The organism is Chryseobacterium sp. PMSZPI, from assembly GCF_002835665.1.
In the GTDB taxonomy this organism is placed as follows: Bacteria; Bacteroidota; Bacteroidia; order Flavobacteriales; family Weeksellaceae; genus Chryseobacterium.
This window is the reverse complement of record NZ_PIZV01000025.1, coordinates 1-57,671: the sequence shown is the minus strand read 5'-3', so window position 1 is coordinate 57,671 and position 57,671 is coordinate 1. Positions and strand designations below refer to the sequence as shown.

At 36.1% G+C, this 57,671-nt stretch carries 52 protein-coding genes; 31 read left to right on the top strand and 21 right to left on the bottom strand.

What is annotated here, in order from left to right:
- Positions 1 to 65: 65 nt before the first annotated feature.
- The 5 genes from CW752_RS05400 to CW752_RS05380 all read right to left on the bottom strand — a co-directional run bounded on the left by CW752_RS05400 (position 66) and on the right by CW752_RS05380 (position 4,760).
- Positions 66 to 932: an NAD kinase gene (locus CW752_RS05400; RefSeq protein ID WP_101238738.1), complete on the bottom strand. Its 867-nt coding sequence runs from the start codon at positions 930 to 932 to the stop codon at positions 66 to 68.
- 1 nt (position 933) lies between these two features.
- A complete protein-coding gene (locus tag CW752_RS05395; RefSeq protein WP_101238737.1) occupies positions 934 to 1,587 on the bottom strand; it encodes a CBS domain-containing protein in 654 nt (217 codons plus the stop codon).
- Between the two features lie 187 nt (positions 1,588 to 1,774).
- On the bottom strand, positions 1,775 to 2,305 hold the full coding sequence (locus CW752_RS05390) for an RNA methyltransferase (RefSeq protein WP_101238736.1): 531 nt from the start codon (positions 2,303 to 2,305) through the stop codon (positions 1,775 to 1,777).
- A 509-nt stretch (positions 2,306 to 2,814) separates the two neighbouring features.
- The gene (locus CW752_RS05385) at positions 2,815 to 3,693 is read right to left on the bottom strand and encodes a bestrophin family protein (protein ID WP_101238735.1); all 879 of its coding nucleotides are present in this window, start codon (positions 3,691 to 3,693) and stop codon (positions 2,815 to 2,817) included.
- A 44-nt stretch (positions 3,694 to 3,737) separates the two neighbouring features.
- Entirely contained in the window at positions 3,738 to 4,760 is a 1,023-nt protein-coding gene (locus CW752_RS05380) for a virulence RhuM family protein (RefSeq protein ID WP_101238734.1), read from the bottom strand.
- 189 nt (positions 4,761 to 4,949) lie between these two features.
- Between CW752_RS05380 and CW752_RS05375 the strand changes: the two genes are divergently transcribed.
- Complete coding sequence (locus CW752_RS05375) at positions 4,950 to 5,828, top strand: cupin-like domain-containing protein (RefSeq protein WP_101238733.1); 879 nt, start codon at positions 4,950 to 4,952, stop codon at positions 5,826 to 5,828.
- 211 nt (positions 5,829 to 6,039) lie between these two features.
- Here CW752_RS05375 and CW752_RS05370 read toward each other — a convergent pair whose 3' ends face one another.
- Positions 6,040 to 6,570 carry a GNAT family N-acetyltransferase gene (locus tag CW752_RS05370; RefSeq protein WP_101238732.1) on the bottom strand — a complete coding sequence of 177 codons (531 nt, stop codon included), beginning with the start codon at positions 6,568 to 6,570 and terminating at the stop codon, positions 6,040 to 6,042.
- Positions 6,571 to 6,701: 131 nt separating this feature from the next.
- On the opposite strand from CW752_RS05370, the gene mutS reads away from it, so the two are divergent.
- Positions 6,702 to 9,290 carry a DNA mismatch repair protein MutS gene (mutS, locus tag CW752_RS05365; RefSeq protein ID WP_101238731.1) on the top strand — a complete coding sequence of 863 codons (2,589 nt, stop codon included), beginning with the start codon at positions 6,702 to 6,704 and terminating at the stop codon, positions 9,288 to 9,290.
- A gap of 27 nt (positions 9,291 to 9,317) precedes the next feature.
- On the opposite strand, the gene CW752_RS16845 is transcribed toward mutS, so the two are convergent.
- Positions 9,318 to 9,479 (bottom strand): hypothetical protein, encoded by a 162-nt coding sequence (locus CW752_RS16845; protein ID WP_185117577.1) that lies wholly within the window; start codon positions 9,477 to 9,479, stop codon positions 9,318 to 9,320.
- A gap of 326 nt (positions 9,480 to 9,805) precedes the next feature.
- On the bottom strand, positions 9,806 to 10,633 hold the full coding sequence (locus CW752_RS05360) for a hypothetical protein (protein ID WP_101238730.1): 828 nt from the start codon (positions 10,631 to 10,633) through the stop codon (positions 9,806 to 9,808).
- 189 nt (positions 10,634 to 10,822) lie between these two features.
- Here CW752_RS05360 and CW752_RS05355 point away from each other — a divergent pair, with 189 nt between their 5' ends.
- Entirely contained in the window at positions 10,823 to 11,221 is a 399-nt protein-coding gene (locus CW752_RS05355; RefSeq protein ID WP_101238729.1) for a DUF2809 domain-containing protein, read from the top strand.
- A gap of 38 nt (positions 11,222 to 11,259) precedes the next feature.
- On the opposite strand, the gene CW752_RS05350 is transcribed toward CW752_RS05355, so the two are convergent.
- Positions 11,260 to 11,667 carry an energy transducer TonB gene (locus CW752_RS05350; protein WP_101238728.1) on the bottom strand — a complete coding sequence of 136 codons (408 nt, stop codon included), beginning with the start codon at positions 11,665 to 11,667 and terminating at the stop codon, positions 11,260 to 11,262.
- Between the two features lie 28 nt (positions 11,668 to 11,695).
- Entirely contained in the window at positions 11,696 to 12,898 is a 1,203-nt protein-coding gene (locus CW752_RS05345; protein ID WP_101238727.1) for an NAD(P)/FAD-dependent oxidoreductase, read from the bottom strand.
- Between the two features lie 114 nt (positions 12,899 to 13,012).
- Between CW752_RS05345 and CW752_RS05340 the strand changes: the two genes are divergently transcribed.
- The 5 genes from CW752_RS05340 to CW752_RS05320 all read left to right on the top strand — a co-directional run bounded on the left by CW752_RS05340 (position 13,013) and on the right by CW752_RS05320 (position 17,963).
- The gene (locus CW752_RS05340; protein ID WP_101238741.1) at positions 13,013 to 13,507 is read left to right on the top strand and encodes an acyl-CoA thioesterase; all 495 of its coding nucleotides are present in this window, start codon (positions 13,013 to 13,015) and stop codon (positions 13,505 to 13,507) included.
- Between the two features lie 89 nt (positions 13,508 to 13,596).
- Positions 13,597 to 14,661 carry a thiamine-phosphate kinase gene (gene thiL, locus CW752_RS05335; RefSeq protein ID WP_101238726.1) on the top strand — a complete coding sequence of 355 codons (1,065 nt, stop codon included), beginning with the start codon at positions 13,597 to 13,599 and terminating at the stop codon, positions 14,659 to 14,661.
- Positions 14,662 to 14,751: 90 nt separating this feature from the next.
- A complete protein-coding gene (locus tag CW752_RS05330; protein ID WP_101238725.1) occupies positions 14,752 to 15,573 on the top strand; it encodes a helix-turn-helix domain-containing protein in 822 nt (273 codons plus the stop codon).
- A 167-nt stretch (positions 15,574 to 15,740) separates the two neighbouring features.
- Complete coding sequence (locus CW752_RS05325; protein ID WP_101238724.1) at positions 15,741 to 16,958, top strand: multidrug effflux MFS transporter; 1,218 nt, start codon at positions 15,741 to 15,743, stop codon at positions 16,956 to 16,958.
- Between the two features lie 99 nt (positions 16,959 to 17,057).
- A complete protein-coding gene (locus CW752_RS05320) occupies positions 17,058 to 17,963 on the top strand; it encodes a DUF6268 family outer membrane beta-barrel protein (RefSeq protein ID WP_101238723.1) in 906 nt (301 codons plus the stop codon).
- Between the two features lie 137 nt (positions 17,964 to 18,100).
- Here the strand turns inward: CW752_RS05320 and CW752_RS05315 are convergent, their stop codons facing one another.
- From CW752_RS05315 to pepT, 5 genes are all read right to left on the bottom strand, one after another.
- Positions 18,101 to 18,838: a LytR/AlgR family response regulator transcription factor gene (locus CW752_RS05315; protein WP_101238722.1), complete on the bottom strand. Its 738-nt coding sequence runs from the start codon at positions 18,836 to 18,838 to the stop codon at positions 18,101 to 18,103.
- A gap of 1 nt (position 18,839) precedes the next feature.
- A complete protein-coding gene (locus CW752_RS05310; protein WP_101238721.1) occupies positions 18,840 to 19,889 on the bottom strand; it encodes a sensor histidine kinase in 1,050 nt (349 codons plus the stop codon).
- 79 nt (positions 19,890 to 19,968) lie between these two features.
- Positions 19,969 to 20,565: a porin family protein gene (locus tag CW752_RS05305; RefSeq protein WP_101238720.1), complete on the bottom strand. Its 597-nt coding sequence runs from the start codon at positions 20,563 to 20,565 to the stop codon at positions 19,969 to 19,971.
- A 532-nt stretch (positions 20,566 to 21,097) separates the two neighbouring features.
- Positions 21,098 to 21,667 (bottom strand): energy transducer TonB, encoded by a 570-nt coding sequence (locus tag CW752_RS05300; protein WP_101238719.1) that lies wholly within the window; start codon positions 21,665 to 21,667, stop codon positions 21,098 to 21,100.
- 4 nt (positions 21,668 to 21,671) lie between these two features.
- Positions 21,672 to 22,919 (bottom strand): peptidase T, encoded by a 1,248-nt coding sequence (pepT, locus tag CW752_RS05295; RefSeq protein ID WP_101238718.1) that lies wholly within the window; start codon positions 22,917 to 22,919, stop codon positions 21,672 to 21,674.
- A 238-nt stretch (positions 22,920 to 23,157) separates the two neighbouring features.
- On the opposite strand from pepT, the gene CW752_RS05290 reads away from it, so the two are divergent.
- The 13 genes from CW752_RS05290 to CW752_RS05230 all read left to right on the top strand — a co-directional run bounded on the left by CW752_RS05290 (position 23,158) and on the right by CW752_RS05230 (position 39,729).
- Entirely contained in the window at positions 23,158 to 23,568 is a 411-nt protein-coding gene (locus CW752_RS05290; protein ID WP_101238717.1) for an RrF2 family transcriptional regulator, read from the top strand.
- Positions 23,569 to 23,657: 89 nt separating this feature from the next.
- Positions 23,658 to 24,371, top strand: coding sequence for a phosphoadenylyl-sulfate reductase (locus tag CW752_RS05285; RefSeq protein ID WP_101238716.1), 714 nt, complete (start codon positions 23,658 to 23,660; stop codon positions 24,369 to 24,371).
- A 9-nt stretch (positions 24,372 to 24,380) separates the two neighbouring features.
- Positions 24,381 to 25,289, top strand: coding sequence for a sulfate adenylyltransferase subunit CysD (gene cysD, locus CW752_RS05280; protein WP_101238715.1), 909 nt, complete (start codon positions 24,381 to 24,383; stop codon positions 25,287 to 25,289).
- A gap of 86 nt (positions 25,290 to 25,375) precedes the next feature.
- Positions 25,376 to 26,614 carry a sulfate adenylyltransferase subunit 1 gene (locus tag CW752_RS05275; RefSeq protein ID WP_101238714.1) on the top strand — a complete coding sequence of 413 codons (1,239 nt, stop codon included), beginning with the start codon at positions 25,376 to 25,378 and terminating at the stop codon, positions 26,612 to 26,614.
- A gap of 2 nt (positions 26,615 to 26,616) precedes the next feature.
- Positions 26,617 to 27,450 (top strand): serine O-acetyltransferase EpsC, encoded by an 834-nt coding sequence (epsC, locus tag CW752_RS05270; RefSeq protein ID WP_101238713.1) that lies wholly within the window; start codon positions 26,617 to 26,619, stop codon positions 27,448 to 27,450.
- 24 nt (positions 27,451 to 27,474) lie between these two features.
- Positions 27,475 to 28,386: a cysteine synthase A gene (cysK, locus tag CW752_RS05265; protein WP_101238712.1), complete on the top strand. Its 912-nt coding sequence runs from the start codon at positions 27,475 to 27,477 to the stop codon at positions 28,384 to 28,386.
- 105 nt (positions 28,387 to 28,491) lie between these two features.
- On the top strand, positions 28,492 to 29,337 hold the full coding sequence (gene cobA, locus CW752_RS05260) for a uroporphyrinogen-III C-methyltransferase (RefSeq protein ID WP_101238711.1): 846 nt from the start codon (positions 28,492 to 28,494) through the stop codon (positions 29,335 to 29,337).
- A complete protein-coding gene (locus CW752_RS05255; RefSeq protein ID WP_101238710.1) occupies positions 29,327 to 31,039 on the top strand; it encodes a sulfite reductase flavoprotein subunit alpha in 1,713 nt (570 codons plus the stop codon). Before cobA ends, CW752_RS05255 begins: the two co-directional genes overlap by 11 nt.
- Before the next feature lie 209 nt (positions 31,040 to 31,248).
- On the top strand, positions 31,249 to 32,934 hold the full coding sequence (locus CW752_RS05250) for an NADPH-dependent assimilatory sulfite reductase hemoprotein subunit (RefSeq protein ID WP_101238709.1): 1,686 nt from the start codon (positions 31,249 to 31,251) through the stop codon (positions 32,932 to 32,934).
- 371 nt (positions 32,935 to 33,305) lie between these two features.
- Positions 33,306 to 36,188 (top strand): TonB-dependent receptor, encoded by a 2,883-nt coding sequence (locus CW752_RS05245; RefSeq protein ID WP_101238708.1) that lies wholly within the window; start codon positions 33,306 to 33,308, stop codon positions 36,186 to 36,188.
- On the top strand, positions 36,185 to 37,711 hold the full coding sequence (locus CW752_RS05240; protein ID WP_101238707.1) for a TSUP family transporter: 1,527 nt from the start codon (positions 36,185 to 36,187) through the stop codon (positions 37,709 to 37,711). Before CW752_RS05245 ends, CW752_RS05240 begins: the two co-directional genes overlap by 4 nt.
- A 192-nt stretch (positions 37,712 to 37,903) precedes the next feature.
- The gene (locus CW752_RS05235; RefSeq protein WP_101238706.1) at positions 37,904 to 38,752 is read left to right on the top strand and encodes a hydroxymethylglutaryl-CoA lyase; all 849 of its coding nucleotides are present in this window, start codon (positions 37,904 to 37,906) and stop codon (positions 38,750 to 38,752) included.
- 137 nt (positions 38,753 to 38,889) lie between these two features.
- A complete protein-coding gene (locus CW752_RS05230) occupies positions 38,890 to 39,729 on the top strand; it encodes a sulfurtransferase (protein WP_101238705.1) in 840 nt (279 codons plus the stop codon).
- Between the two features lie 147 nt (positions 39,730 to 39,876).
- Here the strand turns inward: CW752_RS05230 and CW752_RS05225 are convergent, their stop codons facing one another.
- The 6 genes from CW752_RS05225 to CW752_RS05200 form a co-directional block, all read right to left on the bottom strand.
- On the bottom strand, positions 39,877 to 40,203 hold the full coding sequence (locus CW752_RS05225; RefSeq protein WP_050021700.1) for an SUF system Fe-S cluster assembly protein: 327 nt from the start codon (positions 40,201 to 40,203) through the stop codon (positions 39,877 to 39,879).
- A 3-nt stretch (positions 40,204 to 40,206) separates the two neighbouring features.
- A complete protein-coding gene (locus CW752_RS05220) occupies positions 40,207 to 40,908 on the bottom strand; it encodes a 3'-5' exonuclease (protein ID WP_101238704.1) in 702 nt (233 codons plus the stop codon).
- 17 nt (positions 40,909 to 40,925) lie between these two features.
- A complete protein-coding gene (locus CW752_RS05215; RefSeq protein ID WP_101238703.1) occupies positions 40,926 to 41,273 on the bottom strand; it encodes a tRNA-binding protein in 348 nt (115 codons plus the stop codon).
- Entirely contained in the window at positions 41,270 to 41,779 is a 510-nt protein-coding gene (locus CW752_RS05210; protein ID WP_101238702.1) for a hypothetical protein, read from the bottom strand. Before CW752_RS05210 ends, CW752_RS05215 begins: the two co-directional genes overlap by 4 nt.
- Before the next feature lie 196 nt (positions 41,780 to 41,975).
- Positions 41,976 to 43,286: a glycoside hydrolase gene (locus CW752_RS05205; RefSeq protein ID WP_101238701.1), complete on the bottom strand. Its 1,311-nt coding sequence runs from the start codon at positions 43,284 to 43,286 to the stop codon at positions 41,976 to 41,978.
- 216 nt (positions 43,287 to 43,502) lie between these two features.
- Complete coding sequence (locus CW752_RS05200) at positions 43,503 to 44,327, bottom strand: universal stress protein (RefSeq protein ID WP_101238700.1); 825 nt, start codon at positions 44,325 to 44,327, stop codon at positions 43,503 to 43,505.
- A gap of 290 nt (positions 44,328 to 44,617) precedes the next feature.
- Here CW752_RS05200 and CW752_RS05195 point away from each other — a divergent pair, with 290 nt between their 5' ends.
- The 10 genes from CW752_RS05195 (at position 44,618) to CW752_RS16840 (ending at position 57,450) form a co-directional block, all read left to right on the top strand.
- On the top strand, positions 44,618 to 45,676 hold the full coding sequence (locus tag CW752_RS05195) for a sensor histidine kinase (RefSeq protein ID WP_228401632.1): 1,059 nt from the start codon (positions 44,618 to 44,620) through the stop codon (positions 45,674 to 45,676).
- Positions 45,673 to 46,437: a LytR/AlgR family response regulator transcription factor gene (locus CW752_RS05190; protein WP_101238698.1), complete on the top strand. Its 765-nt coding sequence runs from the start codon at positions 45,673 to 45,675 to the stop codon at positions 46,435 to 46,437. Before CW752_RS05195 ends, CW752_RS05190 begins: the two co-directional genes overlap by 4 nt.
- A 277-nt stretch (positions 46,438 to 46,714) precedes the next feature.
- Positions 46,715 to 47,833 (top strand): efflux RND transporter periplasmic adaptor subunit, encoded by a 1,119-nt coding sequence (locus tag CW752_RS05185; protein WP_101238697.1) that lies wholly within the window; start codon positions 46,715 to 46,717, stop codon positions 47,831 to 47,833.
- 29 nt (positions 47,834 to 47,862) lie between these two features.
- Entirely contained in the window at positions 47,863 to 51,021 is a 3,159-nt protein-coding gene (locus CW752_RS05180) for an efflux RND transporter permease subunit (protein WP_101238696.1), read from the top strand.
- Complete coding sequence (locus tag CW752_RS05175) at positions 51,008 to 52,423, top strand: efflux transporter outer membrane subunit (RefSeq protein WP_101238695.1); 1,416 nt, start codon at positions 51,008 to 51,010, stop codon at positions 52,421 to 52,423. The genes CW752_RS05180 and CW752_RS05175 overlap by 14 nt, the downstream gene beginning before the upstream one ends.
- A gap of 185 nt (positions 52,424 to 52,608) precedes the next feature.
- The gene (locus CW752_RS05170; RefSeq protein WP_101238740.1) at positions 52,609 to 53,190 is read left to right on the top strand and encodes a DUF4840 domain-containing protein; all 582 of its coding nucleotides are present in this window, start codon (positions 52,609 to 52,611) and stop codon (positions 53,188 to 53,190) included.
- A 96-nt stretch (positions 53,191 to 53,286) separates the two neighbouring features.
- Positions 53,287 to 53,853, top strand: coding sequence for an RNA polymerase sigma factor (locus CW752_RS05165; RefSeq protein WP_101238694.1), 567 nt, complete (start codon positions 53,287 to 53,289; stop codon positions 53,851 to 53,853).
- On the top strand, positions 53,846 to 55,216 hold the full coding sequence (locus CW752_RS05160) for a porin family protein (RefSeq protein WP_185117576.1): 1,371 nt from the start codon (positions 53,846 to 53,848) through the stop codon (positions 55,214 to 55,216). Before CW752_RS05165 ends, CW752_RS05160 begins: the two co-directional genes overlap by 8 nt.
- A 43-nt stretch (positions 55,217 to 55,259) precedes the next feature.
- Entirely contained in the window at positions 55,260 to 56,225 is a 966-nt protein-coding gene (locus CW752_RS05155; RefSeq protein WP_101238692.1) for a T9SS type A sorting domain-containing protein, read from the top strand.
- A gap of 661 nt (positions 56,226 to 56,886) precedes the next feature.
- Entirely contained in the window at positions 56,887 to 57,450 is a 564-nt protein-coding gene (locus tag CW752_RS16840) for a hypothetical protein (protein ID WP_185117575.1), read from the top strand.
- The last annotated feature ends 221 nt before the right edge of the window (positions 57,451 to 57,671 follow it).

Genomic DNA, 57,671 nt, shown 5'->3' with positions numbered 1-57,671 from the left:
TACTTTTTATTATAAATTTATTAGGTGTTTAATTTCCTGTAAAGGTAATCATTTTTAAGAAATTGCTAATTTCTTTTGTCTCTTCCCCAAAGTAGCTTCTGGCGGATTGTTTCGTAGAAACTCAAATTATTGGGTTGTACCAAAAGAAGCTGAAATGCTGCCTTTCTGATGATGATTTCCTTATCTGTCTCAATATGTATTAATCTCGAGTCTAAAGAAAGTGAGTACTGAGGAACTCTGCTTTCCACTCGGAATTTGATTTCGACTTTATCATTTACTACTAAAGGCCTTACATTCAGATTGTGAGGAGCAATAGGAGTGATGACAAAATTTTCGTTATTCGGAGAAATGATTGGTCCGCCACAACTTAAAGAGTATGCTGTAGATCCTGTCGGGGTTGAAATGATAACACCATCGCCCCAAAATACATTCAAAAATTCATTGTTGATATAAGAGTCAACAGTAATCATGGATGTTGTTTCTTTTCTGGAAACGGTAACATCGTTTAATGCATAAGGAAAAACTCCTTCCAATTTTGGAGATACAACTTCTATTACGGAACGGCGACTGGTTTTTACATCTCCTTTTAAAATAGAATCCAATTCCTTGAAGGCTTCTTCCTTAGTAAAAAAAGCCAGGAATCCCAGTCTTCCTGTATTCACTCCTACAACGGGAATTTCAAGATCTTCGATAAAGGTTAATGAGTTCACAATCGTACCATCTCCACCGAATGTGAAGAAAAGATCAACTTCTTTATCTAAAAGATCCTGTTTGCTATTGAAGGTTTCGAAAATTTTTGAAAACTGAAGCGCTTCTGCCATTTCATCATACAGAACAGATTTTACCCCTCTGCTTTCAAGTTCAGAGATAAACTTGCTTAAATATAAAAAAGTATCAAGATCTTTTTTCTGTGAATATATAGCTGCCTTCATGTTAGATTTCTATGAATTTTTGGAGAAAACCAAATCGGTCTTTAAAGAGGTCGGTTCTCTCGTCAGAATAGTATTTTTCAACGATTCTGTAGTCATACCGGTCAAAAGTTGCGTCTATTGAGGCCAGATTTTCATTGCTGATCTTTATGGTAATATGAATGACCTCGTCAGACATAAAACTGATAAAGCCACCATAGAACTTCGAGTTATTGCTCTCCACGATATTGGCAATTTCCGTCATTGAATATTTTCTGGCAGGAGTTTCTATGGTAAGAATGGCTCCGGACTCCGAAAATAGCGGATAGCGGGAAAGATTCTGAAAAATATCATCACAAGTAATATAACCCAGGTATTTTTCATTCTTATTGATTACCGGAATCACGTTAGAGCTGAAGGTATAAAATAAGCGGATACTATCCATAATATTGTTATCCTCCAGGATGGCAAATCGTTCGATCTGATGTTCAAGGTTTTTCAATGTTCCTCCATCTTCTTCATAAAGAAAGTCTTTGGCAAGAGCTCCATAGAAGTGATGAGATTTTTTGATGAAAATGTGGGAATATCCAAAATCTTCTAACGTATTTCTGGCTGACTCTATTGAATCAGACAGGCTAAAACACGGGAAGTCTTTTGAGATATAATCCTTAATAAACATTGTGCTAATTTATAAAAAATTAAACGAAACTTTTTCTGAAAACGTCTTTTTTTTTGAGTTAAAATAAAAAAAGCGATCTCAAAATTTGTTTGTAAAGAAAAAAAAGGTACCTTTGTCGCCTTTCATTTTTACTTTTTATTAGATTTATTTCAAACTGCACTGTCTACTAACGACATATGCAGTTTTTTTATTTTAAGGCTTTTGCAAACTCCCACATTACGATTCCACCACATACACTTACATTGAGAGAATGTTTGGTTCCAAGCTGTGGAATTTCTAAAAATACATCAATATTAGGAAGTGCTTCGTCACTTATTCCCTCCACTTCGTTTCCTAAAATCAGGGCATATTTTTTTGATTTATCAATATTGAAATCAGTAATAGGCTGACTGTCCGTTGTTTGTTCTATACCTATGATTTCATATCCTCTGCTCTTAAGATCAGAAATGGCGACATTGGTATCTACTTCATGGGCCCAGTCTACACTTTCCGTAGCACCTAATGCTGCTTTATGGATTTCGCGATGGGGTGGTTGAGGGGTAATTCCGCAAAGAATAATTTTTTCAATTAAAAAAGCGTCCGCCGTTCTGAAGGCGGCCCCTACATTATGCATACTTCTGATATTATCCAAAATAATAACCAGTGGAATTTTCTCAACTTTTTTAAATGTTTCTACATCTATCCGGTTAAGTTCTTCTAGCTTTAATTTCTGTACCAATTGTCTTGTCTTGTTGAGATTAATTTTCGGTCTTTACAGACTTCTGTTTTCTAGTGCCCTATTTCTATACACATGAGTTATGTATCACTCTTTCATTTGATGCTGTTTTTATAAAATTTTAATACTAAAAATAGGGCATCAAAAAAGCGTTAAGGTCTATTCTATTTCAAAAATAATAAAATACTTATACTTTACAGTGTAATATTGGCAAAATATTGAAATAAACCTATAGAATAAATGATATAACCCGTTGTACATTTTGATATTTTAACGTTAGTTCGGAATAAGGCAGTTTTGAAGCCGGGAGCTGGAAGTGATGAAGGGCATAAAGAATAACGATTCATCTTTTTTATCGATCTTAAGGCAAAAATTAATGATGTCGTGGGCTTTCAATCATTATAACTGAAAGTAACTTCCAGCCTCCTTCTTCCGGCTCCCAACCCTTTTACCGGACTTCCTTCTCCCGATCTCACATGATTTTGGTTCAAAATGCATAATAAGTTGATATATTATTTTTTGATCATAATCTGATGGACGTTTTTTTCAATATTTTGTGCTAATGTTTCCATGGGAATATCATTTTCATCGTTGTTGAAAGGATCTTCGATTTCTTCTGCAATAAGCTCGAGACTCATCAAAACGTAGTATACAAAAACAGTAAGAGGAATCATGAAAAGTCCGATGGTAATTACATAAGCAATAGGAAGGGCAAATACATACAGAATAATGAATTTTTTGATAAAAGAAGAGTAAGAATAAGGAATCGGTGTATTTTTAATTCTTTCGCATCCACCACATATTTCCAGGAAACCGGAAAGTTGAGTGTCCAGATAAAGCATTTCAACATCAGAAATCTTTCCTTCTTTTTTTAATTGATTTAATTTATAGCTCAAAAGTATAATGATTTCACTTGGGCCATGGTTTTGTAATGATTTTTCAATTTCAGAATAATCTCCATCCAAAGCGAGTCTTGTAGATTCTTTAGAAAGATGTTTGGCTAAAAAATGCGGAAAGAATTTTAAATATCTTGAAATTTGTTCTGCATCCTGTCGATGGTCACCAAGAATCGTATTGATTTTTATGGCTAAATTTCGGGAATCATTAACCAGTTTTCCCCAAAGTTTTCTGCCTTCCCACCATCTGTCATAAGCCGTATTTGTCCTGAAAACCAATAAGAGAGATAATACAAAACCCAATAATGAATGGATCATTCCCACATTACTTACTGCAGATTTTGAGGTGAGGTGAAAATATTCAACTTCCAGATATTGAATTCCCCAAGAGTATAGCCCAATCAGAATCATACTTGGAAAAAGGATTTTTAAGGTATCGCTTTTGTGTAAGCTGAAAAGGATTTTAAGAAAATGTTTGGTATTGTAGACTCTCATATGTTGTATCTGTTTGAATGCTTTTAAATTCTGGAATTTTTGAATTATTTTTTAGGGTTTTTCGGTTTGAAGGATGTTATTTTTTGTATTTCCTTATCGAAATCAGAGATAATCCTCTGAGTTTTGTTAAATACCTCATATTCTTCAATGGCTCTTTTGTCTGCAACAATTTTGGAAACATTGCCCTTCCCTTCTAAAATCTTATATTCATTAAAGCTTAAAAATTTATTAACACTCTCAGCCAGTTGTTGCATGGTAAAAGTATTTTGTCTTTCTATTAATCCTTCTATGTAATCAAAGTACCCGGTGACGGTTCTTTCTAATTGTTGTATTTCTTTTTCCTGCAAATAATTTTTGGCAACTACTATATCTTGTTTGAGGATTCTGCCATCAGGAGCATTTTTCCAGGTTGTTAAACCCATATTATCTTTGGATTTATCTGCAGTAGAATAAATGATTTCTGGTGCTGTTTTTCCCGTTATAGCATAATGAAACTTATTTTGAACCATAGCATAAAATCCCTGAGTAACTTCAGAATTTTTATCATAATCAATACTACACTCTGCAAAGATATCAGTAACCTGTTGATATATCCTCCTTTCACTGGCTCTGATCGAGCGTATCCTTTGGAGTAATTCTTTAAAATAATCTTTACCAAATATAGCCTGGCCTTGCTTTAGTCTGTTATCATCTAAAACAAAACCTTTAATAATATAGTCTTTGAGAGTTTGCGTTGCCCAAATTCTGAATTGTGTGGCTTTGGAGGAATTTACACGATAGCCGACTGAAATAATGGCATCGAGATTGTAAAACTCCATTTCTCTATTTACTTTTCTGCTTCCTTCCTGTTGAACTTGTGCAATTTTTGCACTTGTTGAATCTTTTTGAAGCTCATTGGTTTCATAAATATTACCTAAGTGTTTCGTAATAACACTTCTGTCAACTCCAAATAACTCTGCAATTGCTTTTTGAGTAAGCCAAACAGATTCGTTTTGCAATAGCACTTCAAGTTTTACATCTCCATTTGGAGTTGTATAAAGAATAAAATTTTGAACATTCTCCTCCATAGGGTAAAGTTCCAAAAAAAAATCTAAAAATGAAATGTTGAATTTTAGAATTGGTGGGAAATCTTTATCAAAAAGTTTATAGATTGTTCAAATGCAAAAGGCTTAATATCTCTTATCTTTTCCTTTCTTTTAAAATTTTCTCAATTTTTAAAAAAATACTATTTTTATTTCGCATTAAATACAAAATAAATGATCCTAGAAAAGGTAGATGTAGTCAACGATATCAGTAAAGAAGATTTTCAGAAGAATTATTTCAAGAAGCAAAAACCTCTTCTCATTAAGAATTTTGCCAGCCGTTGGGATGCCTATGATCAATGGAATCTTGCTTATATCCGTGAAAAGGCAGGAGATCAGGAAGTTCCGTTATATGATAATAAACCGGCTGATGCTGCCAAGAGTTCAGATGCTCCTGTAACCCATATGAAAATGAAGGAATACATTGATACGATTAAAAGTAAACCTTCGGATCTTCGGATCTTTTTTTACATCATTACAGATAGGCTTCCGGAGCTATTGAAAAACTTTACTTACCCGGATCTCGGAATGAAATTTTTTAAAAGACTCCCTACTTTATTTTTCGGTGGAAGTGAAGCTCATGTTTTGATGCATTATGATGTGGATTTGGGTGATTTTATGCATATTCACTTTGAAGGTAAAAAGAGAATACTTTTATTTGACCAAAAACAATCTGCTTTCTTATATAAAGTTCCTTTATCCGTCCATACGATCTACGATGTAGATTATGAAAACCCTGATTATGAAAAATTTCCGGCTTTGCAATATGCCAAAGGATATGAAATTTTTATGGAACATGGAGATGCTCTGTTTATTCCCGGTGCTTTTTGGCATTTCAACAGGTACTTGGAGCCTGGCTTTTCGCTATCATTAAGAGCTCTTCCTAATAAGCCTAATGTTTTTGCCAATATGCTGTATCATGTTTTTATCATGAGGTATACGGATAAACTTATGCGTAAACTGTTTAAAGCTAAGTGGGTGAATTACAAGCAAAAGTGGGCATATAAGAAAAGCTCGGAAGCTTTGGAGAAACATTTGGGAAAAGGGAATTAATATAATTAGGATGGAAGATGGGGGCGGGAAGATGGAAGTTATTTTTGCCGAAAAGTCAATTTAAGCCATTCCTAAAAATATTTAATTCTTATATCTAATATTGTGTTATTGTCATTCTGACGAAGGAAGAATCTCTTGTTCTTGTATACTTACAGATATATAAAAGCCTCCTGTCAATAGTAACTTCCAGCTTCCAGCCTTAAAAAGCAATCTATCTATTAATCAGTCCGAAGATTTTGGCATCCACAAATTTTCCTTTTTCAAAAAAGTAATCTCTAAGGACTCCTTCTTCCTGGAAATTTACAGAAGTCAGCAGTTTTTCTGAGGAAATATTGGCGGGATCAATAAAAGCATCTATACGGTGTAATCTCATTTCTTCAAAACCATAGGTAAGAATTGGAAGTATAGCTTCTTTCATATAAGATTGTTTCCAGAATAACGGGTTAAGCTCATATCCTATCTCTGCTTTAAAGTGTTCCCGATACCAATTATGATAGCCACAGGTACCAATGACTTTGCCGTCGGATTTTAATGCTAATGCCCATCGGAATCCTTTTCCTTTTTCAAACTCACTGTTGAAATGTTGAATAATGCGTAGAGCATCTTCTTCAGTTTTGAAAGCTTCAAGATCATAATATTCCATTACTTTGTCTTGGGAGAAATATTCAAAAAGGTCCTGAGTATCATTCAGAGTAAGTTGTCGCAAAATGAGTCTTTCGGTTTCTAAAACAGGAAATTCCATGGGAGGTTATTATATTTTATGGTGAAAATACGATTAATTCCTGAGTAAGGAAAAGTACACTGAAAGATTAACAGGCAAACAATTCCATAACCCTAAATTTATTTTTTTAAATTTGGGGCTCATTTTTTACTATGGCAAAATCGAAGAAGGAAACTCCATTAATGACGCAGTACAATACCATCAAGGCTAAATACCCTGATGCGCTTTTACTTTTCAGGGTGGGTGATTTTTATGAAACTTTTGGGCAGGATGCCGTGAAAACTTCACAGATTCTGGGAATTGTTCTTACCAAAAGAAATAATGGCGAAGGAAGCGTGGAGTTGGCAGGATTTCCGCATCATTCGATAGATTCTTATCTTCCGAAACTGGTAAGAGCCGGGATGCGGGTTGCGATTTGTGATCAGTTGGAAGATCCGAAAATGGTAAAAGGAATCGTGAAAAGAGGGGTTACAGAATTGGTAACTCCCGGAGTTACATTCAACGACCAGGTATTAAATTCAAAAAAGAACAATTTCCTGCTTTCTTTACACAAAGAGAAAGAGAAGTATGGAATTGCCTTAGTGGATATCTCGACTGGAGAATTTCTGGTAAGTGAGGGGAATTTGGATAAGTTGTTGCATATTGTCAATACTTTTGACCCTAGTGAAATTATTTTCCAGAGGAGTACACAAATGCCTGAGCAGCTTAAAAATAAAAATGCTTTTAAGCTTGAAGACTGGGCTTTTCAATATAATTTTGCCTACGAAAAGTTAACGAATCACTTCAAAACTAATTCTTTAAAAGGTTTTGGTATAGAAGGACTTCCATTAGCCATTACAGCAGCAGGAGCTATTTTTGCTTACCTGGTGGAAGATACTCACCATAATCTGCTTTCCCATATTACAAAACTTCAGATCATTCCACAGGAAGATTATCTGATGATGGATAATTTTACCTTGAGAAATCTTGAGATTGTTTATCCTAGCAACCCTCAAGGGAAATCTTTGTTGGATATTATCGATAAAACGTCTACTCCGATGGGAGGAAGATTATTAAGGAGAAGAATTATTCTTCCTTTGAAATCGGTGGATGAAATTATGAGAAGGCTTTCTCTGATCGATTTCCTGAATGAAAATGATCATCTGAAATATGAAATATGTCAGTTGTTGAAGTCGATTTCCGATTTGGATCGATTAATGGGAAAACTGGCTGCTGAAAAGATATCACCGAAAGAGTTGGGATACCTGCGTCAAAGTTTAATTAACATTCATAAAATTAAAGCCTTATTGCATCCTCACGCTGATGTTTTGGCCTGGCTTGAACCATTATTTGATCTGGACGAGCTGATCAGGTTTTTACAGAGTCATCTTAATGAGGAACTTCCGGTAAATATTGCCAAAGGTAATGTTGTAAAAGATGGTGTTTCTGAAGAACTTGACAGATTGAGAAATCTTCAAAGTAAAGGACGTGGCTTTTTGGATGAAATGTGTCAAAGGGAAATTGAAAGAACGGGAATTTCAAGCCTTAAAATTGATTTTAATAATGTTTTCGGATATTATATTGAAGTTAGAAATACCCATAAAGATAAAGTTCCGGATGACTGGGTAAGAAAGCAAACACTGGTGAATGCTGAAAGATATATTACTGAAGAATTAAAGGAATACGAAAATCAAATTTTGGGTGCTGAAGAAAAAATTGGAGTCCTGGAAAGTGAGTTGTACAGAAATGTATGTGCTGAAACCATGGTTTATATTGACCAGATTCAAGGAAATTCCAACATTATTGCACAGTTGGATGTAGCAACAGGATTATCTGAACTGGCTGTTTCTGAAAGTTATACAAAACCTATTCTGAATGATGGGTATGCTATTGATTTAAAAGAGGCAAGACACCCAATTATTGAAAATGCACTTCCATTAGGAGAAAAATACATTCCGAACGATATCTTCTTAGATAAAGATGCTCAGCAGATTATTATGGTTACGGGACCAAACATGGCCGGTAAGTCTGCGATTCTTCGTCAAACTGCCATCGTTTGTTTACTTGCTCAAATTGGAAGTTTTGTACCCGCAAAACATGCTGAAATAGGAATGCTGGACAGAATCTTTACAAGGGTAGGGGCCACGGATAATATTTCTGCAGGAGAGTCAACCTTCATGGTAGAAATGAATGAAGCGGCGAATATTTTGAATAATATTTCAGAACGAAGCCTTATTTTGCTGGATGAAATTGGCCGTGGAACATCTACTTATGATGGGGTTTCCATTGCTTGGGCTATTGCAGAATATCTACATCAGCATCCTACACAGGCTAAAACACTGTTTGCTACCCACTATCACGAATTGAATGAGATGACGGTAAACTTTGAAAGGGTAAAAAATTTCCACGTATCTATCCAGGAGAATAAAGGAAATATTATTTTCCTGAGAAAGCTGGTGCCGGGTGGAAGTGAACACAGTTTTGGTATTCACGTGGCAAAATTAGCCGGAATGCCTGCAAAAGTGGTTAACAGAGCGAATGAGATCCTTAAGACTTTGGAAGCAAGCAGAACTCAGGATGGTGGAGCATCAGAAAAGATCAAAAGAGTAACAGAGGAAAATATGCAGCTTTCTTTCTTCCAACTTGATGATCCCGTTTTGGAAAATATACGGGAAGAACTTACAAAAATTGATATTAATACTTTAACACCGATTGAAGCTTTAATGAAGCTGAATGCGATAAAAAAAATGATTGGAGGATAGTCCAATCATTTTTTTTATGTTATAAGATTAACAACAAAATTCATCCTGAACCCCAGGTACTCCTGATCGTTCTTTTCCGGTTCTGCGATCCGTACAGCTGATTACTATTGGGCAGATTGGACCAGCTCCCTTAATGCTTTTCAATTCTCTTTTGGTAAGTTTTGTTTTTGGGAAATTTGATGTTTTCATAATATGTTGATTTTGGTTTGATTGATGTAAGGTATATTAAATCAGATGACTAACAACAAGCTCCTTTAAGAGTACACGATCTTATTGACATTTCTCCATCAATATTACAAAAGCAAGTTGAAACACACTGTGGTCCGCCACCACCATTAATTTCTTTTAATTCACTTTTACTAAGTTTTCTCTTTTGATTGTTTAATTTTTTCATGATATTTTTAATTTAGTTGTAATCAAATATATAAAATTATTCATATAATTCTTCGTGTTGTGAAAAAATTAACTTGTTTTTTTGAAACAAATAAAAAAGAGAGCTTTAAGCTCTCTTGTGTTTATAAGTGGTTGTATTCGTATGTATTAACGTCTGTGGAGCCTGTAGCTGTAGTCCCTGTTTTGTCGTAATAGCTTCGGATTTCTTTGGTAGGATAACCGCTTGTATTATATTCAAAATTTGATTTAAATATCGTCCATTCAGTTCCGGTACCATTATTATAGTTGACAGTATAGTTGTAACTTAAAGTATTATGTGTTGATCCGGTTTCATCTTCCATATCAATGATCTTCGAATACCCTGTTATATTTTTCAAAGGAGAATTTTTAGTATCATATACAATAGGTTTTAGAGTGACTGTAGCCGTTTGAGAAGTATTATTTATAGTATGGGTAAGGGTACCTGTCCAACTGTTGATGGAACCATCATCATTAAGCACGGCATTTCTTGTCTCTGTTCTTTTTGACGATGGAGTTGTTAACGTAGTAAGTATGGTTACATTGTTGTTACTTTGGTAGTTATAATTACTTTCTGCAGTCCAAAGTCCTCCAGAATCATTACCTGAAGTTGCTTTTTTAGTAAGTCTGTTCTTGGCATCATAGGTGTACTTTGTTGTAACTGATGAGTTTGCCCCACTTGTTGCTGCCTGAGAAATCAAATCACCATCATATACAAAAGTTGTTATACTTCCATCTGTAATATTTTTGATCTGAGAAATTTTTGTACCGTTATAAGTAAGTGTTGAGACATCACCGTCTAAGGTCATTTTGGTAACCAAAACCGGACTATTATCATTATTATTTCCATTATTTGGTAACGTAGAGTCATCGTTACTGCTAGAGCATGAAGCCAAAAAGAATATTGGCAGAAGCAAATAAGTTTTTTTCATGGTTTTAATTTTTTAATGGCTGTAAAAATATCAAAAAATGAATTACTGAAAAAATAAAATTCTAGAAATACCGATATGATGTTCAGAAATGTATTTAACACTAACAATAATATTCGTGTTGAATGTTCAGACCAGAGGGGAGAAATAATATATATTTGTTGAAATAGTTTTTACTAAACAACGATAAAAATGGAGTTGAAATTTAACCTGAAATACTTTCTTCTAACCCTTTTCATTTTCCTGGTTGAGGTTTTAATTGCTACAATATGGAAAGATATTTTCTTTATAAGAGCTTATCTTGGGGATGTGATTGTAGTGATACTCATCTATACTTTCGTAAAGAGTTTTATTAAGGTAAGGAATGATCAGAAATTGATTTTGGGAGTTTTAATTTTTTCTTTTGCTGTAGAATTTGCACAATATTTCAATATTGCCGAAAAATTAGGCTTCCGTCAGGGAAGTTTAATGTATGTTGTTATTGGAAATTCTTTCTCGTGGATTGATATCCTTTGTTATACGATAGGGTGCCTGCTGCTGTATATCGGAATTAATTTAAAAAATAAACCATGCCAAGGTTTCAAACCTTGACATGGTTTAGGATTATCTTCTTTTGGCGAAAAGCATTTTTAATCAAAATTAAGAGTGATAGGAACTGTGTACCAGCTTAGTACAGGTTTTCCTTTGTATTCTTCCGGTTTCCATTTCTTGCTCATAGAGAGAATTACTCTTTCCACTTCTTTATTAAAATCCTGATTGTCCCCTGTTACAAAAACCTTTTCAATCTCACCATTAGTATTAATTGAAAACTTAGCCTTAGCCCGTATGTTTCCTGTAACTCCTTTTATTTTTTTTGGTTGTATTTTATTGGCAGCCTCTTGCATAAATGCAGTAATCCCACCGGGATATTCTGCCGGTTTACGATCTTCCGGCCTATCACTTGGAGTACCACGAGTAGGGGGAATATTTTCGTCGTTTACTTGAGAAAAGCATAGGCTACATCCCAATAAAAATGATAAAAGAATTAATTTTTTCATAGATTATTATTTTATTTTGAGTGGTATTTTATAAACTGTTCAAATCTTGGGAGATCAACCATCCTTCACTCCAGCATGCCTGGAAATTGAAACCTCCGGTTACGGCATCAATATTCAGGACTTCACCGGCAATATAAAAATTAGGAAGCAATTTTGAAGCCATGTTTTTAAAGTTAATTTCCTTTAAATCAACTCCCCCTGCTGTTACAAATTCATCTTTAAATGTTGATTTTCCGGTAACCTGAAGCTTTTTTCTGCAAAGGTTTTCCAGGATTTTTTGCATTTCTTTTCCTGAAATATTGGCAACTTGCTTGTTAAGGTCGACTTTTGAAATTTCCAGTATTTTTTGCCAGAATCTATTGGTGATATCAAAGACTTTGGATTGTCCAATAGACTTTTTAGGATTGCCTTGTTTGAAATTCTGGAAAATTTCTTCAGCTTCATTAATGTCGATGGAGATAAAATTAACCTCAATTTCAAAATTATATTTGAGCTTAGCAAGATTTATCGCTTCCCAGGCAGAAATTTTCAAGACTGCCGGTCCGGAAAGTCCCCAATGGGTAATCAAAAGCGGTCCGCTTTCTTCTGTTTTTAATTTAGGAATTGAAACCCCTGCATTTTCAAAGCTTGTTCCCGGAAGATCTTTTAATAATTCATCTTTAATATTGAATGTGAAAAGAGAAGGAACCAGATCGATAATCTTATGTCCCAGATTTTGTACAATTTTCAGTGATTTTGGAGAGCTTCCGGTTGTATACACAATATAATCTGCTTCAAAATCACCGGAATTGGTTTTCACCAAATATTTTTCGCCCTGTTTTTCAATATCTTTAACACTACATTTTGTTTGTACAACTACATTTTTTTTCTGAGCTTCATTCAAAAAAGTATTGATGATCGTTTGGGAAGAATTGCTTTCCGGGAAAGTTCTGTTGTCATTTTCGATTTTCAATGGAACATTACGCTGGTCAAACCAATCCATGGTATCTCCCGGCTGGAATTTGGTAAAGACGCTTAACAATTCTTTATTTCCACGTGGATAAAACTGAACCAATTCTCTTGGGTCAAAACAAGCATGGGTGACGTTGCAACGTCCCCCTCCGGAGATTTTTACTTTCTGAAGTACGTCAGAGTTCTGCTCTAAAATCGTAATATTATATTTTTTTTCGTCGAGGTTGGATGCACAGAAAAAGCCTGCAGCACCGCCTCCGATAATGATGATCTGTTTCATGTATATGTAATCCTATGCTGAAGATTATTTTTCCAAAATTACAATTTTTATAAACCATCTTATTTGAGTATTTTTGAAGATTATAATTTTAATTATATCAAAAACGATTTTCATATGATTTTCTACCATAAATTTGAGGTGAGATGGAGCGATCTTGATGCCAACAAACATTTAGCCAATTCATCCTATGTACAGTATTGTGCACAAGCCAGAATGGCTTTTATGACCAAAGAAAAAATGGGGGTTACCCAATTGAGCAGATGGGGAATCGGTCCGGTTATTCTGCATGAAAGATATTCTTTTTTCAAAGAGATCTATGCAGATCAAACGGTTATTGTAAGTGTTGAAATTGATGGGTGCTCAGAAGATTCTGCAATCTATCGTTTTGTTCACAAGTTTTATACTCCGGATGGAGTACACTGTGCGACAGCTGAAGCTACAGGGGTATGGATCGATATGATGCTAAGAAAAATGACAACCCCACCGGATGATGTCGTGGAAGCAATGAATAAATATAAGAGCCCGGAAACAGTAGTGCTGAGTAAAGAGGATTTCAAAAAACTCCCTTTCCACCCACACAATATTGATCCGGCAGAAATTAATATATAAATGATGAATGATAATTGATTGATGATATTCTGAAAAATTAGAAGTAAATTAAATTATCGCTTATCAGTTATCGTTGTAAATAAATTTTTATGTTTGAAGATAAATCACAGGAGCTGACGCCCATTTCAAAACTAGGAGAATTTGGTCTTATCAAGCATTTGACTGAACATTTTCCCCTATCCAACGAATCTTCGGAACTTGGGGTAGGAGATGATGCGGCAGTGATTAATCCTGAAAATAAAAAAGTAGTCCTTACGACAGATGTTTTAGCAGAAGGAGTTCACTTTAATTTGGGCTATGTTCCATTAAAACATTTGGGTTATAAAGCAGTGGTCGTAAACCTTAGTGATATTGCGGCAATGAATGCTACTCCCACTCAGATTTTAGTATCTCTTGCCGTTTCAAATCGTTTTCCGGTGGAGGCGTTAGAGGAAATCTATTCCGGAATCCAGGCAGCTTGTACGAGGTATAAAGTGGACCTTATTGGTGGTGATACTACAAGTTCTAATGCGGGACTGGTAATGAGTATTACAGCTATAGGGATTGAAAATGAAGAGAATATCGTAAAAAGAAGTGGTGCAAAACCTAATGATCTTCTTGTAGTATCAGGAGACCTGGGAGGTGCATATATGGGATTACAGATTCTGGAAAGAGAACATGCTGTTTTCTTAGCCAACCCGAATATGCAGCCGGAAATGGAAGGTTACGATTATATTCTGGAAAGACAATTGAAACCTGAAGCAAGAACGGATGTTAAAACAATTTTAGAGGAACTGGATATTAAGCCAACTTCCATGATTGATATTTCTGACGGGCTGGCTTCTGAAATCCTACATCTTTCCGATCAGTCCAAAGTAGGATTCAGATTGTATGAAGAGAAAGTTCCAATGGACAGTCTTACGATCTCTACAGCGGATGAAATGAATTTAAACCCTATGATGACTGCATTAAGTGGAGGTGAAGATTATGAGCTATTGTTCACAATTTCACCCAACGATTTTGATAAGATTAAAAACCATCCTGATTTTACGATTATAGGACATGCTGTGGAAAAAGAAGATGGAAACTTTATGGTAGCCAGAGGTTCAAACCAACTTGTTGCACTTACCGCTCAAGGCTGGGATGCATTCTTAGGAAGCCAACAAAACGGATAAAATTATATTTAATTTTAAATATTGTAGAAAGCCGCAGCATTTTTTTTGCTGTGGTTTTTGTTTATTATTTATCTATTTTAAAATACAGTGATGAGTATACCGGAAAAAGAGATACCAATGCATCATCTTACATCTGAAGAATTTCAGATGAGTACACTGAGTGCAGCAGGCCCGGAGAATTTCCATGATGTACACCGACATAATTTTTTTGAAATCATCTGGTTTAGAGAGGTGTATGAAAAAAGCCGTTTAGAGCTGGATTTTGAAAGCTATACACTTGAAAATAATCAAATCTGCATTATTGCACCGGGACAGGCTTTCAATATGAAAGTAGAAGGAGAAGAGGGGTATGCTATGGCGATAAGCCGTGAAATATTTAATGAAGCCTGTGATATTGAATCTGTACTTACCGGAGGTGTGCTCCCGTTTTTTTTAGACCCTAAAAACAAAAGAACCTGCAGTACATTGATCTCATTGATTGAGCAGGAATATAAAACCACTTCAAGGACCGAGCTTTTGAAGGCCTATCTGAAAGCTTTTTGTATCATCATAGGGGAACAAATAAATCCTCAGGAACCATTATTGAATGACCGTCAACGAATTCAGGAGTTGGTAGGGCTCATAGAAAAACATTATATACTGCAAAAGAAAACAGGTTTCTATGCTGAAAAATTAAAGATAAGTACTCACCATCTGAATGATATTGTACGTCTTCTGAGAGGAACAACAGTAAAAAAGATGATTAATCAACGTCTTATCCTGGAAGCCAAAAGAGAACTAAGCTTTGGAGCACTCACCGTGAAGGAGATTGCTTTTAAACTTGGTTTTAACGATGCTTCATATTTTTCAAGGTTTTTTAAAAAACATACTGGCCAAAACCCGGACTTTTTTAAGAATAATGAAAAAAGATAATCTTCAATATTTACAATTGCGATGTATTTAAACTAGTGTTTTTCATTTATTTTTATGTTTGAATCTTCAGTTTGTCCTATACTTCCTTCACTTCTTTTATTGTAATCTTTTGTTTTTTAAGGCATTTTTGCACACTGAAAAAAATCGCCTGTGAAGGCTTACAATTTATGAAGAAGTTAGGTATTGTAGTGTTCATTTTAGCATTACTCAACACGTTAGAATCCTTAAGTATAGATCTTTATCTTCCTGCTTTTCCAAGCATGGCTGAAATTTTTAAAACCGATATCGGGCATATCCAGATATCTATCTCTGTTTTCTTTGCAGGTTTTGCATTCGGACAACTATTATGGGGACCTCTCTCGGATAAAAAAGGACGAAAGCCCATGCTGTATTGTGGACTTTTACTGTTTATCATAGGAGCAACCGCCATTTATTTTACTTCTGATATTTATGTTTTATGGGCCATGCGTTTCTTACAGGCATTTGGAGGAAGTGCGGGAATTGTAATCGGGAGGGCAATTATTATTGACCTTTACGACAAACAGAAATCTGTTACTATATTTTCACAACAGTCACAGATCAGTGGTATTGCTCCGATCGTTGCGCCATTGTTAGGAAGTGTATTTCTTAAATTCTGGGGATGGAATAGCTCATTTGCTTTTTTATGCATTATGGGTCTGATCACCTTCTTTATGGTATACAAATATGTTCCTGAGACCAATACCAGAATCAGTCAGCCAGATGCACACAAAGATGAAAAAGGATTAAAAGATCAATTGAAGATGATCATCTCAAATCGGGATTTCATCAACAGTACAATGGTAGGAAGTATTGCTTTTGCCTCTCTGATCATCTATATTTCGAATGCTCCGTTTTTATTCATGGAGCTTCATGGGTTCTCAAGTGGTGTCTTCAGTTTTATATTTGCTTTTAATTCATTGGCATTGATTACTGCAGCTTATATCACGCCTAAATTGATTAAGAGAATAAGCAATTCAAATCTTTTATTTATTGCTACTATTGTCCTTTTGGTCGTTTGTACCCTTCATATTCTGATTGCTGCTGAAAACCTTTCTGTAGCTTTAGAAATAGCGATGTTGTATTTGTCATTATTGGCTATTGGTATTTTATTTCCTATTACATCCGCTCATGCATTGTCACCTTTTAAAGAAGGACGTGGTACGGCAGCAGCATTACTGGGATTTACACAGTTGATGGTTACTTTTTTAATGTCCGGACTTTTAGGTTTATTAGAGGCCAATTCAATCATGCCTATGGTGGTAACGCGTACCGGAATGGCTTTCATTGCAGTTTGGTTTGGATATCGAATTTTTAAAAGTCAAAAAGTGACTGTTCCGGCGGAAGTTTCTTTGGAAGATTTTTAATCCTGTTATTTAATCCTGTCGTCACAGAATCCGGGCACTTAATCAAGTATTTTTTGTAAAAAATAGACAAAGGTTTCTCTTTGCATCAAATTAAAAATTATGAAGAGAAACCTTTTGACAGCTTTTTGCTGTCTGTTGCCATTAGGATATTGGGTGAGTGCACAATCCGGGATATCTGCTGAGTTGAAAACAGAATATATTCCTGCTTCAAGCTATATTCGTCCTGAAGACAGTGTAAAAACAAATTCCACAAGTGATTTTAAAAGGATAGGATTGAATCTGAACATTCCTTTATCTGTAAAAAAAGACAGTAACGGTAAAGTGAAAGCCTGGTCAATGTTATTAAGTGGGTCTTATGCAAAAATGACCCATAAAAACTATGAAACCCAGCTATTTCCCTCTCAAATGCTAAATGCCCAGGTGGGAATCCAGCATATGCGTCCTTTAGGAAAGAAGTGGAGTATGATGATGATGGCTTCAGTGGGAGTATATACTGACTTGGAAAGAATAACTTTTGACGATGTATTAGGACAGGGAGGAATTGTTTTTGTAAGGCACTTTAATCCTAATCTTGCTTTGGGAGGAGGTCCGATTCTTACAACAGCATTTGGTGTTCCTATGGTTTTACCATGGATCTATTTTGATTGGAAAACTAATGGGAAAATCAAAGTTAGGATCAATTTCCCTGAAGGAATGGAAGCAGGATATCAGTTTTCAGATGAGTTTTCTTTAAAGGCAGCCATAGATCTTAGTGGGATGTCTGCAGAAAGAAATAAAGACGGAAAGTCTGTACTGGTAGGTTACCAGCAGATTACAGCAGGTTTAAGGCCTGAAATTCAGCTGAGTGATAAACTTAGTCTTCGTGTTACGGGAGGAACTGCTCTGTTGAGAAGTTTCAGTGAAAGTGACCGAAAAATCAAAAGTATCTTTAAAACTAAAAAAATGGAAGATCCCAGATTTGCCAGTACATTCTATGTTGCTGTTGCATTACGCTGGAATTTATAAGACCGGAAACCGGAAGGAGGAGGCAGGGCGTTTTTAACTGTAATTACAACTGATTACTATAAGGTTATAAATATCTTGAGACAGATAAATAGTCATTCTTTGGACTTCCTTCTTCCAGCTTCCCTTTTCCAACTTTTCTACTTACTAATCAGCTTTTTATAGACGACCTGATTGAGCAATTCTTCTTTTCGGGTGCGGGAAATAGGAAGTTCTGTTTTATTGATAAAGAGGCGTCCTCCTGAAATCATATCAATATGTATAATGTTGATTAAAAATGATTTATGGATTCTGAAAAAGTGTTCGGAGGGCAGAGACTCTTCAATGGCTTTCATGGTCTGATGGATAACCAGACATTTATCTTTAAAATGCAGCTTAGTATAGTTCTGCATACTTTCTATATATAAAATATCAACCCAGGAAACTTTGATAAAAGTATCAGATTGTCTTACATACAGAAAAGGATCATCTAAAGGAGTATTTTTCTTCAATTTTTCATTGATGATAAATTGTTGCTGCGCTTTATTAACAGCCTGATAAAAACGGTTAAAAGCAATAGGCTTTAAAAGATAATCCACCACCTGAAGGCGAAATCCTTCCAATGCATATTCAGAATAAGCTGTGGTTAGAATGCATAGAGGAGGGTTTTCAAGCTGTTCAAGGAAGTCCAGACCACTCAGATAAGGCATATTAATATCCAGAAAAAGAAGATCTATCTCACTTTCCTTTACTTTTGTATCGGCTTCCAATGCGGTAGCACAGGTTCCCTCTACGGATAAAAAATCAATTTGATCTGCCAGTTCCTTAAGGTGAAATCTTGCCAAAGGCTCATCATCTATAATCAGGCATTTCATTTTAGGGATATTATTAGTGCTCATTTTATTGGGATAATTCTAAGGTTAAAGTTACGGTATAAACAAGATCATTGGATTCAATTTTCAGATCGTGGGAATCAGGATATTGTAATTTTAAACGTTTTTTTACATTTTGAAGCCCAATTCCTCCGGTTCCGTCTTTCTTTTTATACAAGGTCATATCTGAGTATGAATTTTCAACATAAAAGAAAAGCTTTTCATTTTCTTCTTTACAAATAATTTTCACATAGCCTTTGTGCCCCGGAAGTCTGCAAACATATTTGAAGGCGTTTTCAATAAAAGGAACCAATAACAATGGGGCAATATTGGCTTTTTTATAATTAATATCCCAAGTTGCTTGTACATTCAGTTCATTTCCCCATCGTAATTTTTCCACTTCTACCAGATTTTGAAGGTATTCAATTTCTTTATCTAACAGGACCAATGGCTGGTTGCAATGATAAAGTTGATATCTTAAAATGTCTGAAAATTTCATCAGCAAAAAATCAGCAAGCTGTGTATCTGTTTTCATCAGAATATGGATATGGTTCATAATGTTGAAAACAAGATGGGGGTTGATCTGATCTTGTAACAATTTAAGCTGGTTTTCGAGGTGAGCTTGCTGAAGAAGGATGTGATCCCGTTCTATTTTCCCGTGTTCCTGATAAAATTTAATGCCACAAGTTGCTCCACAGATCAAAAAAGAGGCGGGAAGAGCCAGATAGAAGCCTTTCCATAAAATAGGTAAATGATCTGAAAAATGGGGTGGGAGAGATCTTTTTAGCCCTACTTCTATATAAGTGAAAACGAAAGAGTAAATGAGACTAAGTAACAGAATAATAAATACTGCCTGAAGTAAAAAAGTTCTCTTCTTCTTTAGACGTAATGCCTTGGGAAGAAGTTTGTTTGTCAGATAGTGAGTAAATATAAATGAGCTGATTACAATAATAAAAGATTGAATCAAAGCAGCATATGAACCGGAAGAGTCCTGAAAATTAAACCAAAGGGCAATGGCAAAAACAAGCCAAAAAATAACAATAAATATATATTCTCTTAAAACAAAGGGCTTTGTCATAGGATAATTGATAGTGGATTTATAAAAAAATAGAAACTGCAAGAGCACAGTTTCTAAATGGTAAAGATAATTTAAGTTTTTAGAATAAGAAATAACCTATTCCCAGGCTGAAACTGTGGGGTTTGGACTTAAAATCTTTACTGATACTTGATAATCCCTTTTCATACCTAAGATCTATCGTAAAATTTTTATAATCTACACCTATACCTCCTGTAATTCCAATATTTGATTTGTCAAAATTTTTAAAACCTTCCTGAATAGCTTGTGAAGTCGATATTTTATTATTGAATGCGTAACTGTAAACCCCTCCTGCAAATACCCTAAAGTTAAAATCATCGGTTTGTACTACTTTATATCCCACTACTACAGGAATATCAATAGCATTCCAGGTTAGCTTTGCAGAACTTCCATCCTTGATATCGTAAGAAGTTTTTCTTTTGTTGAATAAGGCTTCTCCTTGTACATACAGCCTTCCAATATCCATTCTGGTGATTACCCCGGCCTGATATCCGAAGCCGTATTTCCCTTCCAATGAAGAAGACTCCGTTGAGGTTTTGGTAAAACTGGTTCCTCCCTTTACCCCGATATGAAAAGCAGGGGTCTGCTGAGCCTGAATGTCTACAGAACAGGTAATGCATAATAACAAAGCACTTAATGCTAAAAAATGTTGTTTCATAATTTTATTATTGTTAGAAATTTGATGCAAAACAACAAATCCGGAAGGTGGTATGAAATTTTATTTGATGAACGGTAAGAATAATAGGATAAATTTATTTTTTAAGAAGAGAAAATGGATCAGTCCCAAAAGTTGTGGACTAAGCAAAAAGTTTGGTTAATCTAAAGAGGAAAAATGTTCTATCTTTCACGCCTCTAAGCTTTATATTGAAATTTAATTTCAACGCAAAGACAAGATTTAATTCATTATTGATAAGAGAGCTAAGAAAGCGACAAAAGTCGCTAATGAAGGGATGTAGATATGTGTACGCTTAGAAAGAATCTATACAATTGATTCAGCTCTTTGCCTCCTAAAATACAACACCGGATAATAGAAATCCTTTGCGTGAAATTTTAAAATTAAACAGATCTAAATATTCTAAGCCCCACAACTTTTGCTGTTGTTCCGAGAAAATGACACTAATCCACGAATGAAAAAAGATTTGTGGATTAGCAGCAAAAAAAAATGCTGCCTTTTTGGGGCAGCATTGTATTTATTTTTTAAATGTTAAAATTAAAGGAATAGATACTGTGGATGATACCGGTTTCCCATTATTTTCTGCCGGTTTCCATTTGCCTTTTTCTTTAATGCGATAAAAAGCTGCTTCAATGAAGGCATTTACGTCTTCATTATTTCCTTTTACATTGGCATCTAAAGCATTTCCTTTAGAATCTACTGTAAAAGTCATTGTTGCTTTATAAGAGTCCGGAGAGAAATTTAAGAAAGCAAGGTCCACTGCTTCATACAAAAGCTTTTGGAAAGACTCTTTACCTTTATCATATTCGGCTTCTTTAGACACTTTTGTTTTTGTAGGAGGATCTAATGCAATCAACTTTTTATCCTCAACAGAAACTTTATCCAACGCATTTTTATACGATGATATTTTTTCTTCTGTTAAAAGCCATTCCTTTTTAGTTCTTAGATCATTAGGCTTAGGATATTTGTTATATAAAGCCTTTTTCTTTCTTTCGTAACGGGAATCTGCCCTTTGAAATTCAGAAACTTGAGCATTGCTGAAGACAAAAGTAATCACGAATGCTAATGCTAAGAGCTTTTTAATCATTGTATTAAGCTTTTACGATGTTGATAATAACTTCAGTTGCTTTTTCCATGCTTTCTAAAGCAACATATTCGTATGGTCCGTGGAAATTGATTCCTCCAGCGAAGATATTAGGACAAGGAAGTCCCATATAAGATAGCTGTGCTCCGTCTGTTCCTCCTCTGATCGCTTTAATCTTAGGTTCAATACCGGCTTCTTTCATCGCTTTGGCTGCAAGATCTACAATATGCATTTTGCCTTCAAACTGCTGTTTCATGTTTCTGTATTGTTCCTTGATTTCCACTTCTGCGGTTCCTTCACCATGCTTTTGGTTGAATTCGGCTACTTTTTCTTCCATCAATTTCTTTCTGGCTTCAAATTTATCTGCATCGTGATCACGAATGATGTATTGAAGTTTAGCTTCAGAAATATCAGCTGTAATGTCCATTAAATGGTAAAACCCATCAAAACCTTTTGTTGTTGCAGGAGTTTCATTAGCAGGTAGCGTTTGTGCAAATTCTGCTGCTAGAAGAGCTGCATTGATCATTTTTCCGTAAGCATAACCAGGGTGTACACTTAATCCGTGGATTTTTACGACTGCTCCGGCAGCATTGAAATTTTCGTATTCCAATTCTCCAACTTCTCCACCATCCATCGTATATGCCCATTCGGCACCGAATTTTGCTACATCGAATTTATGAGCTCCTCTTCCGATTTCTTCATCAGGAGTAAATCCTACTGCAATTCTTCCGTGTTTGATTTCTGGGTGAGCAATAAGGTATTCAGCGGCTGTTACAATCTCTGCACAACCTGCTTTATCATCAGCACCAAGAAGGGTATTCCCATCCGTTGTAATCAACGTCTGGCCAATATATTTTTTTAAACTTTCAAATCTTGAAGGAGATAAAGTGAATCCTGTTGTTTGATTCAACAACAAGTCGTTTCCGTCATAATTTTCCCAAACCTGAGGTTTTACATTTTCCCCACTGAAATCAGGTGATGTATCGTAATGTGAAATAAATCCAATCGTAGGTCTGTCATCATTTTCAAGGTTAGAGGGAATATACCCCATAATATAACCATTACCATCAATTGAAACATTTTCTAAACCAATCGTCTTTAGTTCTTCAGTAATGTAATTGGCGATGTCCCACTGGCGAGGGGTAGAAGGAGTTGCTTCACTTTCAGCATCACTTGTTGAATATATTTTTACATAGCTGAGAAAACGATTCAGTAATTTCTCTTTCCACAATTGATTAAATTCTATTGTACTCATCAGATATCATAAATTTGAACAAATATACGATGTATATCGTTCAGATTTTATTTTTATGGCATCTTTCTGAGCATAAATAAGTAAGGGCTGTCATTCTGAATGGAGCGTAGCGTAGTGAAGAATCTCTAGTGCTTGAATAAAATATATGTCAAAAATAAAGTGTCCTTTCTAACTTCTAAAACTGATCCTTGCATCCATATTTCGCCAATCGGATAAATTGTTATAACTTGCATGGATTATGATGTCCAAACGCTGCAAATATGCTTTAAAAGCAATGGTAAGACTGGCAAGAAACTACAATCAGGGGTTTTTGCCAACTGCGATTATTGCTCAGGATGAGAATATTCCTAAAAAGTTTTTGGAACAGATTCTTTTGGAGTTGAAAAGAGCCCGATTGGTAAATAGTAAACAAGGAACTGCTGGAGGATATTACCTTCTTAAATCACCCGATGAGGTTTCGCTGGCAGATATTTATCGAATTTTCGAAGGACCTATTGCTCTTACTCCGTGTGTTTCTTTAAACTTTTATGAAGCTTGCGATGACTGTGTTGATGAGGCAGTCTGTTATCTTAGAAAAGAATTGATTATTGTCCGCGAAAAAACCAGGAAAAGTATGATGGAAGCTACACTTACGTCATTTTTGAAATAAGCTAAATTTTTTTTAATGTTAAATTCTACTAATTTGGTAGGACATGTAGAAAATTAATATATATTTGCAACAGTTAAACTCAATTGCAAATGGAAAATAATCTTGAAATAGAATTCAATAAATTACTGGAAGAGGCTTCGGGAGAAGAGTTTAAGGTAGATTTTTTGGAAAAACTGTCAGAATTGTTTCCTGGGAAAGTGATCTTTTCTACCAGCTTTAGTTATGAAGATCAGGTAGTGACTCATTTGATAAAAAACCTTGATATTGACATTTTCACATTGGATACAGGAAGGCTTTTTGAACAAACCTATGAAACATGGGCTGCTTCAAAAGCTTTTTTTAAAAAAAAGATCAAAGCTTATTATCCGAACCAGGACGTGTTGCAGGAATTTGTTTCAGAACATGGACCGGATTCATTCTATCAGTCGGTAGATCAAAGAAAAGCCTGCTGCAATATCCGTAAAGTTCAGCCTTTGAAACAAGCACTTAAAGAATACAAAGTATGGATCACAGGTCTAAGGTCTGAACATTCTACAGGAAGAAAACAAATGCCTCAGCTGGAATGGGATGCAGATCATCAGATTATCAAATTTCATCCGCTTTTGGATTGGACGACGAAACAGGTAGAAGACTATGTCCAGGCTCACCATCTGCCTTATAATTATCTGCATAAAAAAGGATTTGTAAGTATCGGCTGTGCACCATGTACGAGAGCGATCAAAGAAGGAGAAGACTTTAGAGCCGGCCGCTGGTGGTGGGAGGATGCTGATAAGAAAGAATGCGGTTTACATATTCATCAATAAAAATATACTATGTCACTATATCATATCAATTACTTAGACCAATTAGAATCTGAATCTATTTACATTTTAAGAGAAACTGCAGGACAGTTTGAACGTCCTGCTCTCTTATTCAGTGGAGGAAAAGATAGTATTGTTCTGGCTCACCTGGCTTCAAAAGCATTTCCTTACGGTAAAATACCTTTCACTTTTGTTCATGTGGATACAGGACACAACTTCCCTGAAGTGTTGGATTTCAGAGATCAGCTTGTAGCACAAAAAGGAGTAGATCTGGTGGTTCGTAAGGTGGAAGATACAATAAAGGAAAGAAAATTGACTGAGCCTAAAGGTCGTTTTCCGAGTCGTAACTGGCTGCAGACGTTTACTTTGCTTGATACTATTGAAGAGTTTGAATTTGACGCGTGCATTGGTGGAGCGCGTAGAGATGAAGAGAAAGCCAGAGCTAAAGAAAGAATTTTTTCAGTAAGGGATGAGTTTGGACAATGGGATCCTAAACTTCAGCGTCCTGAGCTATGGAATATTTTCAACGGAAGAATTCATAAAGGTGAAAACGTAAGGGTTTTTCCGATCAGCAACTGGACGGAATTGGATGTCTGGAATTATATCCGAAAAGAAAATATAGATCTTCCTTCTATTTATTTTTCGCATGAAAGAGAAGTAGTAGACCTTAACGGGCAATGGATTGCCAATTCGGAATTTGCTTCGTTAGAAGAAAACGATACTATAATTACCAAAAAAATACGCTACCGAACTGTGGGAGATATGACCTGTACCGCAGCGGTAGAATCTGAAGCAGCTACAGTAGATCGGGTTATAGAAGAAATCCTGGCCACCAGAATCTCAGAAAGAGGAGAGACCAGAATTGATGACAGGGTTACCGAAGCTGCGATGGAAGACCGTAAAAAAGGGGGCTATTTTTAATAAATGATAAAAAATAATTGATCAATGATGACATAAAGTATTGTCATCGACAATTATTCATTATTGATAATTTATAACTAAAGAACGTGGATATATTAAGATTTATAACAGCAGGAAGTGTGGATGACGGTAAAAGTACCCTTATCGGAAGACTGCTTTACGATAGCAAAAGTATTTTACAGGATCAGCTGGAAGTCCTTGAAAAACATTCTAAAAACAAAAATGAGGACGGAGTAGACCTTGCTCTTCTAACAGACGGATTAAGAGCGGAAAGAGAGCAGGGGATTACGATTGATGTTGCGTACAGATATTTCTCTACAGCCAAAAGAAAATTTATTATTGCAGATGCTCCGGGGCATGTCCAGTACACCCGTAACATGGTTACCGGAGCTTCTAACTCTGACTTGATGGTCATTTTGATTGATGCCAGAAAAGGAGTCATTGAACAGACAAGAAGACACTCAATCATCGCATCACTTTTACAATTGAAAAAGGTGGTGGTAGCCATTAATAAGATGGATATGGTGGATTATTCAAAAGATATTTTTGAAAACATTAAAGCAGAGTACTCCCATATTGCTAAAAGCCTTGGTCTGAAGGATGTTACTTATTTCCCAATCTCAGCATTTAACGGGGATAATATTGTCTCACTGTCTTCCAATACAGATTGGTATGAGGGAAGACCTCTTCTTGAATATCTGGAAGAAGTGAATATCGATCAGGAACAGAATAAAGGAAACCGCTTTCAGGTTCAGTATGTTATTCGTCCGCAAACCGAGGAACTGCATGATTATAGAGGATATGCGGGACAGGTTTTAAGCGGAAGCTTTCAGAAAGGAGATCAAGTCCATATACTTCCCGCAGGAATCACTACAAAAATTTCTTCCATTGAAATCGATGGAAAAGAAGTGGAAAATGCTTTTGACGGGCAACCTGTAATTATAAGGGTAGAAAATGATATTGATATCAGCAGAGGAGATTTCTTTACAACTCCTGAGGCACTTCCTCAAGTGGAAAAAGAATGGGAAGGATTATTATGTTGGGTGGATGAGAAGGCGCTTCAGCCGGGGAATAAATATTTGATACAGCATCATAGCAGATTATTGAAAGCAGTGGTCAAAGAAATCGATTATAAGATTGATGTCAATACCCTGGAGCAAGAAGATACCCAGGGAGAAGTGAAGCTTAATGAAATTGCAAAAGTCAGAATCAGGACAGCACAGCCTTTGGTGTTTGATAATTTTATCAGCAATAAAACAACAGGATCTGCAATTTTGGTGGATGAAACATCCAATGCAACTGTTGCAGCCATTATAATTCAATAGAAATGTCTGTTTCAGTAGATTTTATAGGAAATATCCTTCAAAATAAGAAGGTGAATTCTCATGGTTTTTTTGAAAAAAACAAGTTGGAAGCTTTTGTAATAGGGTTGTACAATGCTCTATTTCTTCCACAACGTGTTGATACTGAAGAGCAGTTGCAGAATGATTTCGAAAAATTAGATAAAGTTCTTTTTGATCTTATTTTAAATGTACTCAATGATGATGAAAATTTTGCTAGAGAGCAAATAGAGACTTTTTTTGATGCTTTGCCAAACATTTACAATACGCTCATCTTAGATGCCGAGTCTATTCTGGAATTTGATCCTGCGACAGAATCCCTGGAAGAAATATTGCTTTCTTATCCCGGTTTTTTTGCGACCTATGTATACCGGATTTCTCACCAGCTTTGGGGGCAGGGAATCAAAACACTACCACGTATTATTTCTGAATATGCCCATAGTAAAACAGGGATAGATATTCATCCGGGAGCAGAGATAGGAAAACACTTTTTCATAGATCACGGAACAGGAATCGTAATCGGAGAAACAACAATAATCGGAGATCATGTTAAAATTTATCAGGGAGTTACATTGGGAGCACTGAATGTTTCCAAGGATTTTGCCAATAAAAAAAGACATCCCAATATTGAAGATAATGTCATCATTTACTCAGGGGCTACCATTTTGGGAGGTAATACTACGGTAGGTAAGGACAGTATTATTGGAGGAAATGTGTGGATCACCCAAAATGTACCCGCTAATTCTTTGGTCTACAATAAAAGTGAAATAAAAATAAAAGATAACGGACCTCTTCCTGAATCTTTAACATTTGTAATATAAAAAAACAACATAAATTGAATAGATATGAAGTTCCAAAACACATTAGAAGCCATTGGCAATACGCCGGTAGTCAGAATCAACAAACTTTTCGGAGCCGATCATGAAGTTTGGATTAAACTGGAAAAAAACAATCCGGGAGGAAGCATTAAGGACAGGATAGCCCTATCAATGATAGAAGATGCTGAAGCAAAAGGCTTGTTAAATAAAGATAGTGTCATTATAGAACCTACCAGTGGAAATACAGGAATAGGACTGGCATTAGTTGCTGCCGTAAAAAATTATAAACTGATTCTGGTGATGCCGGAAAGTATGAGTTTGGAACGCCGTAAAATTATGGAATCATACGGAGCAGAATTTGTGTTGACACCCAGAGAAAAAGGAATGAAAGGAGCCATTGAAAAAGCAGAAGAACTGGCAAAAGAGACACCCAATTCATGGATTCCGAGACAGTTTGATAATCCTGCCAATGTTAAGGCTCACACTGAAACTACTGCTCAGGAAATTTTAAAAGACTTTCCTGAAGGATTAGATTATCTTATCACAGGAGTTGGAACAGGTGGACATATCACCGGAATCGCAAAAGTTTTGAAAGAAAAACTTCCCAACATTAAAGTAATTGCTGTAGAACCGGAATTATCTCCCGTATTGAGCGGAGGAGCACCGGCGCCACATCCTTTACAGGGCTTGGGAGCAGGATTTATTCCTTCTATATTGGATACTGATATTCTGGATGGAATCATTAAAATTGGAAAAGAAGATGCTTTCACTTATACTCAGAATGCAGCTAAAAAAGAAGGCCTGTTTGTAGGGATTTCTACAGGAGCCGCTCTTGCTGCAGTAGCTCAGAAACTTCCGGAAATTCCTCCCGGCTCTAAAATATTGACTATCAACTACGATACAGGCGAAAGATACCTGTCTGTCGAAGGCCTTTTCTAACCTAATTTAATAACATATCATGAAATCGCCATGATTTACACACAAAAAGCCCAATGAAAATGACGCGATTCCATATGGCCTTTAAAAAACAATAAAAATCTCCATATGAATATACATACTTATACACCACAGGTTTTCCTGGTGGGTGCAGGGCCTGGTGACCCTGATTTGATCACAGTGAAGGCTGTAAAAGCCATTGCTTCCGCTGATGTTATTTTGTGTGACAGGTTGGTAAGTCCTGGCATTATAGATCACTATGTTCATAAAAAAACAGAAGTGATATATGTAGGTAAAGAGTGCAGTAAAAACGCTTCTACACCACAATCTTTAATCAACACTCTAATGGTAGAATATGCAGAACAGGGAAAATCGGTAGTGAGATTGAAAGGAGGAGATGTTTCCATTTTTTCCAATGTCCTTGATGAATTAAGGATTCTGAAGCAACATAATATTTCATATGAAATTATTCCCGGAATTACAGCTGCTTTGGGAGCCGCAGCCTATGCAGGAATCCCTTTGACGGCAAGAGATTATGCAACATCAGTACGTTTTCTAACGTATTACAAAAGTGAAATTCTTAGCGATACTTATTGGAAAGAATTAGGGAACACAGATGATACCCTTGTTTTTTACATGTCCAAAGGAAACCTGAATGCTTTAGTAGAAAAATTTCTGGAATTTGGAATCATGGAAGGTAAGAAAATAGCTGTTATTGAACAGGCTACAACACCTTACCAAAAGGTCTATACTTCATTCTTAGAAGATTTTCATAAGAATTTAGGAAATAAAACATTTGTATCTCCTTCTCTGGTTGTTGTTGGTAAGGTAGTCAATTTGCATGAAGAATTTTCCTGGTTGCCGACAGATCAAGAAGAAGGCTTGTATTTTAAATCGGTGACCAACGGAAGTATTTTACCTAAAACCCCTAATTTATTTGAATATGCTGTCTGAAAATAAATTAAATGTACTTAAAGAAATATCCAGTAGCTTCTCAAGAGATGAAGCTGTCTGGGCCAGTGGTTTCCTTGCCGGACTTGCAGGGTTATCAACGAGTGTAGCAGAACCCTCAATATTACAATCTGTTCCTGTTTATTCAGTTTCTGCAAAAAAAATTACCCTTGCTTATGGAACCGAAACCGGAAATAGTAAAAAGTTGGCGGTAGAGCTGGCCGGAATGATTAAGAAAAAAGGAACTCAGGTAAAGCTGGCAGATTTATCTCAGTATAAACCTAAAGATCTCGTTAAAGAAGACTTCTTTTTTATTATTATCAGTACGCAGGGAGAAGGAGAGCCTCCGATTCTTGTGAAAAAGTTTTATGATCATATTCATGAAAATGACCTGAATCTTAATGCACTGAAATTTGGAGTCCTTGCACTAGGAGACAGTAGTTATCCACTGTTTTGCAAAACCGGAGAAGATGTGGATTCCCGTCTCGAAGTAATGGGAGCGCAGCGTATAATCCCATTGAAAAAGTGTGATGTAGATTATGAACAGGATGCAGAAAACTGGGCCGGGCATATTCTGGATGTGGTAAACAAAACAGCAGAAAGCAGCAGCAAAAGTATTTCAACACCTAAAGTTTCTACAGGAAGAAAAAAGTATCAGGGAAAAATCTCTTCCATCATTAACCTCAATGATATCAGCTCAGAAAAAGAGACTTACCATATAGAAATAGAAACAGAAGAACCTATTATATACAGTCCGGGAGCTGCATTAGGGGTTGTTGCCTTTAATTCAAAATCTGTTGTAGATGAAATCATCAGTTTAACGGGAATTAATCCTAAAAAACAGATTGAGACAACAAAAGTTACAGCAAGCGTAGAAGAGTTGTTACTTAAACATCTTAATATAAGCTATCTGCTTAAAACAACAGTTGCTCATTATGCAGAAATTACAGGCCACAGTATCCCGGAGGTTCGTTTAGGGCTTCTTGATCTTCTGCGTATTTACCCTGTGAAAAATGCTGAAGAGTTTGAACAGGTAATTTTTATTTTGACAGGGCAGTCACCTCGTCTATATTCAATTTCTTCCTCTCCCGAAGCCCATGGAGATACTGAAATCCATATTACCGTGGCCAGATCTGAATTTTTTATCGATGATAAAAAGCAGGATGGGCTATGCAGTGGTTTTCTGGCAGGATTCAATGAAGGAGAAGACCTGGAATTCTATATTCAGGAAGCCAGACATTTTAATCTCCCCAATGCGGATAAGGACCTGATTATGATTGGACCGGGAACAGGAATTGCACCTTTCAGATCTTTTTTGTGGGAAAGAGATGCTCTCGGTGCCGAAGGAAGAAACTGGTTGTTTTTTGGAGATCGAAATTTTGTTTCAGATTTCCTCTATCAGGCTGAGTTACAGGACTTCCTTAAAACAGGGACTTTGACTCACTTAGACTTGGCATTCTCAAGAGATACAGCTGAAAAAGTATACGTACAACATAAGCTACAGCAAAAGGCTCAGGAAGTCTATCAATGGCTGGAAAGCGGAGCTTCTTTATATGTATGCGGAACCAAAGATCCGATGAGTAAAGATGTTGAAAATACCCTTCTGGAAATTATTCAGAATGAAGGTAAACAAAGCCCGGATGAAGCCCGTGTTTATCTCGAAGATTTGGAGCTTAACGGGAGATATCATAAAGATGTGTATTAATCATAAATGAATTTTTGTGTGAAATAAAGAGTAGAATTTTGATTTTTTATCTCGCAGATTTCGCAAATCAAGCAGATTTTCATAAACATCTGCGAAATCTCCTTAATCTGCGTGCAAATAAATAACATATCACTTAAAATTCTTAATGATTAAAAGTTTTATGTTCAACAATTACACAGACCGAATTCACAACAATCATAAAATAAAACATGACTCAGAAAAATAATCTTTCCCCGGTAGAAAGAATCAAAACAGAAAGTAACGGACTAAGAGGGACTTTGAAGGAAAGCCTTTTAGATGACTTTACCGGAGCCATCAGAGAAGATGATCAGAACCTCATCAAGTTTCACGGAATGTACCAACAGGACGACAGAGACAGACGTGAAGAAAGAATTGGCAAGAAACTGGAATGGCTGTATTCTTTTATGATCAGGCTAAGGCTGCCTGGAGGATTCCTAACTGCAGATCAATGGATAGGTCTTAACGATATTGCAGGAAAACATTCTACCGGAGTTATTAAAGTGACTACCCGGCAGACAATCCAACTGCATGGGATTTTAAAATCACATATTAAGCCAACTATTCAGCAGTTTAATCTGCAGCACCTTGATTCAATTGCTGCGTGTGGGGACGTCAACAGAAATGTTACCTGTACATCTAACCCTTCCGAATCCCCATTGCATCAGAAGGTCTATGAATTAGCAGGAAAAATAAGCGAAATGTGCTTACCAAAAACCAAAGCTTACTATGATTTATGGATCGATGATGAGCTGGCGATTGAAAGAAAAGCCGAAGAAGATCCCTTGTATCAGGATAGATACCTGCCAAGAAAACTAAAAATCGGAATTGCTGTTCCACCCAATAATGATGTAGATGTTTTTATCAACGATATTGCTCTTATTGCTGTCATTGAAAACGATCAATTGGTAGGGTACAATATTGCTGCCGGGGGAGGACTTGGTGCTACTCACGGAAATGAAGCTACTTATGCCCGTTTGGCTTCACTTTTAGGATTTGTGGATTCGGAAGAAAAAGTATTGAAAGCGGTTTATGAGATTATTACGGTACAGAGAGACTTTGGAAACAGAAGTGACAGAAAATTGTCGAGACTAAAATATACCATTGATAAACTGGGTATTGAGGGGTACAGAAAAGAAGTTGAAAAAAGAACCGGTTTTCAGTTTGAGCCTGCCCGTGAATTTATATTTACCCAAAGAAAAGATCGTTACGGATGGGTACAAAATCATGAAGGGAAATGGTTTTATACAGTATTTGTAGAACACGGAAGAATTCTCGATATAGAAGGATACCCTTTAAAAACAGGACTGTTGAAAATTGCAGAAACCGGAAAAGTAAATTTTAGGTTTACCTGTAACCAGAACTTAATCCTTTCTGATATTACAGAAAATGATAAAGCTGAAATTAAAAAACTTCTTACGGAATATGGTATTGCTGATTATACCGAAAATGCAGGAGCAATGCGTAAAAATTCGGTGGCTTGTGTTGCTTTAAATACTTGTTCTCTGGCTTTAGCAGAAGCTCAGCGTTACCTGCCTGATTTAGTAACAAAAATAGAACCCATTCTCGAAAAATATGGACTTCAGAATGATGATATTACCATTCGTATGACAGGGTGCCCCAATGGTTGCGGAAGATCACCTAATGCAGAAATCGGACTGATAGGAACAGCATATGGAAAATATAATCTTCATATCGGTGGCGACAGGCTGGGAATGCGCCTTAATGCTAAATACAAAGAAAACTTAACGGAAGACGAAATTCTGGAAAACCTTGATGAGCTTTTCAAAATATATGTAGAAGGAAAACTTCCTGATGAAACATTCGGAGACTTTACACACCGTTATTTAACTCCAGAGAAATCATTTTCAAAATAAATTTCAATCACAAAAATTACAAAAGATTCGGAACCATTGGTGATTTTAAGTAACAATTAAATGCTTGTTAAGATCAGTAAAGTTTTTGAAAATCAAAGCCTTTAATCTTATGTGAACTTCTTATACCGTATATTTTTAAACTTACTTAAGTGAACTAAAGTGTTTTTAAAATAAAAGCTTTTATGATTTAATTATTTGATTAACAGTGTTTTTTAATAAATGTACAAACTGAAAATATTATTATATGACCCCAATTTTTCATCGAAGGCAGAAAATTAAAAATCAATCTCCGTCTGTTTTAGGGAAACGAATGTGTATGTGTTGTCTTTAATGATCACATAACCATTTAATTAATCCTAAAATATAGCTCCATGAAACATAAATCCCATGAATATATCCAAAAGAAAATACATTTCATTCTATTTACATTTTTACTGACCGGTTTTATTCAGGCACAACAACTTATTGAAGTAACCGGAACTATTAAAAATACTGATTCTCATAAAGGAATTGCCGGAACTTATATCAAAGCAGAAAATACTGAAGATATAACGATTACAGATCAGGAAGGGAATTTCAATTTAAGAACAAGAGTGAAAATTCCCTTTAGAATTGTGATTTCAAAAGAAGGGTTTACAACTCAGAATTTTGAAATCCTTTCATTATCCAACAAGATTGCGGTAGAATTAAACCCTCAGAATACCATTATCAATGAAGTGGTTATTTCAGCCTCCCGTGTTCCCGAAAAAGTGTTGAGGTCCCCTGTTGCCATCGAGAAAATTGATATTAAAACCATCCGTGAAAGTCCTGCTGCATCATTTTATGAAACACTGGAAAATGTCAAGGGGCTACAGCTTTTAACGTCAAGCCTTACTTTAAAAGTTCCCAACTCAAGAGGATTCAACTCTCCGAATAACTTTCGGTTTATGCAGTTGGTGGATGGGGTGGATGTACAATCTGCAACATTGGGAGTTCCATTGGGAAATGCTATTGGTCCTACAGAACTTGATATTCAATCCATGGAAATTACTCCCGGAGCAGCTTCAGCTCTTTACGGAATGAATGCAGTGAATGGGCTGGCCAGTCTTCAGACCAAAGATCCTTTTACCTCAGAAGGGATAAGCCTTTATTTCAAAGGGGGAGTAAACCATGTGGATCATATCAATCATACCACGGCACCTTTAGGAGAAAGCGCTATAAGAATAGCCAAAGTCCTGAATAAAAACTGGGCCGTAAAAGTAAATGCCTCTTATCTGAGCGGAGTAGACTGGATTTCAGATAATCATACCGACCAAAATCCTAATTATTTAATTACGGGCAATCCTCAGTTTCCCCTCGCTAATAATCCTGCTGAAGATCTTTGGAACAAATATGGAGATGAGAGAAACAACCGTACAACAGTAAAAGTAAATTATAACGGAAAGCCAACCACATTCAATGTGTCAAGAACAGGATATTATGAAAAAGATCTTGTAAGCCCTGAAGTAAAGAATATTAAGTTTGATGCAGGATTGTATTACCGCTTTGGAGATCAATGGAAGGCTTCCTATGTGTATCGTTACGGATTGTTGGACGGAACTTTCCAGAGAGGAAATAAGATCCGCCTTCAGAACGCAACCGTTCAGAATCATAAAGTAGAACTTACAGGAAAAGAACTTACGTTCAGAGCTTATATGTCGATAGAAAATACGGGGGATTCTTACAACCTTAAACCTTTGGCTGATAATCTTGATCTGACCAATCTTTCTAATGGCAATTGGAAGAATATTTTTCAAAATGCTCTACAAGACAGGCTTAATGAAGGGGGTAATCTGAATGATGCTATGATACTGGCTCGCCAGGCAGCGGATAAAAATCGTGTTGTTCCCGGAACAGCAGCTTTTGAACAATTGAAAAATACCATCATTGGAATTAATAATTGGGATTCCGCCAATGCAGGAATTGTAGGTGCTCCCGCGACCGGAGGGGCTAAGCTTGAACAAAAGTCCCATTTTTATCAGGGAGAGATTACTTATGATTTTACAAGATTGGTGAAGGTATTCAGTTTGTTGGCAGGAGCAGATTACCGTTTGTACAGCATTACTCCGGACGGGAATAATTTTGTAGATTTTACAAGACCTGTTAACGAGAGAAATATTCCTTTGGCTGATGGTACATTCGGGAAAAATGTAATCTACCAGAAATATGGTGCATTTATTCAGCTTACCAAGCTTTTCTTTGATGATAAATTAAAACTGAATCTGGCTCTCCGGGCAGACAGAAATCCGGAGTTTGATACAAAATTCAATCCCAGAGTAAGTGTTGTTTATTCTCCTGTAAATCAACATAATTTCAGATTTTCTTTTCAAAACGGATACCGTTTTCCTTCTTTATTTGAGGCGTTATCTTTTGTAAATAATGGTAACGTGAGAAGAGTAGGAGGGCTTGAAAAGGCAAATGAGGGTTTGGGATATCTTGAAAACTCTTACACATTGGCATCCATCGATCAGTTTACATCAGCTGTCAATAAGGAGGTAGATGCCGGAGGAAGTCAGAACCAGGCTGCATTGAAGAATAAAAACCTTTTGGTAGCTGCAAACCTGCAAAAATTACAGCCTGAAAAAGTGAATTCTTTTGAAGTGGGTTACAAATCATTATTGTTTAACGGAAAACTGGTGATTGATTGGGATTTCTACTATAATATTTACGAAGGCTTCCTAGGACAGGTTGAAGTAGCCGTTCCCAGGAGTGGAAAGATTGGCAGTGATAATGCCGTTTTAGATATGCTGGACCGAAGCAAGCAGGATCGATATAGAGTATATACCAATAGCAGTAGTGTTTATAAAAGTTTAGGAACATCGTTAGGAGTTCGATATAATATCGTGAAGAACTATAATATCAATGCGAATGTATCTTATAATGACCTTGTTTCTTCCAATACTTCCGATCTTTTTATTACAGCGTTCAATACTCCCAAATGGGCTGTAAACATAAGTGTTGGAAACAGGGAAATTGTGAAAAATATTGGGTTTACAGTGGCTGCAAGGTGGCAAAATAGATTTCAGTGGGAAAGTCCGTTGGCATCTGGAGAAATTCCGGCCTATTACACGATTGATGCACAGGCTACCTGGAGAATTCCTGAAATCAATGTGAATGTAAAAATCGGTGCAACGAATTTGCTCAACCGTCGTTACTTTCAATATGCTGCAGGCCCTGAAATTGGAGGATTATACTATTTAGCATTTACATATGACTTAAAACTTCAGGTAAAATGAGTAATACTTTATATCCCATATTTTTAAAACTGGAAGAAATGTCTCTACTGATTATTGGTGGAGGCAATATTGCTCTGGAAAAACTTCAGTCAGTTTTGACCAATGCTCCGGAAACCAGAATCAAATTGGTAGGCAAAGAAATTAGCGATGAAATTAAAATCTTATCCCAACAGCTTCCTCATCTGGAACTTCATGAAAGATCATATGTAGACCATGATTTCGAAAGAATACACCTCGTTATTGCAGCAGTGAATGATATTGAACTGGCAGAACAGATTCGAAACGATGCCCATCAATATAACCTGCTTGTGAATATAGCAGACAAACCTGGTTTGTGTGATTTTTACCTGGGATCTATTGTAAGCAAAGGAAATCTTAAAATTGCTATTTCCACCAATGGAAAATCTCCGACCATAGCGAAAAGACTACGGGAAATTTTAACAGAAACTATTCCTGATGAAGAAATGAATGGACTGTTAGATAATATGCAGAATATCAGAAATCAGCTGCATGGAAACTTTAATCATAAAGTCAAAGAACTGAACAGACTGACAACGCAATATCTGGATGAGAAAGACAGCACGGATCATAAAGCAAAACTGGAGATGGAAAAGTTGATCAGTATTACCAAAAGCGTACAGAGACGGGCTAATATCTATTTGGGAATCATTGGTGTTTTCATTCTTGTGGCTATTTTAGCATTAATTATCTATCAATTTAACCTGTCAGAAGATCTACAGGCTTTTCTTAACAAGGATGGATATATATTCTACTGGATGTTGCTGGCCGGATTCCTTGCTGAAGTTGTTGCCGGATCCATGGGAATGGGATATGGAGTGATCTGTACGACGATATTAATGTTGCTCAATGTACCTCCTCCGGTCATCAGTGCAAGTATTCACTCTGCGGAATCATTTACCTCTGCGGCTGGAAGTATCAGCCATTATAAAATAGGAAATGTCAATAAAAAGATGGTATGGGTTTTATTTCCTGTGGCCGCTTTGGGAGCTCTTATCGGTGCTTTTACACTGTCGCATTTCGGAGAATATTATGCTCATATTGTGAAACCTGTGATTGCCTGCTATACCCTATACCTGGGGATTAATATTCTCAGAAACGCTTTCAAGGAAAAAGGGAAAAAAGGGAGTACTTCCAGACGACATAAAAGAACAAATCTTAGAATCCTGGGGCTTGCAGGTGGATTTATTGATTCTTTTGCAGGTGGTGGATGGGGACCATTGGTAACCGGAACTTTAATTAAAGAAGGAAGAACACCAAGATATGTGGTAGGAAGTTCAACAATGGCAAAATTTTTACTCACAGTGGTAAGCGCAGTCACTTTTATTTTTACCATAGGAATCCATCATTGGAATATTGTTTTAGGACTTCTTTTAGGAGGAGTATTTACCGCTCCTTTTTCAGCAATGCTTACTTCCAGGCTTCCTGCCAAAAAAATGTTTGTAGTAGTAGGTGTAGTCGTCATTGTGATGAGTCTTATATCTATTGTAAAAGCTTTATTCTAAACATTCTTATAGCCAATAATCAGGTAGAATCGTTTTATTAGACCTCTGGAACTAATTCTGCGGATATGAATATTGATGATTGAAATTTTAAATCAGATATAATGGATTGAAAATCAAAATAATGATAGATTTGTATGTGCCGGATACCAAATTATTTAGTTTTATTATATTTGAGAAAATCAAAAAGTAAAAATGTTTCTTACCGAATGTCCTAGAGATGCCATGCAGGGATGGGGAGAGTTTATCCCTACCGATAAAAAAATAGATTATATCAACTCTTTAATGGATGTTGGTTTTGATGTATTGGACTGTCTGAGTTTTGTTTCTCCAAAAGCAATTCCTCAGATGGCTGATTCTGATGAGGTGGCAGAAAATATTGATAAATCCCGCTCCAATACCAAAGTTTCTGCAATTATCGGGAACTACAGAGGTGCAGAAAAAGCTCTGAAGCACCAGTCGGTAGATATTCTTGGTTTTCCCTTTTCTATTTCTGAAACTTTTCAGCATAGAAATACCAACAAAAGCCAGGAAGAAGCTTTCGATGAAATTATCAAAATGCTGGAACTGGTAAAAAGCGAAGGAAAACAATTGAATATTTACTTTTCAATGGCTTTTGGAAACCCTTATGGCGAAATGTGGAAATGGGAGGATGTAGATCAGTGGGCTCAAAGATTTTCAGAAATCGGGGTAAAAGATATTTTGCTCTCGGATACGACGGGCGTTGCTACTCCGGAAACCATTGCTCTTTTATTTGAAAAAATTCCTTCAAAATATCCTGAAATCAATTTCGGAGGACACTTCCACAACCGTTATGAAGATTCTTATTCAAAACTGAAAGCAGCTTATGATAAAGGCTGCAGAAGATTTGATAGTGCGATTAAAGGAATCGGCGGATGTCCGATGGCGAAGGATGACCTTGTCGGAAATATGCCTACGGAGCAGGTGATCAACTTTATGAGCGTTGAAAAAGCAGATCATAAATTGAATTTACTCAACTTTGAAAGTTCATATAATAAGGCAAAAGATATTTTTCATTTTTAAAATAAATCTGCGAAATCATTGTGATTTGTGCAAAATTAAAACATAAATAGAAGCGGGCTTTAGCCCGCTTTATTATACCCGGAATTTATTGGCTTTAGCCAAAACCTAATTGAATTCAATCCTAAAAAATAAACAAAATGTCTCCAATCATCTCACCATCCGAATTAAAAACACTTTCTTCAGAAAGCCTGATCATTCTCGACGCAAGAACGGGAAAAGATGTTTATCAAAACTATCTTGATAAGCACATCAAAGGAGCCCGATTTATTGATCTGGATAAAGATTTGGCAGATATAGGAGAAGATGCCGCTTTTGGAGGAAGACACCCACTTCCGGGGATAGAAAAATTTGCAGAGACTCTTTCAAAACTTGGAATATCTGAAGATTCTCATATTGTAATTTATGATGATAAAAACGGATCAAATGCTGCTGCGAGAGCTTGGTGGATGCTGAAGGCCTTTGGATTGGAAAACGTACAGGTTCTTGATGGAGGAATGCAGGCCGCAGAAAAGGATGGAGTAGATTTTTCTTCAGGAGAAAAAATATTTGATAAAACGCTATTGATTAAAAAAGAGAACTGGTCTCTTCCTATATCAAACCTAGAAGATGTTGAAAATGAGTTGAAAAAGAATTCTTCAACAGTGATAGATGTAAGAGATGCTTATCGATACAGAGGGGAATCCGAACCTATTGACCTGGTTGCGGGACATATTCCGGGGGCAATCAATATTCCTTTTTCTGAAAATTTGGATGAAAACGGAAATTTTTTAAGACCTGAAGTTTTAAAAGAAAAATATAAAAACGTATTAAAAAACAGACCTGAAAAGTTGATTATTCACTGTGGTTCAGGAGTAACGGCCTGCCATACTATTTTAGCGTTGGCACATGCCGGTTTGAAAATTCCTAATCTGTATGTTGGGTCATGGAGCGAATGGAGTAGAAGAGAAGGAAAAGAAATTGTAAAAGACAATATTTAGAAAGGAAGCAGGATGCCGGAAGAGGGAAGTTTTTGGAGGCTACAGAAGAATTCACTCTGTGGTTAATATAATTTCTGCCAACTAATTGTTAGAAATTATAACAAATACTAACTTCCAGCCTCCTTCTTCCAGCTTCTAACCTTATTATTAAAGCATTCCTAATTCGAACTTAGCTTCTTCACTCATCATATCTTTATTCCAGCTCGGTTCAAAGGTAAGCTCTAAGTCAACACTTTTTACATGTTCTACTTCTCCTACTTTATCTTTTACCTCTTGCGGAAGAGTTTCTGCAACAGGACAGTTAGGAGTAGTAAGAGTCATTATAATTTTTACATCGGCATCATCGGAAATCTGTACATCATAAATCAACCCTAGTTCGTAGATATCTACCGGAATTTCGGGGTCGTATACGGTTTTTAGAACGCTGATGATTTCCTCACCAATGTCAGCAATTTGATCGTCTGTAAATTTCATTTTTTAATCTAGATTGATATTCCTTTTCAACAAATCTTCCTGACGCATACGTCGGAAAATATTTGCCAAAGTTAAGACATCTTTTTCACAATAGTCAACAATTCGCTGCAAGTCTTTTTCTATGTAGTAGATTGATGAAACCATTGAGCCGTCAATATCGTCCTTTGGAGTGGGAATACCGAAGACATGGGCGAGTAATTCCAATGATACAAAACTTTTATAATCCCCGAATTTCCAGAGCTCCATTGTGTCGATATGAGGAATCTCCCAAGGCTTTTTTCCAAACATCTGGAACGGAGCAGGAGGCTGCATTCCATTGATGAGGTATCGTCTGGCAATCCATGGGAAATCAAATTCTTTTCCGTTGTGGGCGCAAAGAATTACATTATAAAGCCTCGGGCTATTGAAGATTTCTCCAAATTCCTGAAGCATTTTCTTTTCATCATGCCCGGAGAAACTTTTTATTTTTAATGTTTCATTCTTTTCAACCATACCGATGGTGATGCAGATTATTTTTCCAAACTCGGCCATAATGCCGGCTCTGTCATAAAACTCCTCTGCAGAAACCTCTTCTTTTCTCTGAAATCTTGTTTTTTTATCCCAGAGATGTTGGTCGGTTTCGGATAATTCGTCCCAGGAGCCAGCCTGGGGAACGGTCTCAATATCAAGAAATAAAACTCTTTCTAATGGTATGTTCTGTATCATATGTGTTTTTTTAGCTATTATCCTACCTGCATTCCGTTTTTAATGGGTAATGAAGGAGTTAAAAGAGTAACGTCTTTTTTATCTTCTCCGTATAATCCCAAAACAAGACACTCACTGAAAAAATTGGCGATCTGTTTTTTAGGGAAGTTAACTACTGCTAAAATCTGTTTTCCTACTAGTTCATCCTTTTCATACAATGAGGTGATCTGTGCGGATGATTTTCTGATTCCCAAATCTCCAAAATCAATTTCCAGCTGATAGGAGGGGTTTCTGGCTTTTTCAAAGTCATTAACGGAAAGGATCGTTCCGCATCGGATGTCAATTTTTTCAAAATCTGCCCAAGTTATGTCTGGTTTTGTGGTCATGGTAATGTGTTAATTAAACGTTCTACTTCTGTTTTCTGTTCTGCATATTTTTGTTGTAGTTCTGAACCTTCACCCATCCTTTTATAGTATTCCAGGGCTTTGCTACCGAAGAATTTTTTATGAAAGTCAGAAACCTCCGGAATTTGTGGGAAAACTCTATGAAAAAGCATCTCATAATATGCTTGAAACTCTCTTTCATTTTTATCTTCTATTACCTGTCCGGGAGCCTTTTGCCTTACATGGAGCATTTCATGGGCAATCATGTTTAATACAAGATTCAGATCAAAGTCAAATAAATTTCTAGGAATCATTACCGTCTGCGGACCTCCCAATTCTCCTTCTGCAGTGAGAAGCATTGAGGTAGGAGAGAGCTCTTGTCTGAATCCAAATCCGGCAAAGTTTTCATGCTCCAGGTTAAAAGAATGAATCAGATACTTCGCCGCATCCAGAATCTGGTTGTGTTCTTTGTACGCATCAAGGTGTAGATTGACCTGTTCGAAATTCATTGGGAATATGTTTGATAACAAATGTATTAAAATATTGAGAATTAAAGAAAAGGTTAGGTGATTAAAGAGTTAAGGAATCTATTCAGTATTTCTTATGACATCTGCCTTTTTTACAGAAGAAAATTAATTGTAAAACATGATAAAACAGATGCTATAGAGTTTTTTGGTTACCAGGCTTTCAAATCAATGATGGCTTTTATCCTTTTATGTTTTTAGCTTTTCTTTCATACATCAATAATATGAACATTACCACTACAAATGCAGCATATGCATATTGACTACGCGATACTCCAACACCATAAGGAAACCATATTCCCTGAATATGAAGCTCAGATAATTCCTGCGCAAATAAGCCTATTGAAACAAGCAATACAGCAGGTAAATAAAACCAAACTCTTTTACCTTGTTTTTGGATTCCGGAGTAAATAATCAACATCATCATGATAGCAAATACTAATCGGACATATTTTGATACCGACTGAAATGCAGAATGAGGAATTGAATCTGATAACCACGGAAGAGCCAAAAGTTGTGAACCCATATAAATGAGTGTGCATCCAAAAATAACATTAGGAATCCAAGGACGATTGACAGCAAACCAATCCTTCCATGCCATAATCCATGAGCCCAATGCCAGTGGCATTAGAATAACTGTAGTTACTACATCTATTTCATGAGAGCTTTCTATCTGAAGCCAGTAATAAAAAGCCTGGTTAGCTCGAACCATTGCCAATAAAATTAATGCTATAATAAACCATTGATATTGTCGGCTAGGTTTATACAGATAGAAGATCAATAAAGCCAATAAAATAAAGAAAATAGGCTCAATCACTTCAACAATATAGCCTTTGATGGTTTGTCCCCATTGAAATTTATATTTTGATTCAATACTGTTTTTTTCTCCAAGCTCCGGTGCAATATGAATTCCTCCTGCATCAGGAATCTGACCTATTGTGGCCGAGCTCATCCATACCCTGATAGCAATTATGATCTGTTTTTCATTTCTTATACTTTCCGGTAAAAGGAATATTCTGGGTTGTATACTATAGGCGACCGGTATTGAAGTTGTAAAATCTCCGGCGCTTCCCAATAAAACTCCATTGACAAATAATTGATAGGCATCATCTACTGCAGGCGGACCTGTTAAAGCTAACCTATTTCCTTTAATTTTTTCTAAAGGAACTTTTATTCTATACCAGGCATAGCCGGAATATTTAGGGTGGCCTTTACTGGTCCAACCTCCTGTATAGCTCGTAAGGCCTACATCAGAGTCGTGTGCATCGGGTGAGGCCGTAAGATCCACATTCTCCCATGCTGAATCATCAAAATTGGGATCAGCCCATATAGGTTGGTCTCCTGTTTTGAATTTCCAGGGGCCATTTAATTTGATAGAGAGAGTATCCTTGTGAAATATGACAGCCTCTAAAGTTGAAAAGGCCATGGTCATTACGATCAATAGGAGTATGCCTGTTCTTGTGGAAATATATTTCTTTTGAAGGTAGATCATTCCTGAAAAATTTAAGCATTATTGCTAATATAGTGAAATAAATTAATCATTTGAAAATGAAATGATTACATGTGGTATTGAAATGGTAGAACTGCTGAGTAATAAAATAAAAAGCAGGACCGGAATTTTCCGGTCCTGCTAAACAAGATTAAGTGTAAAATTTAGCCCTTAAAGGCAAAAAGGATAAGTCAAATGTTAACAGATTTTTATTGATTCTTAATCTATGTTTAAGGGGATTGATAATAAAGGAATTTTATTCTTATATGCCATAATGGCTGTTTTGCTTCTGTGAAACAGGGACTCTAAAAAATTATATTTTTGAGGAACCATGGTGAGTAGGTCAGAGTTGGTTAGCTTTACTTCTTCTTCAATGGCTTTAACCACTTCAACAGATTGGATCATTTTAAAATTATATTTAATGTCATTAAGATCATATCCGGAGTTGAGATCTGCATCATGAATAACTTCTGTAAAATCACGTATTTTCTCACTTACATTAAATACTTCAATTTCAGAGTTGAAGGCATTGATGAACTCATAAATATTGTTCATGGCAGACCAGGTCATGCTTTTATGGGTATCATAGGCGAAAAGAATTTTTCGGATCCCTGTATATTCTATATGATTAGGAACAATCAATATGGGCTTTTTAATCTGATGAATAGCCGTAGTGACTGTATTTCCCAGAAGTTTTTGTTCAAGAGTTTTTTCTGCCATACCCATGACAACAAAATCCCCGTTTGTATTTTGAATGCAAAGATTAAGCTCTTCAATAAAATTACCGGACGCAAGATAGAAACCGGTATCGATGGAATATAACCCGCCAAGCTCAGATGCTTTATCGGAAAGCATTTTTTGATTCTTAAGGGTTTGTGCATAAAAAAAATCTGCAGAGGCCTGAGCATTAAGGGCATGAATGGAGACACTCTGCAAATTAAAAAGCACTATTTTATATTGTGTTTCTTTGGCCATAGAGGCAGCATAATGGGTGGCATTTTCTGCTTCCTGGGAAAAATCTGTGCATACAATTATTGTTTTCATTGTGCTGAAATTGGTAGAACAAAAATAAAATGGGAGATAAGCATATCTTATTAAAAATATTGTGACATTGCATAAAACGATGATGAAATGTCTTTTTCAGGTGATGAACCGTTAGCTTCCATTTGAAGTCTTTTATTTAACGTTTCAGGCTTAGTTTTGGCGGTCTCGTTTAAAATAGAAGAAAGCCTTAGAAAATCTATTTCTATATTTACATTCACAAAATCCCGAAGATGAATAGGATTTCTACAATCAGGAAAAATATAATACGATATAAAAAAATTCTTTCAACAATGAAAAGAAGGCTGGCTATTTGGGCTGTAGCCATCTTTACCTTTTGCATCTTTTCTTATCTTATTGATCCGTTTGATCCTGTTTGGCAAAACTATCTGCAAACTCCTCTGAAAATGTTTTTTGAAGATGCATTATGGGTCTTCTTTTTTTCAGCCATTATTTCAGAAGTGAGTCTGCTTATTGATAAAACCCTCAATAAGCTCCTTCCATGGAAAGACAGAACTGTTAAGAGATTGCTTGTGCAGGGAGTTCTTCAGATTGTTGGAAGCGTTCTGATTGTAATGATCATTAATGCTATTATTGACTGTAGTTCGCATAGTTTACCGGAAATGGATTCCCGGAAAGAGTATACCTTGCTGGGGCAATGGATTGCTACGAATATTGTTGTATCCTTAACGATCAGTGCATTTAATACTGTAGATTATCTTTTAGAAAACTGGAAGAAAACCGCTGTAGAAGCTGCCCAACATAAGCTGAGAGCTTCCAAGCATAAACAAGCTGCGATGGCAGCCGAACTACAGGCACTTAAGCTGCAGATAGACCCCCATTTTATTTTTAATAATTTAAGTGTCCTGTCTGAACTCATCCTCGAAGATCAACAACTTGGGTATGATTATTCAGAAAAATTTGCCAGAGTTTATCGGTACTTATTGGTAAATTCTAAGAAAGATATCATCGTAGTAGAAGAAGAATTGAAATTTTTGGAATCTTATATTTTCCTGATCGAAAAAAGAATTGGGGAAGGAGTTGTCTTTAAAATTAATATTCAGGAGGAATATAAATCGATGTATACACTCCCATTATCACTACAGCTATTGGTGGAAAATGCGATTAAACACAATCAAACTTCAAAATCTAATCCTTTAGAAATTGAGGTATATACCACCCCGGATAAGGAACTGGTGGTTTCCAATACTTTTTTACCATTGATCAATAAGCCGGATTCTTCAGGAGTTGGACTTACCAATATTATAGCAAGATATGAGATCCTGGGGTATACAAAACCGATGATAGAAAAAACCGAAAATAAATTTATTGTAAAACTTCCATTGATATGAAGATTAATAAAATTTTAATACTTGAGGACGAAAGACCCAATGCAGACAGGTTGAAAAGACTGTTGCTAAAGCTAAGACCTCATATCGAGATATTATCTGTAGAAGATTCGATTACCTCAGCAGTACATTGGCTGGAAAATAATGTAGTACCGGATGTCATTATGATGGATGTTCGTCTGGCAGATGGATTGAGCTTTGAAATATTCAATAAATGTGAAATAAAAAGTGCTGTAATTTTTACCACGGCTTATGATGAATATGCCGTACAAGCTTTTAAATATAACAGCATTGATTACCTTTTAAAACCCATAGAAGAAGAAGAGCTTGATGCCGCTTTAAAAAGGTATGAAACCTTTATGGAATCCGTTCCGGTAGTAGGATCAGCTATTGAAGGACTTCTCAATTATATTCAGCCTAAAGATTACAGAAAACGATTTCTTATCCCCCACAGAGACGGCTATAAAACAGTTCTTGCAGAAGATATTCTTTACTTTTATACAGAACTGGGAATCAGTAAAGCCATGCTGAACAGCGGCGTTATTGAAAATATTCCTCAAACATTGGAAGAACTTGAAAAACAGCTGGATCCGAAAACTTTTTTCCGGGCAAATAGACAATTTATCATTCATATTGATTCTGTAAAACAGGTTTTTAATCATTTTAACGGAAAATTAAAACTTGAACTCAGAAAACAACCCGATATGGAAGTAATCGTCAGTAGGGAAAAAGCTTCCATTTTCAAATCCTGGATGGATTATTAATGACAAAATACTATAAAATGATATAAGATTGCTTTACATAAAGGCAATCTTTTTGTTTTTATATCCTTAAGAAATGAATCGTAGAAATTGAAATGTTAAAATATTAATATGAAAAAAGCTACTTTTTATGGATTTAAATAGCCTGTATAGGGACTTTTCCTTTCATTTTTGGTATCATACGTTTCACCTGCGATTAACTACGTTTCACCTGATTTCTGTACGAGCATCCTTATTATATAAGCTTATTTTGCTGATGTAAAATTTAAAATCAAATGTTATGAATTATAGAAAAGGATATTGGGTGCTTTCACTTACAGCTGCAGCGATATTATATTCCTGCGGTTCAGGAAATGCTCAGGAAAACCCTCAACAAATGCCGGCATTACCTACAGACTTTATTCAGGTAAAGTCGGGGGATGAAGATGTATCTACAGGATATCCGGGAAGTATAGAAGGACAGGACAATGTAGAAATAAAAGCTCAGGTTACAGGATACCTGGAAGCGGTATATATTAAAGAAGGACAATATGTTAGTAAAGGCCAGACTTTATTTAGAATTAATCCATCTGTGTACAATGAACAGGTTAATACTAATCAGGCGGCTCTAAAAGCCGCCCTGGCCGCTCAGGAAACCGCCAGACTGGAAGTTGAAAAACTAAAACCTCTTGTAGAAGGGAAAGTTGTTTCCGATATGCAGTTGAAAACTGCACAGGCAAGTTATAAAGCAGCTTCTGCACAGGTAGCTCAGGCACAGTCGTCATTAGGGTCGTCAAAGATCAATGCTAATTTTACCTATATCAAAGCTCCTGTAAGCGGATATATCGGAAGGATTCCGAATAGAGTAGGAAACCTGATCAGTCCTTCTGATCCATCACCACTAACGACTCTTTCGAATATCAATACAGTGAATGTCTATTTCTCTATGAATGAGGCTGATTTTATTGCACATAGTAGAGCTACAACATCAGGAAACAACGCCGAAAATGTAGAGTTGATTTTGGCAGATGGTTCTACATACACTTTTAAAGGTAGATTAGAGAATGCCAGCGGAAACTTTGATAGAAACACAGGAAGTATCCAGATGAAAGCCGTTTTCCAAAATCCTGACAAATTATTGAGAGCGGGAGGTACTGCCAGAGTGCTGATTCACAATGCTCTGAATGGAGTCGTAAAACTTCCAAAAAATTCTGTGAAAGATATTCAGGACAGATTTTTTGTATACAAACTGGAGGGAAAGGATAAAGTGAAAATGACTCAAATTAAAGTTTCAGGAAGTACCACTCAGGACTATTTTATAAAAGAAGGAGTGAATGCAGGGGATAAGGTTGCGATCAACAGAATTGATGCCCTTACAGATGGAGCCCAGGTAGTTGCTAAAGTGGTTCCCTTGAAATAGTTTTATAATCATTCTTAGAAAATTCGAAAATGTTAAAAAAGATAATAGACCGCCCGGTATTGGCGACGGTGATATCCCTTATCATTGTCATTTTAGGGATAATAGGATTAAACCAGCTGGCAGTGACCAGATTCCCGGATATCTCACCACCTACTATTACAGTTTCCGGGTCTTATCCGGGAGGAAACAGTGAAACGGTGATCCGTTCTGTAGTAACCCCCTTAGAAGAACAAATCAATGGGGTGGAAGACATGGAGTATATGAAATCTACCGCAAGTAATGACGGTACATTTTCCATTTCTATCATATTCAAACAAGGGGTCAATGCGGATCAGGCTGCGGTGAACGTACAAAACAGAGTACAGCAGGCCACACCGATACTCCCGCAGGAAGTAGTGAGAATGGGACTTACTACGTCAAAACAACAAAACAGTATGGTATTGATTTTCAATATCTATACAGAAGATAATAAGCAATATGACGAAACCTTTTTACAAAACTACGCGAACATCAACCTTATTCCACAGGTTAAGAGAGTAAAAGGAGTAGGGCAGGCTATGGTATTTGGGATTAAAGACTATTCCATGAGAATCTGGCTTAATCCTCAGAAAATGTCTTCATACGGGCTTGAGCCGGCAGACGTTTCAAGAGCGATTGCTGATCATAGTTTAGAATCTGCTCCGGGTAAATTAGGAGAAGAATCTAATGCTGCATTAGAATATGTTATTCGATATAAAGGAAAAAAGAATAAGCCGGAACAATATGAAAATATTATTGTTAAAAATACCGGAACACAAGTAATCAGGCTTAAAGATGTTGCCCGTGTAGAATTCGGAGCCATTTCAAATACCGGAGATAACCTTTCTAATGGAAAGAATGCCGTTACAGTTGCAATTATGCAGACTACAGGTTCTAATGCCAATCAGATTGAAATAGGCGTTAATAAAGCCATTGAACAATTGTCGAAATCATTCCCTCCGGGTATCAAATATACCAAGGTAATGAGTACCAAAGAAAGATTAGATGAAGCTACAGGTCAGGTAAAATCTACTTTGATTGAAGCATTTATTCTTGTATTTATTGTGGTATTTGTTTTCCTACAGGATTTCAGGTCTACGATTATTCCGGCGATTGCGGTTCCGGTAGCCATTATTGGTACCTTCTTCTTTCTTTTAGTATTAGGATTTACCATCAACGTATTGACGCTTTTTGCCCTTGTATTGGCTATCGGTATTGTCGTAGATGATGCGATTGTTGTCGTGGAAGCGGTTCACAGTAATATGGAGGGGACTGATCTTTCCGGAAGAGATGCGACTCATAAAGCAATGAGTGAGATTACCGGAGCGGTTATTTCAATTACATTAGTGATGTCGGCAGTGTTCATTCCAATCGGATTCATGTCGGGGTCTGCAGGGCTGTTTTATAAACAATTTGCTTATACATTGGCTATTGCGATTATTATTTCTGCTGTCAATGCATTGACTCTGACTCCGGCTTTGTGCGCGGTTTTCCTGAAAAATCATCATGCAGAAGAAGGAGAGAAATCAAAAGGATTTGGGCAGAGATTCGCCGTGGCTTTTAATGCCGGGTTTAATAACATGACCAACCGTTATGCAAAAGGAGTAAAATTCCTGATAGGGCGTAAATGGATTGCAACAGGTTTAGTGGTGGGAATTATTGGAATAGCCGGATGGTTGATGTCCAGTACACCTAAAAGTTTCGTTCCTATGGAAGATGACGGCTTCTTTATGTATACCTTAAGTATGCCTCCGGGAACTGCACTGACAAAAACTACAGAAGTTTCCAATAAAATCAATGCGATCTTAAAAAGCATAGATGCGGTGAAGGAGAATACTTCTATTACGGGATATAACTTATTAAGTAATAGTGCCGGTCCTGCTTATGCAATGGGATTTGTTAAATTAAAACCTAAAAAAGAAAGAGGAGCTGTTCAGGATATCCAGGAAATTGTAGATATGGCCAACGGAAAACTGGCTGCCATCAAAGAAGGAAGTGTAATGACTTTCAGAATGCCACCTGTGGAAGGATATGGAATGACAAATGATGCAGAGATTGTTCTTCAGGACCGTATGGGTAGAGGTCCTCAGGTTCTTAAAGCAAAGGCAGATGAGGTGATAGGGCAATTGATGCAGATTCCGGAAGTAGCTTTTGCATATACCATGTTCAGAGCAGATTATCCTCAACTTGAGCTTGAAGTGAATGAAGACAAAGCTAAACAATTGGGAGTAAGTGTTTCGAATTTATTAGGAACAGTACAGACTTATTTTTCAGGAGATCAATCCCAGAATTTTTCAAGATTTGGAAAATTTTATAGAGTGAACATCAAGGCAGACGGTGTTTTCAGAATGGATGAACAGGCATTCAACGATATTTTTGTAAAAAATGACAAAGGAGATATGGTGCCGGTTAATACCCTGATTGCTTTGAAAAAAGTGTATGGGCCGGAATCTGTTCAACGTTATAATCTTTATAATTCACTCAATATTAACGTATCTCCAAAACCGGGAATAAGTAATGGAGCTTTGATGGATAAAATTGAAAAAACGTTAAGCAATCTACCCTCTGACTATAGCTACGAATGGACAGGGTTAAGTTTAGAAGAGAAATCAGCGGGAAATCAGACCGTTGTGATCTTGGGATTATGTTTACTTTTCGTATACCTGCTTCTTGCGGCTCAATATGAAAGTTATATTCTTCCTTTAGCAGTAATGCTTTCGATTCCGACAGGTATTGTAGGAGCATTCTTAGGAATAAAAACGATTGGGTTGGATAATAACATTTATGTACAGGTCGGTTTGATTATGCTTATCGGTTTATTGGCAAAAAATGCAATTCTTATTGTTGAATTTGCTGTACAGCGACGAAAAGCCGGATTATCGATCTTAGATTCAGCATTGGAAGGAGCAAAGGCGAGACTACGTCCGATTATCATGACATCATTGGCATTTATCGTAGGGATGATTCCATTGATGATCTCAACTGGAGGAATGGCTTCAGGAAATAAGTCGATCAGTGTAAGTGCTGCGATTGGAATGTTGAGTGGGGTTGTTTTGGGTGTGTTTGTAATCCCTGTACTATACATGTTCTTTCAGTATCTGGATGAGAAGTTTTCATCCAAAAAGAAGTATCCTGTAATACAAAATCAATTGACAAATGAGAATATTTAATATAAAGAATTTCCTTATTTCAGGCGCATTGGCATCATTACTGATGTCTTGTGCCGTAGGGAAAAAATATACAAGAACTGATCTTCAGGTTCCTGACACGTATAAGGAATCAGTACAGGTAACCGGAGATACAATAGTACTGCCCTGGAAGACTTTCTTCAAAGACCCTAAACTGATAGGATTAATAGATAAGGCCCTTACCAGAAATAACGAGGTAAATGTTGCTCTAAAAAATATAGAACAGCTGGATCTGATCTATAAACAAGCTAAATTATCACTTATGCCTACATTGGACTTAAGTGCAGGAGGCAATAGAAGCTGGGCTTCTAAAAATAGTCTTAACGGATCTCTTAATGAGCAATTTTTGGGGTCAACACATATGGATGACTTTACAGCAACCCTTAGACTTTCGTGGGAAGTAGATATCTGGGGAAAAGCTAAAATGCAGAAAGAATCGGCTGCTGCTGAATATTTTGCTCAAAAAGAAAATCTAAATGCGATTAAAAGCCGCATTGTTGTACAGGTTGCACAAGCTTATTATAATCTGATAAGTCTCGATGAACAGCTGAAAATAGCAGAGCAAAACATTGAATTGAGTGACAGCACACTTAAAATGATGAAGCTTCAGTTCACAGCAGGGCAAATCAACTCATTGGCTGTACAACAATCCGAGGCACAAAAGAAAACTGCGGAGCTTTTAATTCCTCTTGCAAAGCAGAATATTTCCATCCAGGAAAATGCATTGAGTATCCTTTGTGGAGAATATCCTTCTAAAATCGAAAGAGAAGGCAGCCTGAAAAATATGATTCCTGAAAATAAACTATCGGAAGGACTTCCTGCACAGTTGCTAAGTAGAAGACCGGATTTAAAAGTTGCCGAGTTTAATGTGATCAGCTTAAATGCAAAAACAGGATTGGCAAAAGCCGCAATGTATCCAAGCATCAGCCTAAGTCCGCAAATTGGAGTGAACTCCAACAAATTCAGTTCATGGTTCGACATTCCGGGATCAATTACCAAAGCTATTGCAGCTAATCTGGCAGCTCCTATTTTTCAGAAGAAACAATTGAAAACGGCTTATGAAACTGCATTAATAGAACAGGAAAAAGCGGCAATCAACTTTAAGCAGTCGGTAATGACAGCTGTTGGAGAAGTTTCTGATGCCATGGCAAAATCTAAAGGTACTTCTGAAAGATTAGATCTTTTGGATCAAAGAACAATTATTTTGGATAAGGGAATCAATGATGCGCTTAAATTATATAAAAGTGGTATGGCCACTTATCTTGAGGTTATTACCGCACAGAACAATAAGTTGCAGAACGATTTAGAATCCATTAATGTTACCCTTGAAAGATTAAATGCTGAGGTAGATTTGTACAGAGCTCTTGGCGGTGGAGTACAATAAAATGTAAATGGTAAATAATGGAAAGGAAGTTACATATTGTAGCTTCCTTTTTTTTAGTTCTGTAAATCAATTATTTAAGAAAAATTTTCTTATTTTTTTTAAAAATCATGCAAGATTTACAAAAAATAAGATTTATATAAGTGAGTACTCGAAAATAATCAATGTTTAATGTAAAAAATAATGTAATGAAGAAATTTACAGTACCCAAATTTTTAATAGCTGTTTTAATTGTATTAACAGGCCTCTCTTTATTTTCATGTAATGACAATGATGGACCGGAAATTCCACCTGTAAAAATGGAAGATATCAAAGGAAGTTATAAAGGAAGACTGATTACGATACAAGGAAGCTCCAGAACAGAAAAAATTATAGATTTTAAAGCTAAAAAAGATACCATAGCATTTGCAGAATTTCCAATCAATGAAATTGTAAAGACCGTTATCAAAGATCCTGTAAAAGCAGAAACTGCAATTAAGGCGATTGGAAAGATTAAATATGATCTTGACTACAAGGCGACGATAAATACGGAAAATAATGTATTGGAATTGGTTTTTGCTCCTAAAGTATTGGAGTTTCAAATTCCTGTAGATGGAGTCAATAAAAAAACAAAAGTAGTATTAAGTGCCAAGCAGAAAGGATTTTTTGTGGGAATGGATCAATCACTAAGATTTGCTATGGCAGCAGACAAAATAACCGTTGATGATCTTGAAATTACTCCTTATGAGACGATTAATTACAATCTTCCATTTTGTGTAAAAAACTATTAATAGATAAAAAAACAGAAATGGATTGTATCTGATCACATGCAATCTATTTTTGTTTTAAAATTTTAATCAGTATTCGATCGGATACGGAAGCTGTACATGGAAGAAACTAAAGAACAGATTTTGATAAAGCACCTTCTGATGAAGGAGGAGGCTGCCTGGAAAGAGCTTTTTGGAGCTTATTCCGGAAATCTGACTTACGTTTGCTCCCGTTATATCACAGAGAAAGAGGATGCTCATGATATACTTCAAAACAGTTTTATCAAGATGTTCCGATCGATAGAATCTTTTGAATATAGAGGAAATGGTTCTTTGAAAGCGTGGATGACCCGTATTGTAGTGAATGAATCATTGAAGCATATAAAACAGAAAGCCGATTGGAAGTCAACGGTTGAGGTGCAAGACCTGCCGGATATTCCTAATGAAGAAGAACCTGATTTTGAAGAAATTCCACGGACGGTTATTATGAAAATGATCAAATCACTACCGGATGGATACAGGACTGTTTTCAATTTATATGTTTTTGAACAAAAAAATCATAAAGAAATTGCAGCGCTTTTGGGAATTGCAGAAAATTCTTCAGCGTCACAGTTTCATCGGGCAAAAGCATTGCTTGTTCAGAAAATAAAAGAGTTTAAAAATGTCAAAAAAACACAATATGAGTAATCAATGGCTGAACAACCTGCGAAGCAGAATGGAAGACCATGAAGAGGAGGTTCCTGATGAATTGTGGGATGACATCAGAGAAGATTTGTTCTCTGAAGAAAATAAACATACTATAATCGGATTTGTTCCTCAGGAGCAGTCTGTTATAGAAGAAAAGAATATTGAAAAGACAAGTTATAGACATTTGTTTTATCGTGTTGGAGGCGTGGCTGTTGCGGCTGTATTGGCATTTTTTGCAATAAAGATGATTCCGTACCCTGAAGAAAGGAATTCCGGTTTGAAGAACACAAAAGAGACTAAAAAAACGAAGGATACTAGTCTTGTATTAAAAAATATTGATACCCGTACCAGCTTACCTCTTGAAAATAAGGTTGATGCTGGGAACTTGGTACCTGAAAAATGGATAGTAGAAAATTTAAAAGAAAAAGACTTTAAGAAGAAAGTACATCCAGAAATATATAACAATGATGAGAATATTGCTGAATTCATTTTAAAAGGTAAAGAACTCAATGGATTGTTGATCCCGAAACTGCCTGCTCAGGAGGTTGTGATTATGAATGAAATACTGCCTCAACAAATAGAGGAAAAAGAAACTGTTGAAGTAGTTTTTCCTTTAGAAAAGAAACAGGAGAAATATGCAGACAATAAAAAAGCTCATTCCAAGAAGCCTTGGATGTTGAGTATGCTTACCGGAAATGCCTCTTCAAATACTGCACAACAACAGTTCCCGGGGTATGCTTCGATAAGCGGAAAACCAATGAGTATTAATGAAGTTTGGAGTACATCTACTTATGATGAAAATCCATTAACTGCAGTTTTGCTTGCTAATCAAAGTAAGTTGGTAGAGGCCAGGATTAAGCATAGAGTACCGGTTACATTAGGATTGTCACTCTACTATAATCTTGGGAAAAAATGGGGATTAGGAACAGGATTAAACTATACAAAACTGATGTCGGAACTTCATTCAGGAAGTGGAGCGAATTATATAAAAGGAGAACAAACCCTTCATTATGTAGGAATTCCTGTTCAAGTTAATTATAATGTAGTTGAGAAAGGAAGGTTTACGGGATATATCACCGGAGGAGCATTGGTGGAAAAGCCTGTATCAGGAAGTCTTACGACGACTTATATCGTCAATGATGAAGTAAAAGAAACGTCAAAAGAACGTTTGGACAATAAGCCTTTACAGTTTTCAGTCAATACCGGAGTAGGACTTCAGTTGAAGGTGATTGATAAGTTTGGAATTTATGCAGAACCGGGTATTGGATATCATTTTAAGGATGACAATTCTCCCAATACAATCTATAAGGAGAAACCCTTGCAGTTCAATTTAAAGTTTGGGATCAGATTATTGCTTGATTAATGTAGAGCATTTACAAAGACTAAATCAACTTTAAATATTTACTATGAAAACAAGATTAATTTTTTTTACTTTCTTACTATTGAATGTTCTGGGTGTAAAAGCCCAGTGCAATCCGACCATTACAAGTCCCAGATTAGGTGTTCAATATCCGGATAAAATTTTGTTTTGCAACTCTGAAACTGAAGTGCTTTCTACACAAACATTTGGGACCTATCAATGGTATAAACAGGCATGGACATGGCAGACTCCTAATACCAATCCCTGGGTAGCGATTCCGGGGGCTACATCACAACAATTGACGATCAATGGAACTGACGATCAATTGTATTATTTTAAAGTTTCAATTACTGAAGGTGATTGCATTGCGGAGAGCCCGGCTATTATGGCAGATGGATTTGTATACGCTCTGCCGGCCATGATCTCTACTTTTACACCCGGAACTTATGAGCAGATCGCAGGAGGGGAATACAATATATGTGCGGGTGCTTCTGTGCAGTTTGATGATGCATTTCCCGTTGTATACGGAATTCATACATGGTACAAGTGTATTCCAAGTAACATACCTCCGGTTTCCGGTGATCCGTGCATCATTAGTGGAGTAACAGGAGATTCTTACACTGCCACAACATCGGGCGAGTATGGATTTTATGCCTGTACAGAATATTGTCCTGATGAATGCAAATTTTTGGGAACCAATTCATTCTTGAAACTGAATTTTGGAAACTGGGATTTCTGTAAGAGTTTAGGTACAGGAGAAATAACTTCTAATGCAACCAACTTTAAAGTATATCCCAATCCTACAGCCCAGTTCCTTTATATTGGAAAACAATCTGATAAATCCTACAAAGAAGTTTCCATCATAGATATGTCCGGAAGAATCGTTTTGAAGAAAAATGATCATCAATATAATCAGTCCATCGACGTAAGCAATCTTACACCTGGAAATTATATGATTATTTCTAAAAGTTCGGAGGGTAAAGAATACAAAAACAAATTCATTAAAAAATAGATTAATATTTTTTATTAGTTTTAGTTGTGGTTAGGTCGGTACAAAATTTATTTTTTGTACCGTTTTTATTATTAGGAATAGTTAAAAAATAATACATCTGCATTAAATACAAAGCTTAGACTAAGCGTTATTTTACTCAGGGGCATTTTACTATTTATAATTTCATGATTCTGTTGATATCATTTGTAATAGCTCTTTTTTTGTAGAATACTATTCATCGAGATTGATACTTTATAAAATCACTTTCATATTCGGAACTCATTCCACGCAGGCATTTGTTGAAGGGGATGTTTGAAACTGTTAATGAGATTGGGGGGATGAAAAAAATTCTACTAAGCCCCTTAAAAACAACCACTATAATTTCAAAGCTATTGACATTCAAATATAGCTTTGAAATTTACATTCTCATTTAGTTCGATAAAACGAACATTTTATAATACTGTTTTTTTATTATGTATTCATTTTTAAAATTATAATAAATAATACTCTAAATTAAAAATACGACGAGTTTCGTCGTTTCGGCAGTATACTTTCGTCAAACAAAAGATTTTGGATTTTATATTGAAACGTGAGGATGATAGGCTTAAAATTTATAAAATAAATCTTTTTGTTGTGAATTCAAAAATAGTATTTTTACAAAAACATAAATTAATATATCAATATGATGACAAAACAAAAATTATTATCAATTTCCTTATTCGTATCAACATTAACATTTGCTCAAAGCTGGAATATTACAGGAAATGCAGGCACAAATCCTCCCAATAATTTTATCGGAACTACAGACTCTAAAGACCTGGTTGTTAAAACCAATAATGTTGAAAGAATAAGAATTACTCCTGCCGGAAATGTGGCTATTGGAGGGACACCTGATGATCCATATGTGCCATTTCAGGTATATGGAAGATCTCAAATCAGAACTAATGTGAATAGTGATGGCCTTCTGGTCAGTAATTCATTTCCTAAGCTTGATTCCGGAACTGATTTAATTTGGGTTAAATATGATAATTACCAACCTAATGATGTAGGACTTTTATCGCTTTCTACACCTTCATTTGTAGGAGACTGGCCTAAGTCGGTATTCACGGTACGGGCTTCCGGAAAGATTCTTGTGGGCCAAATCTGGAATGGTGCAGTTTGTAGTGACTGTAATGAATATCGACTTTTTGTAAAAGATGGAATAAAAGCAGAAAAAGTAAAAGTTGAATCATCAGCGAATGGTTGAGCAGATTATGTATTCAAAAAAGACTATAAACTTCGTCCTTTAGAAGATGTTGAAAAACATATTGCAGAAAAAGGACATCTTCCTAATATTCCGTCTGCACATGAAGTAGAGAAAGAAGGAATTAATTTAGGAGAAATGGATGCTAAACTTCTGGAAAAAATTGAAGAATTAACACTTTACTCTATTGAACAAAATAAGCAGTTAAAATTCCAGGCAGAAGA

What these genes read in the sequence shown, in the direction of transcription:
- CW752_RS05400 (WP_101238738.1), bottom strand. Translation starts at nt 932, where the DNA reads ATGAAGGCAGCTATATATTCACAGAAAAAAGATCTTGATACTTTTTTA.
- CW752_RS05395 (WP_101238737.1), bottom strand. Translation starts at nt 1,587, where the DNA reads ATGTTTATTAAGGATTATATCTCAAAAGACTTCCCGTGTTTTAGCCTG.
- CW752_RS05385 (WP_101238735.1), bottom strand. Translation starts at nt 3,693, where the DNA reads ATGAGAGTCTACAATACCAAACATTTTCTTAAAATCCTTTTCAGCTTA.
- CW752_RS05380 (WP_101238734.1), bottom strand. Translation starts at nt 4,760, where the DNA reads ATGGAGGAGAATGTTCAAAATTTTATTCTTTATACAACTCCAAATGGA.
- CW752_RS05375 (WP_101238733.1), top strand. Translation starts at nt 4,950, where the DNA reads ATGATCCTAGAAAAGGTAGATGTAGTCAACGATATCAGTAAAGAAGAT.
- CW752_RS05370 (WP_101238732.1), bottom strand. Translation starts at nt 6,570, where the DNA reads ATGGAATTTCCTGTTTTAGAAACCGAAAGACTCATTTTGCGACAACTT.
- mutS (WP_101238731.1), top strand. Translation starts at nt 6,702, where the DNA reads ATGGCAAAATCGAAGAAGGAAACTCCATTAATGACGCAGTACAATACC.
- CW752_RS16845 (WP_185117577.1), bottom strand. Translation starts at nt 9,479, where the DNA reads ATGAAAACATCAAATTTCCCAAAAACAAAACTTACCAAAAGAGAATTG.
- CW752_RS05360 (WP_101238730.1), bottom strand. Translation starts at nt 10,633, where the DNA reads ATGAAAAAAACTTATTTGCTTCTGCCAATATTCTTTTTGGCTTCATGC.
- CW752_RS05355 (WP_101238729.1), top strand. Translation starts at nt 10,823, where the DNA reads ATGGAGTTGAAATTTAACCTGAAATACTTTCTTCTAACCCTTTTCATT.
- CW752_RS05350 (WP_101238728.1), bottom strand. Translation starts at nt 11,667, where the DNA reads ATGAAAAAATTAATTCTTTTATCATTTTTATTGGGATGTAGCCTATGC.
- CW752_RS05345 (WP_101238727.1), bottom strand. Translation starts at nt 12,898, where the DNA reads ATGAAACAGATCATCATTATCGGAGGCGGTGCTGCAGGCTTTTTCTGT.
- CW752_RS05340 (WP_101238741.1), top strand. Translation starts at nt 13,013, where the DNA reads ATGATTTTCTACCATAAATTTGAGGTGAGATGGAGCGATCTTGATGCC.
- thiL (WP_101238726.1), top strand. Translation starts at nt 13,597, where the DNA reads ATGTTTGAAGATAAATCACAGGAGCTGACGCCCATTTCAAAACTAGGA.
- CW752_RS05330 (WP_101238725.1), top strand. Translation starts at nt 14,752, where the DNA reads ATGAGTATACCGGAAAAAGAGATACCAATGCATCATCTTACATCTGAA.
- CW752_RS05325 (WP_101238724.1), top strand. Translation starts at nt 15,741, where the DNA reads ATGAAGAAGTTAGGTATTGTAGTGTTCATTTTAGCATTACTCAACACG.
- CW752_RS05320 (WP_101238723.1), top strand. Translation starts at nt 17,058, where the DNA reads ATGAAGAGAAACCTTTTGACAGCTTTTTGCTGTCTGTTGCCATTAGGA.
- CW752_RS05315 (WP_101238722.1), bottom strand. Translation starts at nt 18,838, where the DNA reads ATGAGCACTAATAATATCCCTAAAATGAAATGCCTGATTATAGATGAT.
- CW752_RS05310 (WP_101238721.1), bottom strand. Translation starts at nt 19,889, where the DNA reads ATGACAAAGCCCTTTGTTTTAAGAGAATATATATTTATTGTTATTTTT.
- CW752_RS05305 (WP_101238720.1), bottom strand. Translation starts at nt 20,565, where the DNA reads ATGAAACAACATTTTTTAGCATTAAGTGCTTTGTTATTATGCATTACC.
- CW752_RS05300 (WP_101238719.1), bottom strand. Translation starts at nt 21,667, where the DNA reads ATGATTAAAAAGCTCTTAGCATTAGCATTCGTGATTACTTTTGTCTTC.
- pepT (WP_101238718.1), bottom strand. Translation starts at nt 22,919, where the DNA reads ATGAGTACAATAGAATTTAATCAATTGTGGAAAGAGAAATTACTGAAT.
- CW752_RS05290 (WP_101238717.1), top strand. Translation starts at nt 23,158, where the DNA reads ATGATGTCCAAACGCTGCAAATATGCTTTAAAAGCAATGGTAAGACTG.
- CW752_RS05285 (WP_101238716.1), top strand. Translation starts at nt 23,658, where the DNA reads ATGGAAAATAATCTTGAAATAGAATTCAATAAATTACTGGAAGAGGCT.
- cysD (WP_101238715.1), top strand. Translation starts at nt 24,381, where the DNA reads ATGTCACTATATCATATCAATTACTTAGACCAATTAGAATCTGAATCT.
- epsC (WP_101238713.1), top strand. Translation starts at nt 26,617, where the DNA reads ATGTCTGTTTCAGTAGATTTTATAGGAAATATCCTTCAAAATAAGAAG.
- cysK (WP_101238712.1), top strand. Translation starts at nt 27,475, where the DNA reads ATGAAGTTCCAAAACACATTAGAAGCCATTGGCAATACGCCGGTAGTC.
- cobA (WP_101238711.1), top strand. Translation starts at nt 28,492, where the DNA reads ATGAATATACATACTTATACACCACAGGTTTTCCTGGTGGGTGCAGGG.
- CW752_RS05255 (WP_101238710.1), top strand. Translation starts at nt 29,327, where the DNA reads ATGCTGTCTGAAAATAAATTAAATGTACTTAAAGAAATATCCAGTAGC.
- CW752_RS05250 (WP_101238709.1), top strand. Translation starts at nt 31,249, where the DNA reads ATGACTCAGAAAAATAATCTTTCCCCGGTAGAAAGAATCAAAACAGAA.
- CW752_RS05245 (WP_101238708.1), top strand. Translation starts at nt 33,306, where the DNA reads ATGAAACATAAATCCCATGAATATATCCAAAAGAAAATACATTTCATT.
- CW752_RS05240 (WP_101238707.1), top strand. Translation starts at nt 36,185, where the DNA reads ATGAGTAATACTTTATATCCCATATTTTTAAAACTGGAAGAAATGTCT.
- CW752_RS05235 (WP_101238706.1), top strand. Translation starts at nt 37,904, where the DNA reads ATGTTTCTTACCGAATGTCCTAGAGATGCCATGCAGGGATGGGGAGAG.
- CW752_RS05230 (WP_101238705.1), top strand. Translation starts at nt 38,890, where the DNA reads ATGTCTCCAATCATCTCACCATCCGAATTAAAAACACTTTCTTCAGAA.
- CW752_RS05225 (WP_050021700.1), bottom strand. Translation starts at nt 40,203, where the DNA reads ATGAAATTTACAGACGATCAAATTGCTGACATTGGTGAGGAAATCATC.
- CW752_RS05220 (WP_101238704.1), bottom strand. Translation starts at nt 40,908, where the DNA reads ATGATACAGAACATACCATTAGAAAGAGTTTTATTTCTTGATATTGAG.
- CW752_RS05215 (WP_101238703.1), bottom strand. Translation starts at nt 41,273, where the DNA reads ATGACCACAAAACCAGACATAACTTGGGCAGATTTTGAAAAAATTGAC.
- CW752_RS05210 (WP_101238702.1), bottom strand. Translation starts at nt 41,779, where the DNA reads ATGAATTTCGAACAGGTCAATCTACACCTTGATGCGTACAAAGAACAC.
- CW752_RS05205 (WP_101238701.1), bottom strand. Translation starts at nt 43,286, where the DNA reads ATGATCTACCTTCAAAAGAAATATATTTCCACAAGAACAGGCATACTC.
- CW752_RS05200 (WP_101238700.1), bottom strand. Translation starts at nt 44,327, where the DNA reads ATGAAAACAATAATTGTATGCACAGATTTTTCCCAGGAAGCAGAAAAT.
- CW752_RS05195 (WP_228401632.1), top strand. Translation starts at nt 44,618, where the DNA reads ATGAAAAGAAGGCTGGCTATTTGGGCTGTAGCCATCTTTACCTTTTGC.
- CW752_RS05190 (WP_101238698.1), top strand. Translation starts at nt 45,673, where the DNA reads ATGAAGATTAATAAAATTTTAATACTTGAGGACGAAAGACCCAATGCA.
- CW752_RS05185 (WP_101238697.1), top strand. Translation starts at nt 46,715, where the DNA reads ATGAATTATAGAAAAGGATATTGGGTGCTTTCACTTACAGCTGCAGCG.
- CW752_RS05180 (WP_101238696.1), top strand. Translation starts at nt 47,863, where the DNA reads ATGTTAAAAAAGATAATAGACCGCCCGGTATTGGCGACGGTGATATCC.
- CW752_RS05175 (WP_101238695.1), top strand. Translation starts at nt 51,008, where the DNA reads ATGAGAATATTTAATATAAAGAATTTCCTTATTTCAGGCGCATTGGCA.
- CW752_RS05170 (WP_101238740.1), top strand. Translation starts at nt 52,609, where the DNA reads ATGAAGAAATTTACAGTACCCAAATTTTTAATAGCTGTTTTAATTGTA.
- CW752_RS05165 (WP_101238694.1), top strand. Translation starts at nt 53,287, where the DNA reads ATGGAAGAAACTAAAGAACAGATTTTGATAAAGCACCTTCTGATGAAG.
- CW752_RS05160 (WP_185117576.1), top strand. Translation starts at nt 53,846, where the DNA reads ATGAGTAATCAATGGCTGAACAACCTGCGAAGCAGAATGGAAGACCAT.
- CW752_RS05155 (WP_101238692.1), top strand. Translation starts at nt 55,260, where the DNA reads ATGAAAACAAGATTAATTTTTTTTACTTTCTTACTATTGAATGTTCTG.
- CW752_RS16840 (WP_185117575.1), top strand. Translation starts at nt 56,887, where the DNA reads ATGATGACAAAACAAAAATTATTATCAATTTCCTTATTCGTATCAACA.